The sequence below is a fragment of the Edaphosphingomonas haloaromaticamans genome (genome assembly GCF_001853345.1).
Lineage (GTDB): Bacteria > Pseudomonadota > Alphaproteobacteria > Sphingomonadales > Sphingomonadaceae > Sphingomonas_E > Sphingomonas_E fennica.
The window spans coordinates 111,184-168,180 of record NZ_MIPT01000001.1 but is presented as its reverse complement, the minus strand read 5'-3'; the positions used below and the strand labels follow the sequence as shown (position 1 = coordinate 168,180).

The window sequence follows — 56,997 nt, the reverse complement described above, 5'->3', positions numbered from 1 at the left end:
GCGGTGCCAAGTCCACCATTTTCGGGGCGGATTCCCGCCGGCGCTCAGCCGCCGTAGCGCAGCCCGATCCAGAGCGTGCGCGGCGTCGCCCGCTCGATCACGTCGGCGCCCGATATCCCGGCCTCGACCAGCGTGTCCGTCAGGTTCTCGCCGCGCGCCTCGATGCTGAGGCCCCGGGCCACGGGCACGCGCAGCACCGCATCCAGCGTGGTGGCCGCACCCAGCCGGCGGCTGTTCTGATCGTCCTCATACTGGCCGGCGAGATGCCGCACCGTCGCCGATGCCGCCATGCCATCCGGCCGGTTCCATGCCAGCGTCGCGCTCGCCTGGTTGCGCGGCGTCTGCGCGGGGCGCAAGCCATCGAGCGCGGCGGACAGCCCGGCATCGGCGCGCACCTTGGCGTCGATCAGCGTCCACGATCCCGAAAGCTGCCACGGCCCGTGGCGGGCGGCGGCCTCCAGTTCGATCCCCTGCGACCGGATCGCCTCCAGATTCTGCCGCTGCCGCGAATTGGGCGCCAGGGTCACGTTGGCGATGGCGTCGTCCAGCCGGTTGTAGAACAGGGTGGCGGAAAGGCGGAATCCCGGCAGCGGCCGATAATCGACGCCCGCATCGACGCCCTTCAGCCGCTCGGGCTTCAGGAGCGGGTTGGCGGCGGTCACGTCCGCGCCGACACGGAAAGGGCGGTAAAGCTCGTTGAGGCTGGGCAACCGCCAGCCGAGATAGCCGGCGGAACGCAGCGTCACCGCCTGCGCCGGCCGGAAGGCGATGCCGGCCCGCGCCGTCGGCTCCCATCCCGACCGATCGGCGAAGTCCTGGTCGGTCGCCGCCGCGCCCGTCGCCAGCACGGTCTCGTCAAGATGGCCCTTCTCGATCCGCCAGCGATCGATCCGCGCACCCGCCGTCAGCGTCCAGGCATCGTCCGGGGCGAAGCTCAGGTCGGCGAAGCCGCCGAAGGTGCGCGTCCGCCCGCCCGCACGGCGCGCCCTGGTCGGCGCGCCGGCCGCGAAGCTGTAAAGCTCCTTCGTTTCGCCGGTGGTCTGGCGCGCGTCGCCGCCCAGCCGCAATTCCACCCCGCCCCCCAGCGGCGGGCGGACCTCGAACCGCGCGCCAAGGCCGGTCGCCGGGACATTATACTGGTCGAGCGAGGGGTTCACCGCCGTCCGATCGGCGTTCACGCTGGCGAAGCCGCTGGAAAATTCGCGGAGCTGCAACCATGTCGCCGCCTCCCAGCCCCAGCGGCCGCGCCCCACCAGCCGCACGCTGGCATCGGCGCCGAGATTGTGGTTGGGGGTGAAATCGGTGCCGCGATCGCGCCGGTCGAGCATGCCCAGCAGATTGGTCTGCAATTCGGTATCGCCGCCCACGGCAAAGGCGGTCCGCGCCGAAAGGCTGGCCTGTTCGTAGAAGGCCGGCCGATCCACCGGGCCGCGCGCGTCCGCGACGATGGGGGTGAAGCCGTCGCCGCGCGCATAGCTGGCCGAAAGCACGCCATAGCCGCCGCCCATGGCGCCGCTCACCCCCGCCTCGGCCTCCACGCTGTCGCGGCTGCCATAAGCGATGGCGCCCCAGGCGGGCGCGATCTCGTCCGGCCCGGCGCTCATCAGCTCGATCGTGCCGGCCAGCGCGCCCGGCCCGTTGACGCCGCTGCCGCCGCCGCGCGTCACCCGCACCATCCCCAGCCGCGAGGGATCATAGGCGCTCCACGGAATCCAGCCGCCGAAAGGATCGGTCTGCGGCACGCCATCCAGCAGGATCAGCGCGCGCGCCGATGCGTTGCCGCCCAGCCCGCGCAAGGTCGCCCCCTGGCTGGTGGGATGCGCCGATCGCGAATCCGATCGCCGGAACTGCTGGAAGCCGGCGACGTCGCGCAGCACATCCTCCAGCCGCCCGCTGGCCGTGGTCGTCAGCCGGTCGCGCTCGATCACGCTCACGTCATAGGCGGCGAGGCCGGCCGGCGCCTCCAGCCCGGCGCCGGTGACGACGATATCGCGCCCCTCGGCATAAGCGACGGAAGGAAGGGCGAAAGCGGTCAGGATCAGGGCGCGCATGGCCCCTCTATAAACCGCCGCCCACGCACGGGAATCGCTTTGTCGTGCGCGATCGCGCCAAATTCCGGCCGGCGGCCTTCAACCTTCCGGCGCGAAGCGATCGGGATGGGCGGCGGCGAAGGCGGGCAGCGCCGCCAGCGCCGCATCGATCCGCACCAGCAGCGGAAAGTCGTCCAGCGCGACTTTGAAGCGCCGGGCATTATACATTTGCGGCACCAGGCAGATGTCGGCGATCCCCGGCGCGGCGCCGCCCAGATAGGGTCGCGCCGCCGTGCCGGCCCCGTCCTGGGCGGCCATCGCCTCCAATGCGGCGAAGCCTTCGCGCACCCAATGGCCGATCCACGCCTCGCGCGCGGGCTCGTCCGCGCCCAGCTCGCCCCCCAGATAGCGCAGCACGCGGACATTGTTGATAGGGTGGATGTCGCACGCCACCACCAGCGCCAGCGCGAGCTGCCGCGCCCGCGCCGCCGGATCGCGCGGCACGAAAGCGGGATCGGGCACGCGCGCGTCGAGATAGTCGATGATCGCCAGGCTCTGGCCGATGCGGATGCCGTCCATCTCCAGCAGCGGCACCAGCCCCTGCGGGTTGATCGCGCGGAAGGCGAGCCCGCGCTGCTCGCCCGCCAGCAGGTTCACCGGCACGCTTTCGAAGGCGATGCCCTTGAGGTTGAGCGCGATGCGGACGCGATAGGCTGCCGACGAGCGATAATAATCGTGGAGGCGGACGGGGTTTCCGTCATATCCCGGCATACCATTCATAATCGTTGCTGTCCTCCCAATAGCCGCCCCTGCCGCCGCCGATCGCGGCCAGGCCAGCCACCGCCTCGATCCGCTCAACATATTTGGCATGCTTGTAGCCGAGCTGCCGTTCCACCCGAAGCCGGAGCGGCGCGCCATTTTCGATCGGCAGCGGTGCGCCGTTGAGCGCCCAGGCGAGGATCGTCTGGGGATGCAGCGCATCCACCATGTCGATGCTCTCATAATAACGCACCGGCCCGTAATCGTCGGCGCAATGGAAGACGATGTAGCGCGCCCGCGTCGAAACCCCGGCACCTTCCAGCAGCAGGCGGAGCGGCACGCCGGTCCACCGGCCGATCGCGCTCCACCCTTCCACGCAATCGTGGCGGGTGATCTGGGTGCGCGCGGGAAGGCCGCGTATCTGCGCCATCGACAGCGAAAGCGGCCGCGCCACCAGCCCGTCCACCGCCAGCCGCCAATCGGCAAAGCCCCGCGCGGAATGATCGGCATAGCTTTGCGATCCCGGCCGGCGGGTGCCGTTGGACCGGAAGACGGGGGAGATATCCGCCGCGCCGAATTCGCGGGCGAGCGCGCCGCGATCCATCACCAGCCGCTGCGCGCGCATCGTCAGCCCCTCGGCCGCGCGCAGGCCCTCGCGGAAGCCCTCGCTATAGGTCAGCCGGTCGCAGGCGGTGAGCAGCGGTGCCGCGGCGAGCGAGCCGATCAGGCGGCGGCGGGAAAGCCTCATGCCCGTTCCTCCGGCAGGCGATACCAGCCGCCGATCATCGCCCGCAGCTCGCGCACCGGGCCGGCGGCCGCCACCATCGCGAGGTGGACGAGGACGAAGGCCAGGATCAGCATCGCGCAGATGAAATGGACGGACCGGGCGGACTGGCGGCCCGCGAACAGATCGACCAGCCAGGGCCAGGCCGCGTCCATCGCCGGCGACATGGCAAGCCCGCTCAGCAGCATCGCCGGCAGCAGGCCGAACAGCACGGCCAGATAGCTGAGCTTCTGGAGGATATTGTATCGCGCCGCCGCTTCCCCCTTCGCCAGCCGCAGCCGGGCATGCGCCTTGATGTCCGCCCAGAGATGGCCGGGCGCCAGCTCGCCCCGCCGGGGCAGCAGATCGCGGCTGAGGTGGCCGCGCGCCATGCACCAGGCCGCATAGGCCGCGCCGCCGATCGCGAACGCCCAGGCGAAGGCCAGATGCCAGCGCCGCGCGGCCGAAAGGCTGTAGCGCGTGGGGATCGTCGCCCAGCCGGGAAAGGCGCGGGTCTGCACCACGCCGTCGCCGTCCGTCCACCGGCCCAGCACGCCCGTGGTTGGCACCATGACGTCACCGATCCGCAATATGCCCTGCGTTGGCGTCGATCTGATCTCCAGCCAGGCATGATCGGCATTGGCGCCATATTGGCCCCAATAGAGGCGGGGATGGGCGTTGAAGATCATCAGGCCGCTCATCAGCATGACGATCACGATCGCCGCATTGGCCCAATGCCATATTCGAGTCGGCCAGCGGTGGCGCAATCGCCATTCGCCCGCCATTCCAGCCGCCGCATCCCGCATCATCGCCTGCTCCCGCGTCCGTGCCCGCGAAAATCTCCTCCCGGGCTTTTACGCTGCGTCATGGCCGGGCGTCGCATATTAGATGGCCCGATCGCCAATTTCCGAACGCCTCGGCGGCTGGACGAACGCTTTCAAGGGGCATAGCGCAGGGAAGAAAAGTCTAGTCAGCGGGAGAGAGAGCGATGGATTTCACCCTTAGCGAGCGCGAGACCCACTGGCGCGACCGGGTGCGCGATTTCATCGAAACCCACGTCCGCCCGCGCGATCCCGAATATCATGAGCAGCAGGAGACCGGCGAGCGCTGGAAGGTGCTGCCGGTGATCGAGGAAGCCAAGGCCAAAGCCAAGGCGGCGGGGCTCTGGAACCTGTTCATGCCGCCCCACAGCGGCCAGCAGCATGTGGACGAAAGCTTCCATTTCGAGGGGCCGGGCCTGTCCAACCTCGAATATGCGCTCTGCGCGGAGGAGATGGGCCGCGTCTATTGGGCGTCGGAGGCGATGAACTGCTCCGCCCCCGATACCGGCAACATGGAGGTGCTGCACCGCTACGGCACCCGCGCCCAGAAGGACCAGTGGCTGAAGCCGCTGATGGACGGCGACATCCGTTCCGCCTTCCTGATGACGGAGCCGGCCGTCGCCTCGTCCGACGCCACCAATATCGAGACGCGGATCGATCGCGACGGCGACCATTATGTCATCAACGGCCGCAAATGGTGGTCGTCGGGCGTGGGCGATCCGCGTTGCAGGATCAACATCGTCATGGGCAAGACCAACCCGGATGCGCCGCGCCATTCGCAACAGTCGATGATCCTGGTGCCGATGGACGCGCCCGGCGTGAAGGTCGTCCGCATGCTGCCCGTCTTCGGCTATGACGACGCCCCCCACGGCCATGCCGAGGTGATCCTCGACAATGTCCGCGTGCCGGTGGAGAATATGCTGCTGGGCGAGGGCCGCGGGTTCGAGATCGCGCAAGGCCGCCTCGGGCCGGGCCGCATCCACCATTGCATGCGCACCATCGGCGTGGCGGAGGAAGCGATCGAGAAGATGGCCCGCCGCCTGCTCGGCCGCGTCGCCTTCGGCAAGACGATCGCCGAACAGTCCGTCTGGGAACAGCGCATCGCCGAGGCCCGCATCGATATCGAGATGACGCGGCTGCTCTGCCTCAAGGCCGCCGACATGATGGACAAGGCCGGCAACAAGGCCGCGCAGGCGGAAATCGCGATGATCAAGGTCGCCGGCCCGCGCATGGCGCTGAAGGTGATCGACGATGCGATCCAGGCGCATGGCGGCGGCGGCGTGACCAGCGATTTCGGCCTGGCGCGCGCTTATGCCACGATCCGCACGCTCCGCCTGGCGGACGGGCCGGACGAGGTGCACAACCGCGCGATCGCCCGCCTCGAATTCGGCAAATATCGGGTCTGATCCCTCCCGCGCCGCCGTCATCCTGACGGGCGTCAGGATCCATTGACGGGAAGGCGCGGGGGACCGAGCCTTGGCGGCAAACGATTCCGGCATTCGCGGAAACGGCACAGTGGGAGGATGAAGCTGATGTCCCTGTTCGATCTTACCGGCAAGGTCGCCATCATCACCGGATCGTCGCGCGGCATCGGCCGCGCGATCGCCGAGGCGATGGCCGATCAGGGCGCCAGGGTGGTGATCTCCAGCCGCAAGCAGGATGCATGCGATGCGGTGGCCGAGGCGATCAACGCCCGCCATCCCGGCGCGGCCACCGCGATCGCCGCCAGCATATCGTCCAAGGAAGCGCTCCAGCACCTCGTCGACGAGACCCGCGCGCGGCTGGGGCGGATCGACATCCTCGTCTGCAACGCCGCCTCCAACCCCTATTACGGGCCGATGGCGGGGATCACCGACGATCAGTTCCGCAAGATCTTCGACAACAACGTGCTGGCCAACCACTGGCTGATCGGCATGGTCGCGCCGGAGATGCGCGAGCGCAAGGAAGGCTCGATCATCATCATCTCGTCGATCGGCGGCTTGACGTCATCGGTGTCGATCGGCGCCTATAACGTCTCGAAGGCGGCGGACTTCCAGCTCGCCCGCAACCTTGCCGCCGAATATGGGCCGGATGGCGTGCGGGTGAACTGCATCGCCCCCGGCCTCGTCCGCACCGATTTCGCCCGCGCATTGTGGGAAGACCCGCAGACGCTGAAGGCCGTCACCCGCAACACGCCGCTGGGCCGCATCGGCGAGCCGCACGAGATCGCTGGCGCCGCCGTCTTCCTCGCCTCGCCCGCCGCCACCTTCATGACCGGCCAGGCGATCATCGTCGACGGCGGGGCGACCACGGGAATCGGGCTGTGACCGGGCGGCTTGCCGGCCGGGTCGCGGTCGTCACCGGCGCGGGCAGCGGCATCGGCCGCGCCACCTGCCGCCTCTTCGCCCGCCACGGCGCGGTGGTCGTCGCCGCCGATATCGGCGACGGCGTCACCGAAACGATCGAGCTGATCCGCGATGCCGGCGGCCGCGCCGACGGCCTCAAGCTCGACGCCGGCCGCGAGGAGGATGTCGCCCGGCTGGTCGGCCATGCGGTGGAGGCGCACGGGCGGATCGACGTGATGTTCGCCAATGCCGGCATTTCGGGCGGGCTGAAGGGCCTGTTCGATCAGGATGCCGCCGACTGGGCGGAAATATTGCGCGTCAACCTGATCGGCCCCTTCCTCGCGGTGAAGCATGCCGCCCCGCACATGATCGCGCAGAAGCGCGGCTCGATCATCTGCACCGCCAGCGTCGCCGGGCTGAGATCGGGCGCGGGCGGGCCGGCTTATTCGGCCTCCAAGGCAGGCGTCATCAACCTGGTGCAGACATCCGCCCAGCAGCTTTCGACCAGCAATGTCCGGGTGAACGCGATCTGCCCCGGCCTCATCGAAACCGGCATGACGGAGATGATCTACGTCCGCGCGCGGGAAGCCGGCAAGGCCGACCAGCTCGGCCACCTCAACCCGCTGCGCCGCGGCGGCGAGCCGGACGAGATCGCGCATGCCGCATTGTTCCTCGCCTCGGACGAGGCATCCTACGTCAACGGCCACGCGCTGGTCGTCGATGGCGGCCTGTCCAGCTCGCACCCCTTCAATCGCCAGGAGCTCGGCCGGACCGCGCTCTGATTCCCATCAGGAGACATGGATGACCATCATCACCACCGAACGGGCGGGCGACGTCCTCGTCGTCATATCGAACAATCCGCCGGTCAACGCGCTCGGCCATGCGGTGCGTGACGGGCTGGCCAAAGCGATCGACGCGGCCGCCGCCGATCCCGCGATCAAGGCGGTGGTGATCCGCTGCGAAGGCCGCACCTTCTTCGCCGGTGCCGACATCACCGAATTCGGCAAGCCGATGAAGGACCCGCAGCTTCCCGAGCTGCTCGAACGCATCGAGGCGCTGGACAAGCCGGTCGTCGCCGCGATCCACGGCACCGCGCTGGGCGGCGGGCTGGAAACCGCGCTCGCCTGCCATTATCGCGTCGCCGTGCCCTCGGCGAAGCTCGGCCTGCCCGAAGTGAAGCTCGGCATCCTCCCCGGCGCCGGCGGCACGCAGCGCCTGCCGCGCGTGGTGGGCGCCGAAGCCGCGCTGGAGATGATCGTCGGTGGCGCGCCGATCGGGGCGAAGAAGGCGGCCGAGGTCGGCCTGGTCGATCGCCTCGCCGCCGAGGACAATCTCGCCGCCGAAGCCATCGCCTTCGCGCGGGAGGTGGCGGACAAGCGCCCGCTGCCGCGCACCAGCGAGCGCAAGGCCGTGGCCGAACCCGGCGTGTTCGAAGCGTTCCGTGCGAAGAATGCCAAGAAGATGAAGGGCTTCGAGGCGCCGGAAGCCTGCATCGAGGCGATCCAGGCCGCCATCGACCTGCCCTTCCGCGAAGGGCTGGAGGTGGAACGCCGCCTCATCGCGAAGCTGATCGTCAGCGATCAGTCCAAGGCGCAGCGCCACATCTTCTTCGCCGAGCGGGCGGCCGCCAAGGTCGATGGCCTGCCCGCCGATACGCCGCTGATCCCGGTGAAGTCGGTCGGCGTGATCGGCGCCGGCACGATGGGCGGCGGCATCGCCATGAACTTCCTGTCGATCGGCGTGCCCGTCACCATCCTCGAGGCGGAGCAGGCGGCGCTCGATCGCGGCGTCGGCGTGATCGCGAAGAATTACGCCAACAACGTCAAGAGCGGCCGGATGACGGAAGCGCAGGTCGAAAAGGCCATGGCGCTGCTCAAGCCCACTCTGTCCTACGACGACCTCGCCCAGGCCGACCTCGTCATCGAGGCGGTGTTCGAGAATATGGACGTGAAGAAGGAGGTGTTCGCCCGGCTGGACAAGGCGGCCAAGCCCGGCGCCATCCTCGCCACCAACACCTCCTATCTCGATGTCGACGAGATCGCCTCCGTCACCGCGCGGCCGGAATATGTGCTGGGCATGCACTTCTTCTCGCCCGCCAACGTGATGAAGCTGCTGGAGGTGGTGCGCGGGGCGAAGACGTCCGATTCCGTGCTCGCCACCGCCATGGCGCTCGCCAAGCAGATCAGGAAGATCGCGGTGGTCGCCGGCGTCTGCCACGGCTTCATCGGCAACCGCATGCTGAAGCCCCGGCAGGATCAGGCCGGCCAGCTCATCCTCGAAGGGGCGAAGCCCTCGGACGTCGATCGCGTCTTCCTCGATTTCGGCTTCCCGATGGGGCCGTTCCAGCTCGCCGATCTCGCCGGGCTCGACATCGGCTGGCATCGCGATCCCACCCGGCGCGAAACCGTGCGCGAGGCGCTGTGCGCCGAAGGCCGGCTCGGCCAGAAATCGGGCGGCGGCTTCTACGATTATGACGAGAAGCGCCAGCGCACGCCCTCGCCGGTCGCCGAACGGATCATCGCCGAATTCGCGGCCGCCAAGGGCATCCCCCAGCGCCAGATATCCGACGAGGAGATACGCGAGCGCTGCCTCTACACCATGGTCAACGAAGGCGCGAAGATCCTGGAGGAAGGCAAGGCCCAGCGCGCGTCCGACATCGACGTCGTCTGGGTCTATGGCTATGGCTGGCCGGTCTATCGCGGCGGCCCGATGCTGTGGGCGGACCAGATCGGCCTGAAGACGGTGGTGGACGGCCTGAAGCGCCAGGCCGATCGCCTCGGCCCCGATTTCTCGCTGTCGCCGCTGCTCGTCGCCAAGGCGGAAAAGGGTGAAACCTTCAACTGATCGGCCGGCCCGATATCGAACAGAAGCCGGGCGGCGGGGGCATCGGCCTCCGCCGCCCGCATTTTTACCGGCGCGCGGCTACCAGCGGCCGGTTCTCCTGCTCGATCGCCGGCTCCTGCGCGGCGCCCCTGGCGATGAAATCGGCCGTCCGCAGCGCCAGCGCGAGAATGGTCAGCGTCGGATTGGCCCAGCCGGACGTCGGGAAGAGCGAGCTTCCCGCGACATGCAGGTTGGCGAGGCCGTGGACGCGGCCGGTGGCGTCGGTCACGCCTTCGCGCGGGCTGTCGGCCATGCGCGTCGTGCCCATATGGTGATAGCCGCCGATCGGATGCGCGCTGATCAGCGGATCGGTGCGCCAGGCGCGGCTCGCATCCGAAAGCCAGGGCGCGGCCTCAACCCGGCCCAGCCCCAGCCGCTCGGTCTCGCGGCCGAGGGCGGCGACGAGGCCCGCCACGCTGTCCGTATCGATCGCGCTCATCCGCCAGTCGAGCCTGGCGCGGCGCAGGCCCAGCGCGTCGGTCGTGCCGTCCAGCAGCACCCGGCTGTCGGGATTGGGCGCCTGCTCGCCGCGCACCACCAGCGCCACGTCCAGCCGGCCGGCCTTGTGCAGCAGCCAGGGGCGGAGCGGCTCGGTCACGCTCATCGTCGCGTTCACCGCCTGCTTGGTGCGCATCCACATCGCCCGCGCGCGCCGGCTGGGGGCAAGATCATGCTTCAATTTCTGATAGGCGCGCATGCCCAGCGCCTCGCTGCCGTGCACCGGCCGGCGACCGGCGATGGTGAGCGAGGTGTTGAGCAGCCCCTGCTCGCGCTGCAGCCGCTCGGCCGGAGCGATCAGGGCCGCGGCGTTATGCCCGTCCAGCCGGTGCTTGCGGCCGAAGGCGTTGAGCAGCGCCCACACCCCAGGCCCGACGATCCTGCCGCCGCGCGCATGGGGATGTTCCATGAAGTAACGGCCCACCTGGTCGTGCGCGTTGCCGAGGCCGGTGCGCACGATCGAATCCGATGCCAGCAGCAGCCGGGCATTCTCGATGCCGCCCGCCGCCAGCACATAATTGCGCGCGCGCACCCGGTGGCGCCGGCCCGAGCGCGCCGTCAGGTCGAGATGGCCGATCGCCCGGCCCGAAGGCAGGGCCACGATCTCCGTCACCGTCGCATGGGTCAGGATGCGGCAGCGTGGATTCTCGCGCAGGTCCGCGCACGATTCGAAGGTGAAGCGGTTGAACCTGTCGTCGAAGCTCCAGAAGGGCGTGCGCAGCACATCCGCATCGAAATCGGGAAGCGGCGCGCCCGCGCGGGCGAAGCTCTCCGCGGTCGGTTCGCGCGACGGCAGGTCCAGCAGGTCGCGGGCCGCCGCATAATAAGGCGCGATCTCGGCATGATCGATCGGCCAGCCCGAATGGGGCACCCAGTCGCGCCGGACGAAATCGATCGGGTCCAGCTCGGCGCAGCGCCCGCCCCAGATGGCGGTGGTGCCGCCGAAGAAGCGCAGCCGCGCATGATCCAGCGGATAATAAGGCTCGCCCACCGATCGACCCTCGTTCAGCGCGGCGGTATCGGCCTCATGATCCAGGCCGCCGCTTTCCAGCAGCACCACCCGCTGGCCCGCGGCGAGCAGCCGGCGGGCCACGGTGATCCCCGCCGCCCCCGCGCCGATCACGCACGTATCCGCCAGCAGCTCGGCGGAAACGCCGTCATCCAGATCGATATGCATGCTTCACCTCACGCTGGTGCGTTGGCCCGCCGGGCAGAAGCGTCCGGCAACACGGGCAACGCGGTAACTCGATGGGCCGGGGGACGGATGGCGGCATCCGCCTGCTCCAGCCCGCCATCCTCCAGATGGTCGGCGATCCGGTCGATCTCCTCGGGCGTCCCGTCGCCGATCAGGGCATAGGAAAGGTCGCCCTTGCGCCAATAAGCGATCGACCGGCCGTCCATCCGCTCGGCGGAAGGCTCGGTCGGCGCCGTGCTGGCGCCGCGCACAGCGAAGATGGAAAGCACGCCCTTGTCCTCGGTATGCACCAGCATCTGCAGCGCCGGGCCATATTCGGACGGGAAAAGCTGCGCATCCAGCACGCGCCAGCCGGCGGGCAGGCGGGGCACGCGGATGCCGGTCTCGCGCATCAGATCATGCACGTCCAGGTTCGGCGCCTCGGGCTGGGATGCCATGCGCGCCCGCATCAGCGTGATCCGGTGGGACATCATCGCATCGTCCAGATAGGATGGCGGCGATGCCACGCTCTGCCCGCCGGCATTGGGCAGCACCAGCGTCATCACGCTCAGCCCCGCAAAGGCGATCACCGCCGCCAGCGAAAGCCGGGTGCCGCCGGCGCGCCGCTCGGCGCGGGGCGTGAACGGCCGGGCCTTGCCGGCGATCAGCCGCAGGGCGCTGCGGCCGGCCAGATCCTCCATCACCCGCGCGGCATCGTTGGGCCGCTGGCTCAGGTGCCGCTCGACCTCGCAGGCGCGCGCCGCGTCCAGCTCGCCGTCGACATAGGCGTTGATGTCGATATCGCAGATGCGGTTCCTGTCAGTCGTCATCGCGTCCTCCCACGATGCGCAGCCGCGCCGCCGTCGGCTCCGGCGCATCCGCCCGCAGCGCGGCCCTCGCCCGGTTCAGGCGCGACATGATCGTGCCCACCGGCACGCCCAGCGCATCCGCGGCCTGCTGGTAGCTCATCCCCTCGATCGCCACGCAGCGCAGCGCGGCGCGCTGGCCATCGGGCAGCGCCTCGAACCGCTCGCCGATCTGGCGCAGATAGGTGGCGAATTCCTGGTCGGCCGGCTGCGCGGGCGTCGCCGTCGTGGCGCGCGCATCGGCCAGCGCGTCGATCCGCGCGGCCTCGCTGCGGCGGCGGCGCAAACCATCGATGAACAGGTTGCGCAGCACCGTGAACAGCCAGTGGCGGATCGATTGGCCCAGCGCCGGGCGCGGCGGCCGTTCATGCGCCTTCAGCAGCGTTTCCTGAACCAGATCCTCGGCGGCGGTCCCGTCGCGCGTCAGCAGCCGGGCATAACGCCTGAGCGCCGGCGCATGCTCCAGTATCGGATCGGGATCGGAAGGATGCTGCATATTGAATATACGCGGTGACCAGGCATTCTATTCCCCGGTCTCACGAAGGCCGCCGATCGCGCCATATGAAGTCGGCGAACATGACCATCCGTTCGACCAGGATGACGGACAGAGGCAAGGAGCGTGACGATGCGGACATATGTTCTGGAACCCGGCCATCAAGGGCTGGAAGCGCTGCGCCAGGCCGAAATCGCCACGCCCGTGCCCGGCCCCGGCGAGATTCTCATCCAGGTCCGGGCCTGCTCGCTCAACTATCGCGACCAGCTTCTGATCCAGGGCCGCTATTTCGGCGGGCCGATCCGGACGGCTGCGATTCCGCTTTCCGACGGCGCAGGCGAGGTGGCGGCGATCGGGGCCGGCGTCACGCGCTTCGCGGTGGGGGATCGCGTCACCGGCACCTTCTTCCTCGATTGGGAGGACGGGCCGGCCGATGCACGCAAGGTCGCCACCTCGCTCGGCGCGCCGCCGGCCACCGGCATGCTCGCCGAATATGCGCTGCTGCCCGAACGTGCCGTGGTGCCGATCGCCCCGTCGCTTTCGTTCGAGGAAGCCGCCACCCTGCCCTGCGCCGGCATCACCGCCTGGAACGCGCTGATGGAAGGCCCCCGGCGGCTCCAGCCGGGCGATACCGTGTTGCTACTCGGCACGGGCGGCGTCTCGCTGATCGCCCTCCAGCTCGCACGCGCGGCCGGCGCCGCGGTGATCATCACCTCCTCCTCCGACGCCAAGCTGGAGCGCGCCCGCGCGATGGGTGCCACCCACGGCATCAACTATCGCGCCACGCCCGATTGGGGCGCGGCCGCGGCGGAGGCGGCGGGGCCGAACGGCATATCCCATATCGTCGAGGTCGGCGGGCCGGGCACGATCGCCCAGTCGATGCAGGCGATCGGCTATGGCGGGGAAATCGGCATCATCGGCCTGCTCGCCGCCGAAGGCCAGTCCAACCCGCTGGCGCTGATGACGCGGGGCGCGACGATGCGCGGCATCTTCGTCGGATCGCGCGCGATGGCCGAGCGGCTGAACGCCGCAGTGGAGGCCAACGGCATCCGCCCCGTCATCGACCGCGTCTTCGCCTTCGACGATGCGGTGGACGCCTATCGCTACCAGTCCGGCAGCGACCTGTTCGGCAAGGTGGTGATATCGGTGTAGGCGCCAGCCTTGACCCGCGCGAAAGCCCGGCGGCCCTGCCTTCGCGCGCCCGGATCAAACTGTCAGCACAAGCTGTTGCCGGAAGCAGAAGCTACGGAAATCACACAAAAGATCCGCCATTCCCGCGCAGGTGGGAGCCATAGGCCAGCGTAGCTAACCATGGACGCGGTTGGCTCGATTGAGTCGATAGCACCCGACACAATGGATTCCCGCCTTCGCGGGAATGACGGGGGAGAGGTGGTCGCCTGGAGAGATCCCTGAATCGGACCTCACCCGCGCCATGATCCATCCACGCCGCCTAGGCGGCCAGTTCCGCCACCACCCAGCGATTGCCGTCCGGGTCCGCCACCATCGTATAGCGTCCCCACGCCTCCTTGCGGATCGGCGCTACCTCCACCCCCAGCCCCGCCAGCCGGGCATGTTCGGCCTCGATATCGGGCACGCCCAGCATCAGCCCCTGCTGGCAACCCGGCGGCATCGCATCGAACCAGTTGACCAAGGTGATCGATGCCCCGCCGCCCGGCGGCTGCAGCTGGATCCAGCGCGAATCCGGCCCCATCGCCTCGTCGCGCATCACCGCGAATCCCATGATGTCGGTATAGAAGCCCCTGGCCCGCGCCTGATCGGCGACCGGGATCGATACGATGGCGATCGGCATTTTCCTCCCCCTCCTGTCCCGACTGCGATAGGCTGCGGATCATAACACCCGCGTCGCGGGTCGATCGATACAGGATGGTCCATGAAAGACGAAACAGAAGCCGATCTGAGCGGCGCCACCCCGCGCCGCCGCCCCAAGCCCGACGTGGTGGAGCTGGGCGGCCGTCCGCTCAAGCCCGCCACGCTGATGATGGGCCACGGCTATGATCCCATGCTGTCGGAAGGCGCGCTGAAGCCGCCGATCTTCCTCACCTCCACCTTCGTGTTCGAAAATGCCGCCGCCGGCAAACGCCATTTCGAAGGCGTCACCGGCAAGCGGCCGGGCGGGGCGGAGGGCCTCGTCTATTCCCGTTTCAACGGCCCCAATCAGGAGATTTTGGAGGACCGGCTGGGCGTGTGGGAGGATGCGGAGGACGCGCTCACCTTCTCCTCCGGCATGGCGGCGATCGCCACGGTGCTGCTGGCGCTGGTGAAGCCGGGCGACATCATCGTCCATTCCGCGCCGCTCTACGCCGCCACCGAAACGCTGATCGGCAAGATCCTCGGCCGCTTCGGCGTCCACTGGCTCGATTTCCCCGCCGGCGCCAGCCGGGAGGAGATCGATGCCGTGCTCGGCCGCGCGCAGGCTGAGGGGCGGGTGGCGCTGATCTATCTGGAAAGCCCGGCCAATCCCACCAACGCGCTGGTCGATGTGGAGGCGGTGAAGGCATCGCGCGATGCGCTGTTCGGCACCGGGCCGGATGCGCCGCCGATCGCCATCGACAACACCTTCCTCGGCCCGCTCTGGCAGAAGCCGCTGCGCCACGGCGCCGATCTCGTCCTCTATTCGCTCACCAAATATGCCGGCGGGCATAGCGATCTGGTGGCCGGCGGCGCGGTGGGATCGAAGGCGGCGATCGCGCCGATCCGGGCGATGCGCAACACGATCGGCACCATCACCGATCCGCATTCGGCGTGGATGCTGTTGCGCAGCCTGGAGACGCTGGAGCTGCGGATGAGCCGGGCGGGCGAGAATGCCGCCAAGGTCTGCGCCTATCTGCGCGATCATCCCAAGGTGGAGACGGTGGGCTATCTGGGCTTCCTGGAGGAAGGATCGCGCCAGGCCGACATCTATCGCCGCCACTGCACGGGGGCGGGCTCCACCTTCTCGCTCTATCTGAAGGGCGGCGAGAAGGAGAGCTTCGCCTTCCTCGACGCGCTGAAGATCGCCAAGCTCGCCGTCAGCCTCGGCGGCACCGAAACGCTGGCCAGCGCGCCGGCGGCGATGACCCATCTTTCGGTGCCGGACGAACGCAAGCTGGCGCTGGGCATCACCGACAATCTGGTGCGCATATCGATCGGCGTCGAGGATGCCGACGATCTGGTCGCCGACATGGAGCAGGCGCTGAAGGCCGTCTGAGCGGGATTTTCCAGACCGGCTGATCCCGATCCTCCCCGGCTGGCGGCCGGGGAGGAAATCGCCCCCGCTTGGCCGGACGCGAACATTCGGCCCGATCGCCGCTGCGTTCCTTGTTGCATGGCCGCGAAACGCCAATGCACAACCGTGCGGAAAAAACGATCGGAGAGCGGGATGGGCGACAAGCGGACAATGGCGATGTGGGGCGGCGTCCTGCTGCTGGCCGGGTGCGGCGGCGGATATTCGGGGCCGATCGACACCAGCGGGCCGACCGCCGACTGGCGCTTCTACGGCGGCGACGCGGACGCCACCCATTATTCGCCCGCCACCCAGATCACCACCGCCAATGTCGCCGGGCTGAAACCCGCCTGGACCTACCATATCGGCAAGCTGGACGTGCCCGAAGGCGTATCGCCGACGTTCGAGGCGACGCCGATCGTGGCGGACGGCAAGATGTTCGTCTGCTCGGGCCTGGGCAAGGTCGCCGCCGTCGATCCCGAGACCGGCAGGGAAATCTGGGCGCAGAATTACAAGGCGGATGCCACCAACGCCTATCTGATCAACTGCCGGGGCGTCACTTATTATCGCGATCCTGCCCCCGCACCCGCCAACGGCCCCGCGCCCGCAGAATGCGTCAGCCGCATCCTCGTCGGCAGCATCGACGGCCGGCTGCGGGCGCTGGATGCCGAAACCGGCCAGCCCTGCGCCGGCTTCGGCGACAAGGGCGTGCTCGATCTCACCCAGGGCCTCGGCCCGGTGCAGCCGGGCGACTATGCGATCTCCTCGCCCCCGGTGGTGGTGGACGGCAAGATCGTGCTGGGCGGGCGCATCCCCGACAATATGCGGGTCGACGTGCCGGCCGGCGTGATCCGCGCCTTCGACGTGCATAGCGGCAAGCTCGCCTGGGCATGGAACCCGCTGCCGCCCGGCGTCACCGACACCGCCAACGCCCCGCCGGGCGAACCCTATGTCCGCGCCACGGCGAACAGCTGGGCGCCGCTCACCGCCGATCCGGCGCGCAACCTCATCTTCGTGCCGACCGGCAATGCCGGCCCCGACCATATCGGCATCGATCGCGGCAACCGCGATTACTGGTCCTCCTCGGTGGTGGCGCTCGACGCGCGCACCGGCCAGCCGCGCTGGCGGTTCCAGACGGTGCATCATGACGTCTGGGATTATGACGTGCCGGCCCAGCCGCTGCTGTTCGATCTGAAGCAGGGCAGCCGATCGATCCCGGCGCTCGCCCAGGCGACCAAGCAGGGCCATATCTTCATCCTCAACCGCGAAACCGGCGAGCCACTGTTCCCGGTGGAGGAACGCCCCGTGCCGCAGGCCGGCGCGCTGCCCGGCGAGAAGCTGTCGCCCACCCAGCCCTTCCCCAAGGACCCGGCGATGATCGTGCGCCGGGACATGACCGAGGACGACATGTGGGGCTTCACCTTCTGGGACAAGGGCAAGTGCCGCGATCTGTTCCGCAGCGCCAATTGGGAGGGCGTGTTCACCCCGCCTTCCACGCGGGGGACGATCTTCTTCCCCAGCTTCATGGGCGTGAACAATTGGGGCGGGATGGCGATCGATCCGGTCAACCAGGTGCTGGTGGTCAACACCACGCAGGTGCCGGCGATCGTGAAGATGGTGCCGCGCAAGGAAACCGATGCCATGCTGGCGCGCGGCGAACGCCTGCTGCCGAGCTTCGGCACGCCTTACGGCAACACGATGGTGCCGATGCTGTCGCCGCTGGGCGCACCCTGCGTGCGGCCGCCCTGGGGCACTTTGCTGGCGATCGACCTCAAGACCCGCAGGAAATTGTGGGAAGTGCCGCTGGGCACCACCCGCGATCTCGCGCCATGGCCGATGTGGCTGAAGCTGGGCGTGCCGAACATGGGCGGCGCGGTGGTGACGGCATCGGGCGTGGTGTTCATCGGCGCCGCGACCGACAATTTCCTGCGCGCCTTCGATATCCGCACGGGGCGCGAGCTATGGAAGGGCCGGCTTCCCGCCGGCGGCCAGGCGACGCCCGTCACCTACCGACTGAAGCAGGACGGCCGCCAATATGTCGCCATCGCGGCCGGCGGCCACAAATATCTCGGCACCAAGATCGGCGACTCGCTGGTCGCCTTCGCGCTGGAACCCAAATGATCCGGCGCGGCCGGCGAGGCGGCTTATCCTCCGATGGCACCGGGTGAACCGCCCGGCCTGCCCGAGCCGCCCGCCTTGTCGCGGGATGGATTTCGGCGCGCCCACTTCGTTGGTTTCGCCGTTGAAGCCGCCGGAACTGTAGCCGCGGGCATAGTTGGCATAGACGTTGACGCGATCGGCGATCTCGTAACGCATCCCGGCCGGCGACCGAACCGATGCCGGCAGACCGGCCCGAAAGAAAAGCCCCGATGAGACCGCCTCACCGGGGCTGATTCTTCCGCCGATGCGGCGGATCAGGCGATCGCGGCCTTCCGCCGGCCGCCGAAGCGGCGGAGCGTGCCGCCGATGAAGCCGAAGCCGATGATCATCTGCGCCCAGGTCGCCGCTTCCGGCACCGCCGCCTGCGCGGTGGTGTAGGACCAGTTCGGGTTGGCCAGCACATCGATATTGGTGTTCCAGCCGATCGCATCGAACACGGCGAGATCGAGCCCGCGAACGACGCCCATCTGCCCATAAGCCACGGTCGGGTCCATGATGCCGAGCTGGAGGTTGCCGCTGGCATCCTTCCAGTGCGAGGCCTGCCGCCCGTCGCCATTATATTCGCCGGTCGAGAAATAGCCGTCGAGGAAGGCCGTCTGGCCACCGTCGATCGAGAAATAGGCGTCGTCGCCGGGCGCCCAGTTCAGCTCGGCGCCGTCGTTGCTCTGGGCGTAACGGAACAGATCCATCACATAGCCCCAATAGACCTCGTTCACCGGATAATCGGCGAGATCGCCTGCCAGCGGCCCATTCGGTCCACCGACATAATCATAATCGTCGACGCCGCTCGTAAAGCCCAGGATATGGCCGATTTCATGGATCGCCACCGCAACGAAATCGATCTTGTTCGCATCGATGCCGTCGGTGGGGTCGAAGTCGAACGCGAAATCGGAGCTGAACGTGATGTCGCCGTCGGGCTCGTCCGGAATGAAGGCGCCAAGCCCGATCGCCTTGATGACCGACGAGTTTATGCCGATTTCCTGGTTGTTGGCACTGCCGTCATTGTCGAAGACCCGCTTGGTGGTATCGACGCCGAGCTTGTTCGCCTCGTCCACATAACCGGGGGTGACCACCGAAACCGCGCCGTTGGTGAGCGTGGGCAGCACCTTCACCGCATCGAGATTGGTCGTGCCCGTCGCGCCCAGATAGGCCTGATAGGTCGGGATATCGAGGACGTAGAGATTGCTCTGCGCACCGCCGATGATGTCGGGATCACCGAAGGACGAGAAGCTGATGTTGATGTTTATCGTCACATCGTTGGTGAGCACATGCTCCCAGAAGCTCTTGGCGATGTTGAAGCCGCGCTCGGCGGCCGAGCCCGCGACGGTGCCGTCGTCGGTGAACACGATGCTGACGGCGTTGGCGGGTGCTGCGCCAGCCACGAGACCGACGGCAAGGGCCGTCCCCAGCAAGGTTTTACGAAAGCGATGTGCAAGCATGGTCATGGTCGATTCCCCTGATTCCCAAGGACCACGGCTCCCGCCCGTTCCATGATGCCCGCCTATGGGCCGGAGTCGGTCACTCTGCGTTAACCATAAGGGGTGGTTAGCGGTTTCAGGTCAAGGGAGATTATGGGTCGCCCCAATACGGGACAAAGAAAAAGGCCCGCGACATCTCTGCCGCAGGCCCCGTTCTTCTTTCCCGATCGTCGCCGGATCAGGCGGCGAGCTTCCTCAGCACGTAGGGCAGGATGCCGCCGTTCAGGAAATAATCGAGCTCGTTGACGGTATCGATCCGGCAGCGCGTCTCGAACGTCTCGGTCGTGCCGTCGGCGCGGGTGAGCTTCACCGTCACCGCCTGGCGCGGGCGAAGGCCGGCGACATTCTCGATCGTGAAGGTCTCGGTGCCGTCCAGCTTCAGCGTCTTGCGATCGACGCCGTCGGCGAACTGGNGCGGCAGCACGCCCATGCCGACGAGGTTCGAACGATGGATGCGCTCGAAGCTTTCGGCGATGACGGCGCGGACGCCGAGCAGGGTCGTGCCCTTGGCCGCCCAGTCGCGCGAGGAGCCGGTGCCATATTCCTTGCCGGCGACGACGACCAGCGGCGTGCCGTCCGCCTTATACTTCATCGCCGCATCGTAGATCGCCATCACGTCGCCGGACGGGATATACTTGGTCATGCCGCCTTCGATGCCGGGGATCATCTCGTTCTTGATGCGGATGTTGGCGAAGGTGCCGCGCATCATCACTTCATGGTTGCCGCGGCGCGCGCCGTAGCTGTTGAAGTCCGCCTTCGAGACCTGATGCTCGAGCAGGTAGCGGCCGGCGGGCGAATCCGCCTTGATCGAACCGGCCGGGCTGATGTGATCGGTGGTGATCGAATCGGCGAAGATGGCGAGCGGGCGGGCATCGCGGATGTCCGTGACCGGCGCCGGCGTCATCGACATGCCTTCGAAATAAGGCGGGTTGGCGACATAGGTGGAGCCGGCCGGCCAGCTATAGGTGTCCGAACCCGTCACGTCGATCGCCTGCCAGCGCTGATCGCCGCGGAAGACGTGGGCGTAGCGGCTCTGGAACATGTCGCGATCGATCGCGCCGTCCATCACCGCGCGGATCTCGTCGTTGGTCGGCCAGATGTCCTTCAGATAGACGTCGCTGCCGTCCTTGCCCTTGCCGATCGGGGTGTTCACGAAATCGGTCGTGACCGTGCCCTTCAGCGCATAGGCGACGACGAGCGGCGGCGAGGCGAGGAAGTTCGCCCGCACGTCCGGCGAGACGCGGCCCTCGAAGTTGCGGTTGCCCGACAGCACCGAGGCGGCGACGATATCGTTGCCGTTGATCGCGGCCGAGATCGGCGCGGCCAGCGGGCCGGAATTGCCGATGCAGGTGGTGCAGCCATAGCCGACGAGGTTGAAGCCGATCGCGTCGAGCGATTCCTGCAGCCCCGCCTTCTTGAGATAGTCGGTGACGACCTGGCTGCCGGGGGCGAGCGAGGTCTTGACCCAGGGCTTCGGCTTCAGGCCCTTCTCCACCGCCTTCCTGGCGACGAGGCCGGCGGCGACCAGCACGCTGGGGTTGGAGGTGTTGGTGCAGCTGGTGATCGCGGCGATCACCACGTCGCCGTCGCCGATGTCATGATCGCGGCCCTCGACGGGAACGCGCTTGGCGGCGGCCTTCTTGTAGACGGTCTCGAGGTCGTTGTTGAACACCTCGTCCACCTGGGTCAGCACCACCTTGTCCTGCGGGCGCTTCGGGCCGGCGAGCGACGGCACCACCGTGCCCATGTCCAGCTCGAGCGTGTCGGTGAAGACGGGATCGGCGGCGGCGGGATCCAGCCAGAAGCCCTGCGCCTTGGCATAGGCCTCGGTCAGCGCGATCTGTTCCTCGTCGCGGCCGGTGAGGCGCATATAATCGAGCGTCTTGCCGTCGATCGGGAAGAAGCCGCAGGTCGCGCCATATTCCGGCGCCATGTTGGCGATGGTCGCGCGGTCGGCGAGGCTGAGGGCCGAGACGCCGGGGCCGTAAAATTCGACGAAGCGGCCGACCACGCCCTTGGCGCGCAGCATCTGGGTGACGGTGAGCACGAGATCGGTGGCGGTGATGCCTTCGGACAGCGCGCCGGTGAGCTTGAAGCCGACCACTTCCGGGATCAGCATGGACACCGGCTGGCCGAGCATGGCGGCTTCCGCCTCGATGCCGCCCACGCCCCAGCCGAGCACGCCGAGGCCGTTGATCATCGTGGTGTGGCTGTCGGTGCCGACGCAGGTATCGGGATAAGCGACGGTGGCGCCGTCCGCATCGGCCGAGGTCCACACCGCCTGGGCGATATTCTCAAGGTTCACCTGGTGACAGATGCCGGTGCCCGGCGGCACCACCTTGAAATTGTCGAGCGCCTTGGAACCCCATTTCAGGAATTCATAGCGCTCGCCGTTGCGCTGATATTCCAGCTCGACATTGTCCTCGAACGCCTTGGGCGTGCCGAATTCGTCGACCATCACCGAATGGTCGATCACGAGGTGCACGGGCACCTGCGGGTTGATCTTGGTGGCGTCGGCGCCCAGCGCGTTCATCGCGTCGCGCATCGCGGCCAGATCGACCACGCAGGGCACGCCGGTGAAATCCTGCATCAGCACGCGGGCCGGGCGATACTGGATCTCCCGTTCGGAGGTGCGATCCTTCTGCCAGTCGGCGATCGCCTGGATATCCTCGGCGGTCACGGTCACGCCGTCCTCGAAGCGCAGCAGATTCTCCAGCAGCACCTTCATCGAGAAAGGCAGGCGGGACACGTCGCCGAGCTTCTCGGCCGCCTTCGGGATGGAGTAATAATGGACGGTCTTGCCGCCGACCTGAAGAGTCGTGCGGGTGTTGAGCGTGTCCTGTCCGACGGCGGTCATGGCGCTGTTCCCTATGCTGCGGATGCGAGAGTCCCGGCGCCCTTAGCAGGCCGCATCCGGGGGGGGAAAGCCTGAATCGGGCGAAAGGGCCGGTGCGGACCGGCAGGCCCGCGCAGGAAGCGGTGCGCAGAACGGGCCAATCGCGGCCGATCGGGCCACGGATGCCGCGCGGGGCTTTCCTCCCGGCCGATCGGATGGAAACCTGCCGGCAAACAGAAAGCCCCTTGGGAGATTTGCCGATGAAGTTCGTCCTGTCCGCCGCCTTCGCGCCGGTGCCCGCCTTGCCCGATATCGCCGTCGCCGCCGACGAGGCCGGCTGGGCGATGATCACCATGTCGGATCATGTCGTGAATCCCGAAACGCTGACCGTGCCTTATCCCTATACACCCGATGGCTCGCGGCGCTGGCCCGAATTCACCGACTGGCCGGACCAGATGGTGATGATGGGCGCCTATGCGGCGATCACCAAGCGCATCCGCTTCACCACCAACGCCTTCGTGCTGCCGATGCGCAATCCCTTCCTGGTCGCCAAGGCGGTATCGACCGTGTCGGCCATCTCCAACAACCGGGTGGTGCTGACCTGCGGGGTCGGCTGGTCGAAGGACGAATATGGCCTGCTGGGGCAGGATTTCCACACGCGCGGCAAGCGCGCGGACGAGATGATCGAGATCATGAAGCTGCTGTGGACGGGCGAATATGTCGAATATCACGGCAAATATTACGATTTCCCGCGGATCGAGATGAATCCGAAGCCCGCCGGCCCGGTGCCGATCTGGATCGCCGGCATATCCGATGCCGCGCTGAAGCGCGCGGCGCGCGTGGGCGAAGGCTGGCTGACCGATCTGCAGCCGGCGGCCGAGATATTGGAAAGCATAGCCCGCATCCGCGAGCTGCGCCGCGAATATGGCCGCGATCACCTGCCGTTCGACGTGCTCGCCTCGCCCTCGGACGTGTTCGACGTCGACGGCTACAAGCGGCTGGAGGACCAGGGCATCACCCATATCCTGATGCAGCCCTGGCACCTCTATCATCCCGGAACCCAGGATGTCGGCCAGATGATCGACAGCGTGAAGCGCTACGCCGACGACGTGATCGCGCGCTTCGAATAAGCGCGCGGCCGGGGGGCGGGCCTGACCTGGAGTCGGGCTCAGCCCACCGTCTGCTCGATCGCGCCGAAGATGCTGTGGCCGCGATCGTCCTCGGCCCAGATCCGCACCGTATCGCCCCGCTTCAGGAACGGCGTCGAAGGCGCGCCGTTGAGGATCGTCTCCACCATCCGCACCTCGGCGATGCAGCTATAGCCGCGCCCGCCATCGGCGATCGGCCGGCCGGGGCCGCCATCGGCATCGCGGTTGGAAACGGTGCCCGAACCGATGATGCTGCCGGCGCAGAGGCTGCGCGTCTTGGCGAGATGCGCGATCAGCGTGCCGAAATCGAAGGTCATGTCCTCACCCGCCTGGGTGCGGCCGAAGGGCGCGCCGTTGATGTCGACGTCCAGCCGGCGATGGAGCTTGCCGTCGCGCCATCCGTCCCCCAGCTCGTCCGGCGTCACCAGCACCGGCGACAGCGCGGAGGCCGGCTTCGACTGGACGAAGCCGAAGCCCTTGGCCAACTCCGCCGGGATCAGGTTGCGCAGCGACACATCGTTGACGAGGCCGACCAGCCGGATCGCGCCCAGCGCGGTCTCGCGATCGCTGCCCTGCGCGACGTCGCCCGTCACCACCACGATCTCCGCCTCGAGATCGCAGCCCCAGGCCTCGTCCGCCAGCGGGATGGGATCGCGCGGCCCCAGGAAGCCGTCGGACCCGCCCTGATACATCAGCGGATCGGTCCAGAAGCTTTCGGGCAGCTCCGCGCCCCGCGCCTGCCGGACGAGCTGGACATGGTTCACATAGGCCGATCCGTCCGCCCACTGATAGGCGCGCGGCAGCGGGGCCGCCGCCAGCCGTTCGTGGAAGCGCATCATCGGGATCGCCTCATGGGCGAGATCGGTCGCGAGCAGTTCCAGCCCGGGCGCGACATTCTCCCAATCGTCCAGCGCGGCCTGCAGCGTCGGCGCGATGTGCGTCGCATCCGCGCACCAGGCGAGATCGCCGCTGACGACCACCAGCCGCCCGTCACGCCCCTGCTTCAGCGATGCCAGCTTCATTCCGCCTCTCCCTGATTCATGTTCCGGCGTTCGTCCTCAGGCTTCATCGGCATCGCCGCGGCCGACGCCGGTATAGCGCAGCCCGGCGCGCAGCGCCTCCTCCGGCGGATAGATATTGCGCAGGTCGACCAGCACGGGCGCGGCCAGCAGGCCGGCGATCCGCTTGAGATCGAGCGCGCGGAAGGCGTTCCATTCGGTGACGATCACCAGCGCGTCGGCGCCGTCCGCCACGGCATAGGGATCCTCGGCGAAATCGACATTGGGCAGCAGCGGCCTTGCCTGCTCATGCCCTTCGGGATCGAAGGCGCGCACCCTGGCGCCGGCATCCTCCAGCGTCTGGATCAGCGAGAGGGACGGCGCGTCGCGCATGTCGTCGGTATTGGGCTTGAAGGTGAGGCCGAGCACGCCGACGGTGCGGCCACGCACGTCGCCGCCCATCGCCTTGATGACCTTGCGGCCCATCGCCCGCTTGCGCGCGTCGTTCACCTTCACCGTGGCCTCGACGATGCGCAGCGGCGTCTCATGATCGTCCGCCGTCTTGAGCAGCGCCAGCGTATCCTTGGGGAAGCAGGACCCGCCATAGCCGGGGCCGGCGTGGAGGAACTTGGCGCCGATGCGGTTGTCGAGCCCGATGCCGCGCGCCACCTGCTGCACGTCGGCGCCGGCGACCTCGCAAAGGTCGGCGATCTCGTTGATGAAGGTGATCTTCACCGCCAGGAAGGCGTTGGCGGCATATTTGATCAGCTCGGACGTCCGCCGGCCGACGAACAGCAGCGGCGCCTGGTTCAAATAAAGCGGGCGGTAGATTTCCTGCATCACCGCGCGGGCGGGCTCGTCCTCCAGGCCGATGACGATGCGATCCGGCCGCTTGAAATCCTCGATCGCCGCACCTTCGCGCAGGAATTCCGGGTTGGAGACGACATAGGCCTCCGCATCGGGCGCCACCTCGCGGATGATGCGCTCCACCTCGTCGCCGGTGCCGACCGGCACGGTCGATTTGGTGACGACCACGGTCGGCCCGGTGATCGCGGCCGCGATCTCGCGCGTGGCGGCGAAGACGTAGGAGAGATCGGCATGCCCGTCGCCCCGGCGCGAGGGCGTGCCGACGGCGATGAACACCGCGTCCGCCCCGGCGACGGCGGAGGCGAGATCGGTGGTGAAGGACAGCCGCCCCGCGCGGACATTGCCGGCGACCAGCGCGTCGAGCCCAGGCTCGTAGATCGGGATTCCGCCCGCCTCGAGCGCCGCGATCTTGCCTGCATCCTTGTCGACGCAGATGACGTCATGACCGAAATCGGCAAAGCAGGCCCCGGACACCAGCCCGACATAGCCGGTGCCGATCATTGCGATACGCATGGTGGGCTATTTCCCCTTGTAAGCGGTTGCCGGCCATCGGCTAGCATCGACCATGCCGCGCCGCAACCGGAGCCCCATGAGCGGAGGCCGGCCATCGCCGGGCCGCACCGGATACGGGCCGGCAAGGGCGGCGGCGGATGCCCGGCCAGGCCGTTGCCGGGCACCCGCGCCGTTCATTCCTGCGACGTCAGCCCGCCGCCCAGCGCGACATAGAGCGAGACCAGATTGGCCAGTTCCGCCCGGCGGAGCTGGATCAGGCTCTGCTCGGCGGAGAACAGGTTACGCTCGGCATCGAGCACCTCGATATATTGCGCGACGCCATTGTCGTAACGCGACCGCGCCAGTTCGGCGAGGCGGCGCTGGGCGTTGGCCGCGCGTTCCTGCGCGGCGACCTGATCGGCCAGCCAGCGGCGCCCGGCCAGTGCGTCCGCCACCTCGCGGAAGGCGGTCTGCACCGTCTTTTCATAGGTGGCCACCGCGATGTTCTCGCGCGCGACGGCGACGCTGAGATTGCCCTTGGTGGCGCCCCAGTCGAAGATCGGCAGGCGGATGCTGGGGCCGAAGCTCCAGGTCGTGCCGCCATCCTTGAACAGGCCGTCGAGCTGGTTGGAGGCGAAGCCCGCCGATCCCGTCAGGCTGATCGTCGGGAAGAAGGCGGCGCGGGCCGCGCCGACATTGGCGCGCGCGGCGCGAAGCTGCTCCTCGGCCGCCAATATGTCCGGCCGGTTGTTGAGCAGGTCCGACGGCAGGCCCGGCCCGATATCGCGGATGATGCCCTGCCGCGCCATCGGCAGCGGATCGGGCAGATCGTCCGGGATCGGCCGGCCGACCAGCACGTAGGAATAGTTGCGGGTCTGGGCGCGGGCCAGCCGCAGATTGGCAAGCTCCGTCTCCGCCTGGGTCAGCAGCGTTTCCGCCTGGCGATAATCGAGCGCGGAGGTGACGCCGGCATCGAGGCGGAGCTTGGCGATGCGAAGCCCCTCCTGCCGGCTGCTCACCGTCTGCTCGGCCAGCGCGATCCGCTCCGCCTGCTCGCGCGCCTGGAGATAATTGACCGCGACGTCGCGGATCAGCGACAGGCGGAAGGCCCGCTCGGCCGCGACCGTCGACAGGTAGGTGGAACGCGCGGCCTCCGACAGATTGGCCACCCGACCCCAGAAATCGAGCTCGAACGAGGCCACGCCGACGCCGATATCGTAGCGGTTGAGCGTCTCCGGCCCGCCGACGGTGCCGCCGCCCGGCAGGTTGAACTGGCCGTTGTTGGTGCGGCTGCGGGTGAAGCCGCCGTCCAGCGCGATTTCCGGCAGGCGCGCGGAATTCTGGATGCGATATTGGCCGCGCGCCTCGGCGATCCGTTCCACCGAGATGCGCAGATCGCGATTATTGTCCAGCGCCATCTGGATCACCGCCTGGAGGCGGGGATCGGTGAAGAAATCCTTCCAGCCGATCTCCGTCGCCTTCCGCATGCCTGCTTCCGGCTGATATTCGGGCGGATAGAGCGGCGCCGCGGCGAAGGGCGGCCGGCTATGCTCGGGCGCGAAGGAACAGCCGGCCAGCACCGTCGCGGCCAGCAGCGGGAGGAGAATGCGCTTAGCCATGCGCCGTCTCCCCGCCATCGGGGCCGTGCGACACACCGGGCGCATGCGGCGCCTTGCGCGTCAGCCAGCGGCGCACCGCCAGATAGAAAAGCGGGATGAAGAAGATGCCGAGCAGGGTCGCCGCGATCATGCCGCCCATCACGCCCGTGCCCACCGCCCGGCGGCTGGCAGCGCCGGCGCCGGTGGAGATGAACAGGGGCACCATGCCGAGGATGAAGGCGAGCGACGTCATGATGATCGGCCGCAGGCGCAGCTTCACCGCATCCATCGTCGCATCGAACACGGATCGGCCCTCCGCCTCGCGCTCGATCGCGAACTCGACGATCAGGATCGCGTTCTTCGCCGCCAGCCCGATGATCGAGATCAGCCCGACGTTGAAATAGACGTCCGCCGAAAGCCCGCGCATCATCGAGAAGAGCACCGCCCCCAGCACGCCCAGCGGCACTACCAGCAGCACCGCCACCGGCACCGACCAGCTTTCGTAGAGCGCGGCCAGCAGCAGGAAGACGACGATCAGCGAAAGGCCGAGCAGCGCGCCGACCTGACCCGCCGACTGGCGTTCCTCATAGGAGGTGCCGGTCCATTCGAAGTCGAAGCCGTCGGGAAGCTGCTGCGCCAGCCGCTCCATCTCGTCCATCGCCTCGCCCGACGAGCGGCCCGGCGCCGCCTGGCCCGAGATCGTCATCGCCGGATAGCCGTTATAGCGCTGGAGCTGCGGCGAGCCCGAGGTCCATTGCGCGGTGGTGAAGGCGCCGAACGGCACCATCTGCCCCTGCGTGTTGCGCACGCGCAGGTTCAGCACGTCCTCCGGCGTCATGCGCGATCGCGCGTCCGCCTGCAGCATCACCTTCAGGATGCGGCCGTCATAGGCGAAGTCGTTGGCATAAGCCGATCCGAACGCGATCGAGAGCGTCGCGTTGACGTCGCCGATCGAGAGGTTGAGCGCGCGCGCCTTGACGCGGTCGATCTCCACCTTGAGCTGCGGCGCATCCTCCTGCCCTTCCGGGCGGACGCCGGTGAGGATCGGGCTCTGGCTGGCGAGGCCCAGCATCATGTTGCGCGCCTCGACCAGCTTGTCATGCCCCAGCGCGCCGCGATCCTGCAGCATAAAGGTGAAGCCGCTGGCATTGCCCAGCTCGCGGATCGGCGGCGGATTGATCGTGAAGATCATCGCCTGCTTGATCTGCATGAGCGCGCCGAACGCACGGCCGACAAAGGCCTCGATGCCGTTTTCCTGGCCCTTGCGGTCCTTCCAGTCCTTCAGCACGACGAACATCATCGCCGCGTTCTGGCCCTGGCCGAAGAAGCTGAAGCCCCGGATCAGCACATAGCGGTCGATCTGCGGCTGCTCGGCATAATAATCCTTCATCTGCCGGATGGCTTCCTCGGTCCGCTCCAGGGTCGCGCCCGGCGGCGCCTGGACGATCGAGATGGCATAGCCCTGGTCCTCGTTCGGCAGGAAGCTGCTCGGCAGGCGCAGGAAGAGGAGCGCCGTCAGGCCGACCAGCGCCACGAACACCGCCAGCCAGCGCAGCGGGCGGGACATGATCTTGCCCACCCGGCCCTGATAGGCATCGGTCGTGCGGCCGAACCAGCCGTTGAACCGGTTGAAGAAGGCCTGGAGCCAGGGGAAGCGCGATTTCGCCTCGGGATCGTGCGGCTTCAGCATGGTCGCGCAGAGCGCGGGCGTGAGCGTGAGCGCCAGCAGTGCCGAAAAGGCGATCGACACGACCAGCGTGATCGAGAACTGGCGGTAGATGCCGCCCGTCGATCCGGGGAAGAAGGCCATCGGCACGAACACGGCGATCAGCACCAGCGTGATGCCGATGATGGCGGTGGTGATCTGGCCCATCGCCTTCACCGTCGCGTCGCGCGGGCTCAGATGCTCCTCGCTCATGATGCGCTCGACATTCTCGATCACGACGATGGCGTCGTCGACGAGGATGCCGATGGCCAGCACCATGCCGAACAGGGTGAGCACGTTGATCGAGAAGCCGAACAGCCAGAGGCCCAGGCAGGCGCCTGCGAGCGCGATCGGCACCACCAGCGTCGGGATCAGCGTGGCCCGCAGATTCTGGAGGAAGAGGAACATGACGAGGAAGACGAGCACCATCGCCTCGCCCAGCGTCTTCACCACTTCCTCGACCGAGATGGTGATGAAGGGCGTGGTGTCATAGGGCACGGACCAGGTGATGTCCGGCGGGAAGCCGCGCGCCAATTCTTCCATCCGGGCGCGCACGCCCTCGGCGGTCGACAGCGCGTTGGCGCCCGGCACGGTCTGCACGGCGATGCCCGCCATCGGCCGGCCCGAAAGCTCCGTGCCGATGCCATAGCTCGCCGCCCCAAGCTCCACCTTGGCCACGTCGCCCAGCCGGATCGTCGATCCGTCCGGATTGGCGCGCAGGATGATGTTGCGGAACTGGTCCGCATTGGTGAAGCGGTTCTGGGTGATGATGGTGGCGTTCAGCTCCGCGCCCTTGGCGATCGGCTGGTCGCCGAGCTGGCCGCCGGCCGTCTGGCTGTTCTGCTCCTGCACCGCGGCGAGCGCCTCGGCCGCCGACATGCTGTAGCCGGCGAGCTTGTCGGGATCGAGCCAGACGCGCATCGCATATTCGGAACCCAGCAGGCGCAGGTCGCCCACGCCGGGCACGCGGCGCAGCTCGTCGATCACCTTGGCGGAGGCGACGTTGCCGAGCGCGAGGCTGTCGGTCGTCCCGCTCTTCGACGAGATGGCGACGATCATCAGGAAGCCGGAACCGGCCTTGTTCACCTGGATGCCCTGACGCCGCACCTCTTCGGGCAGGCGCTGCTCCACGCGGCGCAGGCGGTTGTTCACCTCCATCTGCGCGACGTCGAGGTCGGTGCCCGAACGGAAGGTGACGGTGATCGTCGCCGTGCCGTTCGATTGGCTGTTCGAGAGCATGTAGAGGAAGCCCTCGACGCCGTTCAGCTCCTGCTCGATCACCTGGGTGACGTTGGTGGAGAGCGTCTCCGCGTCCGCGCCCGGATAGGTGACGCTGACGGTGAGCGAGGGCGGCGCCACGCTCGGATATTGCTCGATCGGCAGGTTGCGCAGCGCCAGCACGCCGGCGAGCGCGATGCCGAGGGCGATCACCCAGGCGAAGACCGGGCGGTCGATGAAGAAGCGGGCGAACATGCGATCAGCCGGCCACGGGCGTTGCGGGCTTGGCGGCCGGCTTCGCGCCGGGCTTGGCCGGCGGCGTCACGGTTACCGGCTGGCCGGGGCGCACCTTCTGCAGGCCGCTCACGATCACCCGGTCGCCGGGCTTCAGGCCTTCGTTGATTACCCAGGAATCGCCCTGCAGGCTGCCGAGCTTCACCGGCCGCGCCACCGCGACATTGTTCGCGCCGACGATCATGACATTGGCCCCTTGCTGGGTGACCTGCACCGCCCGCTGCGGCACCATGATGCCGCTGGGATTCACGCCTGCCTCCACCCGCGCGCGGACGAACTGGCCCGGCAGCAGGATGCGCTGGCGATTGGGGAATTCCGCGCGGAGCGAAACCGTGCCGGTCGATTCGTCGACCGCCATGTCGAGGAAGTCGAGATGCCCGGCCGGGCCATAGGGGCTGCCGTCCTCGAGGATCAGCGTCACGCGGACGCGATCGAGATTGTCCGCCTTGATCGCGCCGGTCGACATCTTGCGCCGGATCTGGAGCAGCTCGTTGCTGGACTGGGAGAAGTTCACATAGACGGGATCGAGCTGCTCGACCGTCGTCATCAGCGTCGCCGATGTCGCGCTGACCAGCGCGCCTTCCGTCACCTGCGCGCGGCCCGCCCGGCCCGATATGGGCGACGTGACCAGCGTGTAGTTGAGATCGAGCTTGGCGCGATCGAGCGCGGCGCGCGCCGAATTCACGTCCGCCTCGGCCTGGCGGGCCTGGGCGACGGCGGCGTCATATTCCTGGTTGCTGATCGCCTGCTGCTTCACCAGCGGCGCATAGCGGCCAACCACCGCGCGGGTGTTGGCGGCCCCGGCCTCGGCCCGCGAAAGCGCGGCGGCCGCCGAATTATAGGCCGCCTGGTTCTGGCGCGGATCGATGCGGAACAGCGGCTGATCGGCGCGGACGTCGGTGCCTTCCTCATAGAGGCGGCGTTCGACGATGCCGTCGACGCGCGCGCGCACCTCGGCGGTGCGTACCGCCTGGACGCGGCCCGGCAGTTCGATCACGTCGACCACGGCGGTGGGCGCGACGGTGACAACGTCCACCGGCGGCGGCGGCGGCGCCTGTTGCGGCTGTCCGCCGCAGGCCGAAAGGAAGGCAAGCCCTGCCAGCGCGGCAGCGAGCCGCGGCGTTTCCCCTGTGACAGCGCGCATGCGCACCAACGCTCCCTTGCAACTGGGACCGATTTCGAAAACCGGCCATACATGGTTGCGCAAACCGGCCCATAAGTCGATTGCGCTTGTGATTTTTCCGTAATGTAGGATACACTACAGGTCAAGCGGATGATGCGATGCAAAAATCCAGGCGGGAATCAGGGGAGATAATGCGCGCCACCACGACCGGTTCCGAAGCGAAGGGAGAATCCGAACGGCGCGAACGCCGGCGCCAGGCGATGATCGATGCGGCGCGCGCGCTGTTCGTGGAGCGCGGCTATGACGCCGTCAGCCTGTCGGAGATCGTCAAGCGCTCCGGCGGGTCGCTGGCGACGCTCTATGAGCTGTTCGAGAACAAGCACGGCCTTTTGACCGCGATCGTCGCCAGCGAGGATTTCCAGACCCACGAGCGGATCGACGAGGTGGTGGCGCGCGGCGGTTCGCCAGCGAAGGTGCTCGCGGAGATCGCCGGGATCATCGTCGACGGCTTTTCCGATCCGGAGAAGATCGGCCTCGTCCGCATCGTCATGGGCGAGTCATTGCGCGACCAGGCCTTTGCCGAAATGATGGTGCGGGCCGCGCACCAGCCGGCGGTGGAACGGCTCGCCAGCCTGTTCCGGACCTGGCATGAAAACGGCAAGGCGGTTATCCCCGATCCGATCGTGACGGTGCACCTATTCTTCGGCCTCGTGACCCACAGTTCCCACATGCGCGCGCTGTTCGGCGATTCATCGGTCGTCACCGACCTGCCTGCGCGCGACCGGCTGATCCGCGAGGCGACGGCATTGTTCGTCAATCATTACCGCATCCAGGACGACGAGCCGACATGACGGGCGAGCTGGCCCCGGCCATTCCGGCGGCGACGCTGGTGCTGATGCGCGAATGCGGCAGCGCTGCACCCGAGCTGCTGATGATCGAGCGCGCCGGCACCATGGCGTTCGCCGCGGGCGCGCTGGTCTTTCCCGGCGGCCGGATCGATCCGGGCGACGCGGCGCTGGCCGCCAATGCCGCCGTGGTGGGCGAAAGCCCGCCCGAGGATGCCGCCGCCCGGATCGCCGCGATCCGCGAGACGATCGAGGAAGTGGGCATCGCCATCGGCATCCGGCCCGCGCCCGGACCCTCGGCGATCGCGGCGTTGCGCGCGGCACTGGCGGAAGGCGGCGATTTCGGCGCCCTGCTGGCCGCCGGCGGCTGGCGGCTGGATCTCGACGCGCTGACGGCCTTCGCCCGCTGGCGGCCCAATTTCAAGGAAACCCGGCTGTTCGATACCCGCTTCTATCTGGCGGCCGCCCCCGTCGATGCGACGCCGGCCGCCGATGGCGGCGAAAGCATCCATGCCCTGTGGATCGGCGCGGCCGATGCGCTGGCCGGGGCGCTGGACGGGCGGTTCCGGGTGATCTTCCCCACCCGGCGCAACCTGGAAAGGCTCGCTTTGTTCGACGGCATCGATACCGCCATTGCCCATGCGGCGCGCTTCACGGTCGAGATGGTGACGCCCTGGGTCGAGGATCGCGGCGGTACGCAATATCTCTGCATCCGCGACGACCAGGGCTATCCGGTCACCGCCGTACCGCTGGCGGACGAGCTGCGCGGCTGAACACGGGGGCTATCGCCCCAAAGCAGGCGGCCCCGCCATCCACCGGGGGATGACGGGGCCGCTTTTTCGCATATTGAAAGCGGGCCGGATCAGGCCTCGGCGCCGGCGGCCTCCGCACGGGGGCGGCGGGGACGGCGCTTGGGCTTCTCCTCGGCATCGGCCGGGGCCTCGGCGGACTCGCTCGCCAGCGAGAGCGAGGGCGGCAGCCGGTCCATGTCGATGCGCTCGGCGGTTTCCGCCGGCGCGGCGGCCTCGGTCCGCCGGGGACGGCCACGGCGACGCGGCGCCTCGGCGGCTTCCGGGGCGGCCGCCACGGCATCCTCGCCCTGCTCCGCTTCGTCGCGCGGCGCGCGATCCTCACGGGGTCGGCGATCCTCGCGAGCCATCCGCTCCTCGCGCGGCGCACGATCCTCGCGGAAGCTCCGCTCCTCGCGCGGGCGCGGCTCGCGACGCTCGCGATAATTGCGCTCGCCGCCCTCATTGCCGCCGCGTTCCTCACGCTCTCCGCCGGCAACGGCCTCGTTCTCGCCTTCCTCGTCCTCAAAGTCGGCATTGTCGAAGCGGTCGCGGCGCTGCTGCTCCTCGAAGCGCGGCCGGTTCTCGCTCAGCACGCGAAAATAATGGTCCGCGAACTGGAGATAATATTCGGTCATGACCCGATCACCCTGGGTCTGGGCATCCCGCGCGAGGGTCTTGTACTTCTCATGAAGCTGGGCCGCGTTGCCGCGCGCGCGATTATCAATCCGGTTGCCGCCCTGGCCGTTGCCGCCATTCTGCCGGGGCGCGCCGCCGCGTCCACGGCGGCGACCGTTCTGACGATTGTTGATCAACGTTTCGCTGCCTTCGTCACTGGTGGTCGTTCGTCGCCACTCCCAATCCGGGCCCGCCCCGGACCTTACGGATTTCCGCCCCTTGAGGATGCGCCAAGGCAGGTGCGGTGCCGAATGGCCACGCAACCGCCTATCGCAGAACCGGCACCGCCAAATAGCGGATATCGCGGCAAAGCCATCGGGGGTCGGCGGGGGTTCTTACAGCCAGATGCTTGACGAAACCCCCAGTCCTGAGGCCGATGTAGTGGCTCACCGGGGGGATTCCAAGCGGAAATATGTTTCGCCTGCCTAGGAGGCTTCCGCCGCGACGATTATGCAACGGTCCCGCCCGCCGAGATCGCGACGAACCGTTGAAACGGCTCCTTCGGCGGCAAGGAAAGCGGATACCGCCGCCGCCTGCCGATGCCCGATCTCGATCGCCGCCATTCCGCCCGGCGCGATCAGGCGCGGAATGGCAGGCGCCAGCCGGCGATAGTCGTCGAGGCCGTCGGCGCCCGCGAACAGCGCCCCGTGCGGCTCATGCTCCATGACGTCGCGGGCAAGCGCGGCATCGCTTTCCACATAAGGCGGGTTGCACAGCAGCAGATCGAACCGGCCGAGCGCATCCGCCCAGCCCGCCCTGGTCCAGTCGCGTTCGGCAAAGCGTGCCCTGGCGCCCATATCGAGGCGTCCGGCATTGGCGGCGGCGACCGCGAGCGCGGCGGGCGATCGATCGATCCCCAGCCCCAGCGCCTCCGGCCACTCCGCCAGCGCCGCCAGCAGCAGCGCGCCCGATCCCGTGCCGAGATCGATCACCGATGCCGGCGTCCGGCCGGCCCGCGCGAAATGATCGACCGCCGCCTCGATCAGCGTCTCGCTGTCCGGCCGGGGGATCAGCACGGCAGGCGTGACGCCCAGATCGATCGTCCAGAAAGCGCGCGTGCCGGTGATATAGGCCACGGGCTCGCCCGCCTCCCGCCGCGCGACCAGATCGGCGAAGGCGCGCGGCGCGGGATCGTCCAGCGCGGCCAACAGCATCGCATCGCGCGACCGGCCCAGCGCATGGGCCATCAGCAGCTCGGCATCGAGCCGGGGCGTGGCGCTGACGGGTTCAAGGCGGCGGGCGGCGGCGGCCAGCGCCGCGCGCACCGTTTCAGGCGGCATCGAGATTGGCGAGCCGCGCCGCCTCGTCCTCCGCGATCAGGGCCGAGATCAGCTCGTCAAGGCCGGGGCCTTCCAATATCTCCGCCAGCCGGTGCAGCGTCAGGTTGATCCGGTGATCGGTCACGCGGCCTTGCGGGAAATTATAGGTGCGGATGCGTTCGGAACGGTCGCCCGATCCCACCATCGCCTTGCGCTCGCCGGCGCGCGCGCTGGCCAGCCGCTCGCGCTCCTGCTCGTAGAGCCGGGTGCGGAGCACCTTGAGCGCCTTGGCCTTGTTCTTGTGCTGCGATTTCTCGTCCTGCTGGATCACCACCAGCCCGGACGGGATATGGGTGATCCGCACCGCCGAATCGGTGGTGTTGACCGATTGGCCGCCCGGCCCCGAGGAACGATAGACGTCGATCCGAAGATCCTTGTCGTCGATCTGGACGTCCACCTCCTCCGCCTCCGGCAGCACCGCGACGGTGGCGGCGGAGGTGTGGATGCGGCCGCCGCTTTCGGTGGCGGGCACGCGCTGGACGCGATGGACGCCGCTTTCGAACTTCAGCCGCGCGAACACGCCCGCGCCGGTGACGGAGGCGACGACCTCCTTATAGCCGCCAAGCTCGGCCGGGCTGGCGGAGATCAGCTCCACCTTCCAGCCATGGTCCTCGGCATAGCGCTGATACATGCGGAACAGATCGCCCGCGAACAGCGCCGCCTCGTCCCCGCCGGTGCCGGCGCGGATTTCCAGCATCGCCGCGCGCTCGTCCGCCGCGTCGCGCGGCAGCAGGCGGAGCGCGAGCTGGCGTTCGGCATCGGGCAGGCGGGCGCGGATGGAGGCCGCCTCGTCCTGCGCCATGTCGCGTATCTCGGCATCCGATTCGGGATCGTCGATCATGTGCGCGAGGTTGGCGAGCTCCGCGCGCAGCCGGCGCACCTCGCCGGCGGCCACGGCCACCGGCTCCAGCTCGGCATATTCCTTGGATACGGCGACGAAGCGATCGGCGGAAAGATCGCCGCGGGCCATCATCGCCTGCAGTTCATCGCGCCGGGCCTCGATCTGCGCGATCCGCGCGGGGGGAATCGAAACCATCAGCCGGCGAGCGCCCCGGCCAGCGCGTCGATCGGAACCGGCCGCTGCGTGCCGTCCGCCAGCGTCTTCACCGCCGCCTCGCCGCGCGCCAGCTCGTCATCGCCCAGGATCACGGCATAGCGCGCACCCCAGGCATCGGCCTTCTGCATCCGCTTCTTCATATTGCCGCGATAGGCCATGTCGCAGGCGATGCCGGCGCGGCGCAGCCTGGCGATGATGCCGGCGGCGGCGGCCTCGGCGGCCTCGCCCAGCGGCACGATGGCGACATCCACCGTCTGCGGCGCGGGCTGGTCGATCAGCATCGCCAGCCGCTCGATCCCGGCGGCCCAGCCGACGGCCGGCGTGTGCGCGCCGCCCAGCGCCTCGATCAGCCCGTCATAGCGGCCGCCGCCCAGCACCGTGCCCTGCGCGCCCAGCCTGTCGGTCACGAATTCGAAGGCGGTGTGGCGATAATAATCGAGGCCGCGCACCAGCGCGCCGTTGCGGACATAGGCGACGCCGGCCGCTTCCAGCCCGTTGCGCACCGTATCGAAGAAGGCGCCCGCTTCGGCGGAAAGATAATCGTCGATCACCGGCGCGGCATCGGCCACCGGGCGATCGCGCTTGTCCTTCGAATCGAGGATGCGCAGCGGATTCTTGGCCAGCCGCTCCACGCTTTCTTCCGACAGCGCATCGCGATGCGCCTCGAAATGCTTCACCAGCGCGGCGCGCCAGGCCTCGCGGGTTGCCGCATCGCCCAGCGTGTTGAGCTGGAGGGTGACGCCGTCGGACACGCCCAGCTCGCGCAGCAGCTGATCGGCGAACACCAGCAGCTCCACGTCCGCCGCCGGCTCGCCCGCGCCGATCACCTCGGCATCGAGCTGGTGGAACTGGCGGAAACGCCCCTTCTGCGGGCGTTCGTAGCGGAACAGCGGGCCGTGCGTCGCCACCTTGAGCGGGGCGTGCTGCTGCCAGCCGTTGGTGAGATAGGCGCGCGCGATACCGGCGGTGAATTCCGGCCGGAGCGTGAGCGAATCGCCGCCGCGATCCTCGAACGTATACATCTCCTTCGAGACGACGTCGGTGGTTTCGCCGAGCGAGCGGGCGAAGACGGCCGTCGCCTCGAACACCGGCACCTCGACCCGGCCAAAGCCGTAGAGCCGGCGGACGCGATCGAAGGTTTCGACGACGCGGGCGAAGCGCAGCGCTTCCTCGCCGAGCATGTCCTGGGTGCCGCGAACGGCTTGGGGAGTGACGACCTTGGCCATGGGATGCGGCCCTAGAGCAACTTCCGGCCGGAAAAAAGCGGCGGATGCGACTTGACCCATCACGAGGGAGGACTATTGCGCCGCACCATGAACATCGAACTCATCCCGACCGGCGATAATCCGCCCGAAAGCCTGAACGTGATCATCGAGGTTCCCGTTGGCGGTGAACCGGTGAAATATGAGTTCGACAAGAAATCGGGCGCCTTGTTCGTCGATCGCATCCTCCACACGCCGATGCGCTATCCGGCCAATTACGGCTTCGTGCCGCACACGCTTTCGCCGGACGGCGATCCGCTGGACGCGCTGGTGGTGGCGCGTTCGCCCTTCATCCCCGGCTGCGTGGTCAAGGTGCGGCCGATCGCCGTGCTGAAGCTGGAGGACGAGGCCGGCGGCGACGAGAAGCTGCTGACCGTGCCGGTGGACGCCACCTTCCCTTATTATGAGAAGGTGGACGAGAAGGAGCATCTGCCCGCGATCGTGATGCAGCAGATCGAACACTTCTTCACCCACTACAAGGATCTGGAAGCCAAGAAGTGGGTGCGGATCGGCACCTGGGGCGACGCCGCCGAGGCCCGCCGCATCATCCTGGAAGCGATCGAGGCCGACAAGGTCGCGAAGGCGGCCAAGGCCTGATCTACTCCGCCCCCGGCGCCAGCCGGGGGAACGGCCGGGGCCACTGGCGGGTTTTTCCGTCATGGCCGATCGTGATCCCAGCGATTTTCCGGGTCGCGCCACCGTAAAGCCCACGGCGGCGGCACCGGCAGCACTGCCTGGAAAATGGCGGATAGGGCGCGGCCGGCCTTGGCCCCGCCCGGTCCGCATCGCGATCCGCATCATCGCCGCGCTGGTCGGCCTCCTGATCCTGGCCTGGGCGATATTGTTCATCACCAAGGGCCGCTTCCTGAAACCCACCTTCGAGCGGATGGCGACCGCATCTGCCGGGCGCGATGTCCGGGTGGCTGGCGATTTTCAATTCTATTTCAACCCTATAAATCTGAAATTCGTGGCCGAGGGGCTGCGCATCGCCAATCCCGGCTGGGCGACGCGGCCCACCCTGTTCGAAGCACGGCGCATCGATCTGGACGGCGCCACCGTCGCCTTCCTCTTCGGTAAGCGCCGGATCAACCGGCTGGACCTGGCGGACGGGCGGCTGGACCTGGAATGGGATGCCGCCGGACGCCGCAACAGCTGGACCTTCGGCGACCCCGACCGGCCCGGCAAGCCGCTGGACCTGCCCGTGATCCGCCGCGCGACCGTGGCCGGAACCCGGCTCCGCTATAGCGATCCGCGCATGCAGCTTGCCGCCGACATGCGCTTCGAAACGATCCGCGCCGCCGATACGCGCTTTGCCGGCGACGTGCGCTTCAGCGGCGAAGGCCGGATGCGCGGCCACGCCTTCACGCTCTCCGGCGGCCTGCTCTCCCCGAACGAGACGGTGGCGGGCGGCCGCAACCGGCTGGTCGCCGCCGCGCGGTCGGGGCGGACCGCGCTGGACGTTTCGGGCACGCTGCCGGCCGCGACCCGGATCGAGGGTGCCGACCTGCGGTTGGTGGCGCGTGGGCCGGACCTTGCATTGCTGTTCGATTTTCTCGGCGTCGCGATACCCGAAACCCGCGCCTATCGCTTCACCTCGCACCTGGCCAAGGACGGCGAGGCCTGGAAATTCACCAGCCTCGCCGGGCGCTTCGGCGATAGCGACCTTGCCGGGCGGATGACGATCACCATGCCGAGGGGCCGGCTGCGCATCGATGCCGGCCTGCGATCCGACGCCGTGGACATCATCGATGTCGGGCCGTTCATCGGCTACGATCCCGAACGGCTGGCCGCGCAGGGCGCCAAGGGCGCGGTGCGGCGGGTGAACGGCGCGCCGCGCCTGCTGCCCGATGCGCCGCTGCGGATCGAGGCGATCCGCAATTTCGACGCGCATGTCGATTATGCCGTGCGCGCCATCCGCGCGCCCAACCTGCCGATATCCAACGTGGCGCTGACCCTGGACCTCGACCGGAGCCTGCTGAAGCTCTCCCCGCTGACGATGGACGTGGCCGGCGGCAAGCTGGCGTCCGACATCACGCTCAACGCCCGCGCCCGGCCGGTGATGACCAGTTACGACATCCGCCTTGCGCCGACGCCGATGGGGCGGCTGCTGAAGGGCTGGGGCGTGGAGGAATCGGGCACGTCCGGCGTGGTGAAGGCGCGCGTGCAGATGAAGGGCGCGGGCGACACGGTGCATGAATCGCTGGCCCATGCGGACGGGCGGATCGCCGTGATCCTGCCGGCCGGCACCTTCTGGACCCGCAACATCCAGCTTTCCGAGCTGGATGTCGGCACCTTCATCACCAAGATGTTCGAGGACAAGCTGAAAAAGCCGGTGGCGGTCAATTGCGGGCTGATCGCCTTCACCGTGCGGCAGGGCGTGGCGGCGGCCGATCCGATCCTGATCGATACCGACAAGAATGTGATGCTGGGCACCGGCAGCTTCAGCTTCCGCGACGAATCGCTCGATCTGAAATTCCGCGCTGACGGCAAGAAGTTCAGCCTGCTGTCCGCCCAGTCGCCGGTGCGGATCGGCGGCTATTTCGCGGCTCCCGCGCTGGGCGTGATCGGCCCGGAGCTGCTGGCGCGGGGCGGCGCGGGCGTGGCGCTGGGCCTGGTGGCGAGCCCGATCGCGCCGATTCTGGCCTTCGTCGACATTGGCGATGCCAAGTCCGCCGCGTGCGGCCCGGTTCTGGCCGGCGCCAAGGCGNGCGGGCAGCGGACCAGCAAGGGCAAGCCCCGCGATGACGTGGGATCGGGCCGGCCGAAGGGGTGAGCCTGGCTCGCCGTTGCGTCAGTTGAGCTTTTCCAGCGCCGCATCCAGCAGGCGGGGATCGCCGGTCGCGATCACCTGGCCGCTGCTGTCGCGGGTGAGCGGCCGGCCGGCCCAGTCGCGCATCGCGCCGCCGGCCCCTTCCACCACCGGCACCAGCGCCGCGAGGTCGTAGAGCTTGAGCCCGCCTTCGACGACGAGGTCGAGATGGCCCGAGGCGAGCAGCGCATAATTATAGCAATCCCCGCCCCATAATGTGTCGCGCGCGGCATCGGACAGGCGATCGAAGGCCGCCTTTTCCGCTTCGGTGAACAGACGCGGGCCGGTGGTGGCGAGATGCGCCCGATCGAGCGCCGGGCAGGCGCGGGCGCGGGCGGGCGCGCCGTTGAGCAGGGTGGGCCGGCCCGCGGCACCGATCCAGCGTTCGCCGATGATCGGCTGATCGATCACGCCGAGCACCGGCGCCCCGCCTTCGATCAGCGCGATCAGCGTGCCGAAGATCGGCCGGCCGGCGATGAAGCTGCGGGTGCCGTCGATCGGATCGAGCACCCACAGCCGATCGGCCCCTTCGCGGGCATTGCCATATTCCTCGCCGATGATGCCGTCCTCCGGCCGTTCCGCCTCCAGGATCGCGCGGATCGCGGCTTCGGCGGCGCGATCGGCCTGGGTGACGGGGGAGGCATCCGCCTTGGTCTCGATATCGAACCGGGCGCGGAAATAGGGGCGGATGGCGGCGCCGGCGGCATCGGCGAGGCGGTGGGCAAGGGCGATATCGGCTTCGTTCATGCCCCCGTCCTAAAGCATTTTCGGGGCCGGCGGAATCGGGACGAAAGCGGAGGCCGGCGCCCCAGCCATGGCGGGCGATGGCGCTTTGGGATAGGCTGGCGTCACCCTTTCCGCAGGCCCGTCCGGCCGCCCATGAGGGAGACGGCGATGCTCCAACAGACGATCATCCCCTGCCTGCGCTATGCCGATGCGCCCACCGCCATCGATTTCCTGTGCCGCGCCTTCGGTTTCGACCGGCACGCCATCCATGCCGACGATGCGGACCCGCGAATCGTCCACCATGCCCAATTGCGGCTGGGCGCCAATCTGGTGATGCTGGGTTCCGCGCGGGCGGACGAGGCGCAGGCCCGCTATCGCTGGAAGACGCCGGCCGAGGCGGCAGGCGTCACCGCCTGCATCTATTGCGTGATCGACGACGCCGACGCCCATCATGTCCGCGCGCGGGCCGAGGGCGCCGATATCGCGACGCAGCCGCACGACAATGAAGGCTATCCGGGCCGTAGCTACAGCGCGCGCGACCCGGAAGGGAATATCTGGGACTTCGGCACCTACGATCCCTGGGCCTGACGGGCCCGGAAACCGCGCCCGCGCCGCCTCAGCCGCGCAGATCGGGCGGCGTCGCCTCCGCCTTGAGCAGCGCGATCACCTCGTCCAGCGGCAGCACCGCCTGCGCCTGCTCGCCCAGGCGGCGGACGGCGACGGTGCCTTCCTCCGCCTCGCGCTTGCCGACGACCAGCAGCACCGGGACCTTCGCCAGCGAATGTTCGCGGACCTTGTAGTTGATCTTCTCGTTGCGGACGTCGGATTCGGCGCGGATGCCGGCCGCCTTCAGCTTCTCCACCACCGCTTCGGCATAGCCGTCGGCATCCGAAACGATCGTCGGCACCACCGCCTGCACCGGCGCCAGCCAGAGCGGGAACTTGCCGGCATGGTGCTCGATCAGGATGCCGATGAAGCGTTCGAACGTGCCGAGGATGGCGCGGTGGAGCATCACCGGGCGGTGGCGCTGGCCGTCCTCGCCGACATAGGAGGCGTCCAGCCGTTCCGGCAGCACCGTATCGGCCTGGATGGTGCCCACCTGCCAGGTGCGGCCGATCGCGTCGGTCAGGTGGAATTCCAGCTTCGGCGCGTAGAAGGCGCCCTCGCCGGGCAGCTCCTCCCACCCATATTCGGGCGTGGCGCGGCCGGCGGCGGCGACGGCATCGCGCAGCGTCTGTTCCGCCTTGTCCCACATCTCGTCCGATCCGAAGCGCTTTTCGGGGCGGAGCGCGAGCTTGATCGCGTAGCTTTCGAAGCCGAGATCGCGATAGACCGAATCGAGCAGGTCGCAGAAATCGCGGATCTCATCGATCAGCTGGTCCTCGCGCACGAAGATATGCGCGTCGTCCTGGGTGAACTGGCGGACGCGCATGATGCCGTGGAGCGCGCCGTGCGGCTCGTTGCGGTGGCAGCAGCCGAATTCGGCCATGCGGATCGGCAGGTCGCGATAGCTCTTGATCCCCTGGCGGAAGATCAGGACGTGCGCGGGGCAGTTCATCGGCTTCAGCGCCATCAGATCGGCATCGCTGGAGACGACCGGGCCTTCATCCTCTGTGGAGGGAATCTCGTCCGGCACGACGAACATGTTCTCGCGATACTTGCCCCAGTGGCCGGATTGCTCCCACTGGCGCGCGTCCATCAGCTGCGGCGTCTTCACCTCGGCATAGCCCGAGGCATCGAGCCGGCGGCGCATATAGGCTTCGAGCTGGCGCCACAGGATGAAGCCCTTGGGGTGCCAGAAGACCGAGCCCTGCGCCTCGGACTGAAGGTGGAACAGGTCCATCTCCGCGCCGATCTTGCGGTGATCGCGCTTGGCGGCCTCCTCCAGCCGGTGGAGGTGCGCGTCGAGCTGCTTCTTGTTGAGCCAGCCGGTGCCGTAGATGCGGCTCAGCATCGCGTTCTTCTGATCGCCGCGCCAATAGGCGCCGGACACGCGCGTCAGCTTGAAGGCTTGCGGATCGAGCTTGCCGGTCGAGGCGAGGTGCGGCCCGCGGCACATGTCCAGCCAGTCGCCGCCCGACCAGTATACCGTCAGCTCCTCGCCCTCCGGCAGCTCGGCCGCCCATTCGGCCTTGAACGTCTCGCCTTCCGCCTGCCAGCGCGCGATCAGCGCCTCGCGGCTCCACACCTCGCGGCGGAGCGGCTTGTCCTCGGCGATCAGCCGGCGCATCTCCGCCTCGATCGCGGGCAGGTCCTCCTCGGTGAAGGGGCGGTCCTTCGGCGCGAAATCATAATAGAAGCCGTCTTCGGTGGCCGGGCCGAAGGTGATCTGCGTGCCGGGAAACAGCTTCTGCACCGCTTCGGCCAGCAGGTGGGCATAATCGTGGCGGACGAGCTCCAGCGCGTCGGCCTCGTCCTTCGCGGTCACCAGGGCCAGCGCGGCATCCGCTTCCAGCGGGCGGTTGATGTCGCGCAGCTCGCCATCGACGCGCGCGGCCAGCGCCGCCTTGGCGAGGCCGGGGCCGATGCTCTGGGCGATCTCAGCCGGGGTGGTGCCGGCGGCGACTTCGCGCACGGACCCATCCGGAAGGCTGATCTTGAGCATGGCGGACATCGGCTGAACAATCCTGTCGGCTGGAGGAAAACGCCGCGCTTATGCCCGCGATGGCGGCGAAAGGGCAAGCACGCTAGGAAGCGGGCATGAACGATCCCGATTTTCTCGCCCGACCCGACGGGCTGAAGCTCGCCTACCGCCACCGCAAGGGCTGGGGGCCGACCATCGTCTTCCTGCCGGGCTACATGTCCGACATGGAGGGCGGCAAGGCGACCGCGCTCGATGCCTGGGCGGAGGAGATCGGCCGCGCGATGCTGCGCCTCGATTATGCCGGCTGCGGCGCGAGCGAGGGCCGCTTCGCCGACGGCACGCTGGCGAGCTGGCGGGACGACGTGCTCCACCTGATCGACCATCTGACCGATGGGCCGCTGCTGCTGGTGGGGTCCTCCATGGGCGGCTGGCTGATGCTGCTGGTGGCGCTCGCCCGGCCCGATCGGGTGAAGGGGCTGGTGGGCATCGCCGCCGCGCCCGACTTCACCGAATGGGGATTCGACGCGGAGGACCGGGAGAAGCTCGCCCGCGACGGCCGGATCGAGGAGATTTCCGAATATTCGGACGAGCCCTATGTCACCACCCGCGCCTTCTGGGAAAGCGGGCAGGCGAACCGGCTGCTGACCGGCGAGGAGATCGGCTTCGACGGGCCGGTGCGGCTGCTCCACGGCCAGCAGGATGACGACGTGCCCTGGCCGATCGCGGTGAAGCTGGCCGCCGCCCTCCGTTCAGCCGACGTCCATACGCTGCTGATCAAGGATGGCGACCACCGGCTTTCGCGCGGCGAGGATATCGCCCGCCTGATCTGGACGGTGGACGAGATATTGGAACGCCTGTGATCCTGCCCCTGATCCTCCTGCTGCAGATATCCTCCGCCCCCTTTCCGGACGGCGCGCAGAAACGCTTCGAGGCCTGCGCCGCCCTGGCGGAGAAGCAGCCCGAGCAGGCGGTGAAGGAAGCCGACGCCTGGCGCACCGGCGGCGGCGGGCTGCCGGCCCGGATGTGCCTGGGCCTGGCCTATGTTTCGCTGGAACGCTGGGGGCCGGCCGCGATCACCTTCGAGCAGGCGGCCAGGGAGGCCGAGATCCAGCGCGACGGCCGCGCCGCGCCGCTCTGGGTGCAGGCGGGCAATGCCGCGCTGGCGGGCGACGATCCGGCGATGGCGCGCGGCTATTTCGATCGCGCGCTGGCGCTGCCGGTGCTGTCCGATGCGATGCGCGGGGAAACCCTGCTCGATCGCGCCCGCGCGCAGGTGGCGATCAACAATCTGGCCGATGCCCGCGCCGATCTGGACAAGGCGCTCACCCTGGTGCCGCGCGATCCGATGGCCTGGCTGCTTTCCGCGACGCTGGCCCGCCGGCAGGGCGACGCCGCCCGCGCGACCAAGGATATCGCCGAGGCCGCCCGCCTCGCCCCCAACGAGGCGCCCGTCGCCTATGAGGAAGGCAATGCCGCGGCGCTGGCCGGCGACATGGACAAGGCCAAGGCCGCCTGGCAGCGCGCCGTGACGCTCGCGCCCGACAGTGATGCCGGCCAGGCGGCGGCGCTGGCGATCAGGGGGCAGTGACACCCGCCCCCCTCCTGTAGCGGTTGCGCCGTGAAGTGCGGCGCGAAATCCCTGGAATATCGATCCGATCCGAAGTTGCCGGCCTTATGGCGCGCAATGTTGTCCGGCCTTGCCCGCCAACAATTCAGCCGAACCACTTGCATCGCCGCTGGCCGGAACATGGATCGCACCGGTTTTCGGCAAAGAGGAAAATAGAGAACAAGAATTGCATAAAGCCTCTTCCGTTTCCCGAAGTTTCCAATAATCATCGCCGCGCCGATGGGGATCGGCATGAAATTCGGGGGGAGCAATGCGGAAGACACGTCTTCTTGCAGCCGCCATGGCGTGCGGCATATCATTATCGTTATTGTCGGCGCCGGCGCTGGCGCAGGAAAAAACCGGAGTGAAGGCCGGCTTCGTGATGCCGGCCGGCGGGACCCGCATCGTCCTGATGCGTCCCTCGGTCCGCGTCGGCGCGCAATCGACCGGCGGGCTGTTCGAACCCAATGCCGATTGGACCGCGCGGGCCCGCGAGAATCTCGACGGCGCAATCCGCAAGGCGCAGGGCCAGCTCGGGCATCAGGTGACGCCCTATGAGGACGGGACGGGCGCCGCCGACAGCCTGAGCAACCAGTATCGCGGCCTTTTCACCTCGCTTGCCGATTCCGTGCGCGAGTTCCAGTTCTTCCCCGGGAACCGGCTGCCGACCAAGAAGCGCAAGGACAGCTTCGAATGGACCATCGGGCCGGAGGTGAAGAATCTGCCCGGCCTGGAAAATGCCGACTATGTCATGTTCATCACCACCGAGGATCAATACGGATCGGCCGGCCGGAAAGCCTTGCAGATCTTCGCCGCCCTTGGCGGCGTGGGCATCACATCCGGCGTGCATCTGGGCTATGCCGGCCTTGTCGACGTGCGGACCGGCGAGCTTGTCTGGCTGAATGCCGATCAGCAGATGGGCGGCGACGTCCGCACGGCGGAAGGCGCGGAAAAGCGGGTATCGCAGCTTCTGGAGGGATTTCCGGGGAGCACGATCCGATCGGCATCGGCGCAATGATCGCCCCTCTCTGCCGGCGCGGGGCGGCGGCCGTGGCCCTTCTGGCGGGCCTTGCCTGCGGGCCGGCGATGGCCGCCGACCGCGCGGCCCTGCCCCCCTACAGCTTCGCCTACGAGCCCCAGGGCGTCGACGAGCGCGGAATGTGGATGATGGCGGACGAGGACGAACGGATCCTTCGCACGTCGAGCTTCGTGATCCGCGACGAGGAGCTCAACGCCTATGTCCGCGGCGTGCTCTGCCGGACGGTGGGTGAGGATCGCTGCCGCAACGTCCGCGTCTATGTGATGCGCATCCCGCAGTTCAACGCCACCATGTATGCCAATGGCATGATGACCGTCTGGTCCGGGCTGCTGCTCCGGGTCCAGAACGAGGCGGAGCTGGGTGCCGTGCTGGGCCACGAATTCGGCCATTTCGAGAAACGCCATTCGCTGAACGGTTTCAAGAACAAGCGCTCGGTATCGGACGTGCTGGCTTGGCTCGGGATGGTGGGCCCGAATGCCGGCCTGTCGGCGTCGCTGGCGGGCTATGTCTATTCCTTCAGCCGCGCCCAGGAAACCGAAGCCGACCTGATCGGGATCCAGTATCTCGCATCGTCGGCCTATCCCTCCGCCGCGGCGCCGAAGGTCTGGTCCCGGCTGATGGCCGAGCAGGATGCGACGGCGGCGGGGCGCAAGCGCAAGGTCCGGCACAGCTATGCGGCCGGCTTCTTCGCCTCGCATCCGACCGAAGCCGCGCGGGAAGCCTATCTGTCCAGGGAAGCGGCGAAATATGCCGACGCGGGCGATCCGGGCGCCGAGGCCTATCGCAAGGGCATCGCCAAATGGCTGCCCCAGCTGCTCGACGACCAGATAAAGCTGAACGACTTCGGCGGAAGCGAATATCTGCTCGATCAGCTTGCCGCATCGGGCGGGAGCGCCGACGTGACCTTCGCGCGCGCCGAGCTCTACAGCCAGCGCGGCAACCCGCGCGATTATGTGACCGCCGCCGAACTCTATCGCGAGGCGATCGCGAAGGGATGCGACAGGCCGGAGGCGCGGCGCGGCCTGGGCCTCGCCCTGCTCCGCACGCAACAATCGGACGAAGGCAAGCAGGCCCTGCGCAGCTACCTCGAATTTCGGCCCGATGCCCCGGACGGCCCCATGATCAAATCGCTTGTTGGGAATTGAGGACCAGGATGAAACCGATCACCCTCATCATCGCCGCCGCGCTGGCGGCCGCACCCGCTTATGCCGGCAATTCGCTGATCCCGGCCGGGCGGACGGTGCAAGTCGCCAAATCGGCCATGGCCGTGACGCCCGGCAGCGAATGGAACAAGCTGGGCAGGCGCCCCGGCACCAATGGCGAGATCTGGACGCTGGATGGCGACAAGCTGAACAGGGTGACTTTCTATGGCGGCATCGCCCAGGACACCACCTTGTTCCGCGAAGTCGACAGGAAGAACAGCCCGCTCCCGCGCTTTTCCCAGACCATGCTTCTGACCGACGTTCCGAAGCTGCTGGAAAACAGCTATCGCGTCGCGCTCGGCAGCGCCCTCTTCACGATCGACCAGATGGAGCCCGCCAGGTTCGGCGGAGTCGACGGCATCCGCTTCACCTACAGCTTCGTCGCAGGCAATCAGGAAGTGCAATCGAAGGGCGAGGCGCGGGCCGCGATCGTCAAGGGCAGGCTCTACATGATATCCTATGAGGCGCCGGCCCTGCATTTCTTCGAGAAGAACGTGGCCCAGTTCCGCCAGATCGCGGACAGCGCGACATTCTGATTTTTTGAGGGCCTTTGCCGGCGGCGAAGGCCCGATCCCGGCGGTCCGGCCCGCTTCCGCGATTTCGGGCCGCTGGATGATTCCATCCGCCGCGAAATCCCTCTAAGGCCGGGCCATGCCCCAGCCGCTCGACGTTCTCCACGCCACCTTCGGCTATTCCGCCTTCCGGGGCCGGCAGTCCGAGGTGATCGATCGGGTGATGGCGGGCCGGCACACGCTGGCGGTGATGCCGACGGGCGCCGGCAAATCGCTGACCTACCAGATCCCGGCCCTCTGCCGGCCGGGCACGGGGCTGGTGATATCGCCGCTGATCGCGCTGATGCACGATCAGGTGCGATCGGCCGAGGCCGCCGGCATCCGCGCCGCCGCGCTGACGTCGGCCGACGACAATCGCGACGAGACCATCGCCCGCTTCCGCGACGGCGCGATCGACCTGCTCTATGTGGCGCCCGAGCGCGCATCGACCGACGGCTTCCGCCGGATGATCGACCGCGCGCCGCCGCTGGCGCTGATCGCGATCGACGAGGCGCATTGCGTTTCCGAATGGGGCCATGATTTCCGCCCCGATTACCGGCTGCTGCGCCCGCTGCTGGATGCCTATCCCGATGTGCCGCGCCTGGCGCTGACCGCGACGGCCGACCGCCATACCCGCGCCGATATCCTGACGCAGCTCGGCATCCCCGAGGACGGGCTGATCCTCGCAGGGTTCGACCGGCCGAACATCCGCTATGCCATCAGCCCGCGCGACGGCCTGCCCCGCCAGCTCGCCGCGCTGGTGGCGGAGACGGAGGGGCCGGGCATCGTCTACGCCCCCAGCCGCGACGGGGCCGAGCGGCTGGCCGCCGCGCTGGCCGCCACCGGCCGGCCGACGCGCGCTTATCATGCCGGGCTCGATCCCTCCGTCCGCGCCGCCAACCAGCGCGCCTTCGTGGCATCGGAGGATATGGTGATGGTGGCGACGATCGCCTTCGGCATGGGCATCGACAAGCCCGACGTGCGCTTCGTCGCCCATGCCGGCCTGCCCAAGTCGATCGAGGCTTATTATCAGGAAACCGGCCGCGCCGGGCGCGATGGCGATCCGGCGGTGGCGCACCTGTTCTGGGGCGCGGAGGATTTCGCCCGCGCGCGGCGCCGGATCGAGACCGAGGTGGAGGAGGCCCGCCTGCCCGGCGAGCGCCAGCGGCTGAACGCGCTGGCCGGGCTGGTGGAGACGGCGGGCTGCCGGCGCGCCGTGCTGCTGCGCCATTTCGGCGAGACGCCGCCCGCCGCCTGCGGCAATTGCGACAATTGCCTGAACCCGCCCGCCTCGGTGGACGCGACCGAGGTGGCGCGCAAGCTGCTGTCCGCCGCCTTCCGCACCGAGATGCGATACGGCATCGGCCATCTGACCGACGTGCTGGCCGGCCGCGACAATGCCAAGGTGCGGACGCTGGGGCATGACCGGCTTTCGGTGTTCGGCATCGCCGAGGCGGACGAGCTGCGGCTGATCAAGCCCGTGGCCCGCGCGCTGATGGCGCGCGACGCGCTACGCGCCGACGAATATGGCGGGCTGAGCTTCGGCCCCGCCGCCCGGCCGATCCTGAAGGGCGAGGAAGCGGTGGCCGTCGTGCTGCCGCCGGTGCGGGCGAAGCGGCAGCGGCGCGGCGGGCCGGCGGAGGAATGGCCGCACGATCCGCTGTTCGAGGCGCTGCGCGCCCGCCGGCGCGAGATCGCCAAGGAACTGGGCGTGCCGCCTTATGTGATCTTCCACGATGCCACCCTGCGCGAGATGGCGGGCCTCAAGCCCACCACCCGCCACGGCCTGGGGCAGGTGACGGGCGTGGGCACCCGCAAGCTGGACGATTATGGCGAGGCCTTCCTCGACGTGATCCGCGCGCATGGCTGACCGGAGAAGAAGATGATGACGCCGCTCCTCCTGCTGCTGGCCGCGCTTTCCGATCCGGGGGGAGTTTCCCCCGGCACCGATATCGCTCTAAACCCCGCCCGACCCACCAGGGAAACGGCAATCCGGGAGACGGCCATGTTCCGCAAGATCGACGACAGCATTTCGGTAAGCCCGCAGATCAGCCCCGATCAGGTGGCCGAGGCCGCGGCGCAGGGCTTCACCATGATCATCAACAACCGGCCGGACGACGAGCAGCCGGGCCAGCCTTCCGGCGCGGAGATCGAGGCCGCGGCCAAGGCGGCGGGCCTGCAATATCGCGCCATCCCGATCGGCCATTCGGGCTTTTCCGAACCGCAGGTGAAGGCGATGGCCGCGGCCCTTGCCGATGCGAACGGCCCGGCGCTCGCCTTCTGCCGATCGGGCACGCGCTCGACCTTCGCCTGGGCGCTCGCCCGGGGAGCGGCCGGCGACACGGCCGAGGGGATCGCCGCCAAGGCCGCCGCCGCGGGCTACGACATCGCCCCGATCCGCGCCTTCCTGCCGAACTGAGGACGTCATGACCGGCATGCTCGCGCGGACCGCGCATATCTTCACCTCGCGCCTCCATACCCTGCTGAAGCTGCTGGACAGGGGCGAGGCGGAATGCGGCATCGACACGCTGATCGCCGCCCGGCTGGCGGAGGACATGCTGCCGCTCCCCTACCAGATCGTCTTCGCCAGCGACCAGGCCAGCCATTTCGCCGCCTGGTGCCTGGACGAGCCCTTCCCCCGCACCGATGCCGCCGGCCTCGATTGGGCGGCGCTGAAGCGCTACGCCGCCGATGCGATCGCGCTGGTCGAGCGGGCGGCGGGGGCCGTCGACGACGGGGTTTTCGCGCGCGGCAAGCGGGTCGATCTGCTGGACGGCATGTATCTGGAATTTTCGGGCGCGGATTATCGCGACGAATGGCTGATGCCGAACTTCTATTTCCACCTCGTCACCGCCTATGACATCCTGCGCGCGAACGGCGTGGCGATCGGCAAGCCGGATTATATGGCGCATCTGCTGGATCGCATCCGCAAGGACTGACGCGGCCGGGGCGGGCCGGGAGCACATCGCACCGCCGGTCCGGCCCAAAAAAAGCCGGCGCATAAAAGAGGGCCGGCGGAAAACCACCGGCCCAGTCGTTCGCAGGAGGAACCCCTGTGGGGGCGCGGGACTGCCCCGCGCCCCGATCCGATCAGTAGTTGTAGGCGCGCTCGCCATGCTCCCCGAGGTCGAGGCCTTCGCGCTCGACTTCCTCGCTCACCCTCAGGCCGAACACGGCCTTGACGATGCCGAAGGCGATCGCCGAGCCGACGCCGGCCCACAGGATGGCGACGGCGGTCGCGAAAAGCTGGGTGCCGAGCTGCGGCCCGATCGCATAATCGGCCGCACCCGGCCCGCCGAAGCCCGGGGCATAGGTGAAGGCGGTGCCGATCGAGCCGACGATGCCCGCGACGCCGTGGATGCCGAACACGTCGGCGGTGTCGTCGAAGCCCAGCTTCGGCTTGATGGTGGACACGAACACATAAGCGATGACCGAGGCGATCGCGCCGAGCACGATCGCGCCGAACGGCCCCGCATTGCCGGCCGCCGGCGTGACCGCGACGAGGCCGGCGATGACGCCCGAGCAGCCACCGAGCAGCGACGGCTTGTGGCCGGCCACCTTCTCGGCAAGCATCCAGACGAGCGCGGCGGCGGCGGTGGCGGTGAAGGTGTTGATCATCGCCAGGCCGGCGGTGCCGTTCGCTGCCAGCGCGGAACCGGCGTTGAAGCCGAACCAGCCCACCCACAGCAGGCCGGTGCCGATGAACGTCATCGTCAGCGAGTGCGGCGCCAGGACATCGCGCTGATAGCCGATCCGCTTGCCGAGCAGCAGGCAGCCGACCAGGCCGGAAACGCCCGCGTTGATGTGGACGACGGTGCCGCCCGCGAAATCAAGCGCGCCGCGTTCGAAGAAGAAGCCACCGGCCGACCAGACCATGTGCGCCAGCGGGAAATAGACGATGGTGAGCCAGATCAGCGTCGCCGCGAGCAGCGCGCCGAACTTGACGCGTTCGGCCAGCGAGCCGACGAACAGCGCGGCGGTGATCGCCGCGAACGTCATCTGGAAGCTGATGAACACGAATTCCGGGATCGTGCCGGACAATGTGTCGGCCGCCACGCCCTTCAGGAAGAGCTTCGAAAAGCCGCCAAAGAAGGGGGAACCTTCGGTGAAGGCGATCGAATAGCCCCAGGTGACCCACACCACCATCGCGAGGCAGGCCACGGCGAGGACATGCGTCAGCATCGACAGCATGTTCTTGGTGCGCAGCAGGCCGCCGTAGAAGAGGGCGAGGCCGGGCAGGATCATCGCCAGCACCAGCACGGTCGAGACGAGCATCCAGGCGGTATCGCCCGCGCTCAGCGTCGGCGCCGCATCCTGGGCCCAGGCGGGCATCGCGGCGAGCAGCGTCGAGCCGACGGCCCCCGCCCCCGTCGCTATCTTGGTTGAAAGCTTCATGTGTCCCCCTTTTCGATCAGAGAGCGGAATCGTCGGTTTCGCCGGTGCGGATGCGCACGGCCTGGCCGACATCGAGGACGAAGATCTTGCCGTCGCCGATCGCGCCGGTGTTGGCGGCCTGCTGGATGGCTTCCACCACCCGGCCGGCGAGATCGTCTCCCGCGACGACCTCGATCTTGATCTTCGGCACCATGTTCGTGCTGTATTCGGCCCCCCGATAGATCTCGGTCTGCCCCTTTTGCCGTCCGAAGCCCTTAACCTCGGTCACGGTCATGCCCTGCACGCCCAGCGCGGAGAGGGCTTCGCGCACCTCGTCGAGCTTGAACGGCTTGATGACGGCTATCACGAGTTTCATTACGCCTCCCTCGCATTCTGGCGAGGATGCGTATCGCAAGGGCCATGCCAGCTTGCGGTTTCGGAATGATTCCGTTGCGTTGCAGCGAAAGGGTTGCTGCAACGCACATAATGGAGGCGAAACGATCGCCCAGCAATTGGGCAGGAAAAAGCCGTTGCCCAATAATTAGGCAGCGGCGCGGGTCGAAATCAGGGCTTTCCGGGCGGATTGAGCGCGCCTTCGATCAGCGTCTTCGCACGCTCGCCCGACCAGTCCATCGATCCGACGACGCGCCACTGCTCGCGGCCATGCGCGTCGTAGAAGAGCGTGGTCGGCAGCGTATCCGTCTTCAGCGCTTCCATCAGCACGTTCTGCTTGTCGAGATAGGGCCTGAGCGCCTTGAACCCCGCCTTGGCGAAATAGGGATCGACGGCGCGCCGCCCGGCCATGTCCATGCTGACGACGATCAGCTGCAGGCGATCCTTCTCCCGCCCGGCCAGCGCATCGAGGGTCGGCATCTCGTGCACGCAGGGCGCGCACCAGGTGGCCCAGAGGTTGACGATCAGCGGCTTGCCACGGAAGGTGGCGAGCGTGGCGGGGCCGCCGTCCGGCCCTTCGAAGGGGATGGCGGGGGCTTGCTGCCCGGCGTGGGAAATATCGACCTTGCCGATCGGTTCCTTCGCGTCGGCTTGCGGCGACTGGCTCTTCTCCTTATCGCAGGCACCGAGCGCAAGAGCGAGGATCAGGACCATTAGCAACCGCACGGACAGCTCCAATTCGATGTGGGGCGGGCGCTTCGCCGAAGGGCCCGCGGCGATCATGCGCGAGATCAACGCCTCGATACCCTTCGACCAGCGACTCTGGCGGCAGGACATAGCGGGATCGAAGGCCCACGTCTCCATGCTCGCCGCCAACGGCATCGTCACCGCCGAGGACGGCGCCGCCATCGCCCGCGGGCTGGACAGGATCGCCGGCGAATATGAGGCGGACGGCGTGCCCGTGGACCTCGCGCTCGAGGATATCCACATGGCCACCGAGAGCCGGCTGGCCGAGCTGATCGGCCCCGCCGCCGGCCGCCTCCACACCGCGCGCAGCCGCAACGACCAGGTGGCGACCGATTTCCGCCTGTGGGTGCGCGACGCGATCGACGCGGTCGATGCCGGCCTCAAGGCGCTGCAGGTGGCGCTGGTGACGCGGGCGGGTGAGCATGTGGCGACGGTGATGCCCGGCTTCACCCACTTGCAGGTCGCCCAGCCGGTGACGCTGGGCCACCACCTGCTCGCTTATCACGAGATGATCGCGCGGGATCGATCGCGCTTCCGGGATGCCCGCGCGCGGCTGAACCAGTGCCCGCTGGGATCGGCGGCGCTGGCCGGCACCGGCTTCCCGATCGATCGCGAGGCGACGGCGCGCGCGCTGGGCTTCGACGGGCCGACCCGCAACTCGCTCGATTCGGTTTCCGACCGCGACTTCGCGCTCGATTATCTGATGGCGGCGACGCAGGCCTCGCTCCACCTGTCGCGGCTGGCCGAGGAGTTCATCATCTGGGCGAGCCAGCCCTACGGCTTCGTCAGCCTGCCCGATGCCTATTCTACCGGCAGCTCGATCATGCCGCAGAAGCGCAACCCCGACGCGGCCGAGCTGGTGCGCGGCCATTCGGGCCGGATCGCCGGCTGCATGACCGCGCTCGTCATGACCATGAAGGGCCTGCCGCTCGCTTATTCCAAGGACATGCAGGACGATAAGCCGCCGGTGTTCGAGGCGCACGACCTGCTGGCGCTTTCGATCGCGGCGATGACCGGGATGGTCGAAACCGTCACCTTCGTGCCGGCGAAGCTGCGCGCGGCGGCGGAGGCGGGCTTTTCCACCGCGACCGACCTGGCCGACTGGCTGGTGCGCGTGGCCGACATCCCCTTCCGCGAGGCGCACCACATCACGGGTGCGGCGGTGCGGCTGGCCGAGCGGCTGGGCGTGGCCCTGGACAAGGTGCCGCTGGAGAAGCTGAAGGAGATTGACGAGCGCATCGACGGCCGCGTGTTCGGCGCGCTTTCGGTCGATGCATCGGTGGCCAGCCGCAGCAGCTTCGGCGGCACGGCGCCCGATCAGGTGCGCGCCCGCGTGGCCGAGGCGCGGGCCTATCTGGGGATGGACGGATGAGGAAGGCAGCGATCGCGATCGCCCTCTTGGCGACGCTGGCGGCCTGCGGATCGCGCGAAGCGCTGCGCCCCGCGCCGGGCAATTCGCTGCCGCCCAAGCCGGCCATGGCCCCCACCCAGCCGACGACGACCGACCTGCTGACCCCGCGCCCGCAGGAACGGCCCGAACGCAGCGAGGAGCTGCTCCGCCAATCCGAGGAACGGCGCGACGACCGTTTCGACCTTCCGCCCCAATAGCCCCCGAGCCAGCCCGACCCACGGCAGAATCCAGGACATAATGGACCATTTCCAGCTTCGCGACGGCGTGATGCATGCCGAGGATGTTCCCCTCACCCTGATCGCCGAGGCGGTCGGAACCCCGGTCTACGTCTATTCCACCGCCACGATCCGCCGGCATGTCCGCGTGTTCCAGGAAGCGCTGGCGGGCGTGGAATCGGGGCCGGAAGGGCCGCTGATCGCTTATGCGGTGAAGGCCAATCCCAATGCCGGCGTGCTGGCGACGCTGGCCCGCGAGGGGCTGGGCGCAGACGTGGTTTCGGCGGGCGAGCTGCTGCGCGCCATCCATGCCGGCGTCGATCCCGCGAAGATCGTGTTTTCGGGCGTGGGCAAGACGGCCGACGAGATGGCGCTGGCGCTGCGCCACGGCATCGGCCAGTTCAACATCGAATCAGAACCCGAGGCGGTGATGCTTTCGGAGGTGGCGACCGCGCTGGGCGTGACCGCGCCGATCGCCTTCCGCATCAACCCCGATGTCGATGCCGGCACCCACGCCAAGATTTCCACCGGCAAGTCCGACAACAAGTTCGGCGTCGCCTATCACCGCGCGGTCGCGGCCTATGCCATGGCGCGCGACCTGCCGGGCCTCGCCATCCAGGGCGTGGCGGTGCACATCGGCAGCCAGCTGACCGATCTCGCCCCGCTGGAGGCGGCCTTCGCCAAGATCGGCGGGCTGATCGCCACGCTGAGGGGCGAGGGCCATGCGATCAGCCATGCCGACCTGGGCGGCGGGCTGGGCGTGCCCTATGATCCCGCTTTGCCGCCGCCGCCCACGCCCGCCGATTATGGCGCGATGGTCGCCCGCGTCACCGCCGGCTGGAACGTGCGGCTGATGTTCGAGCCCGGCCGGCTGATCGTGGCCAATGCCGGCGCGCTGATGTCCCGCGTGATCCGGGTGAAGGAGGGCGCGAACGCCCCCTTCGTGATCGTCGACGCGGCGATGAACGACCTGATGCGCCCCGCTTTGTATGAAGCATGGCACGATATCCGGGCGATCGTCCCGCGATCGCAACGATTTGCCGCGAACGTCGTCGGCCCGGTCTGTGAGAGCGGCGATACCTTCGCCATGAACCGGCCGATGGACGCCGTCGAGGCCGGCGACCTCGTCGGCTTCATGACCGCCGGGGCCTATGGCGCGACGATGGCCAGCACGTACAATAGCCGCCCGCTGACCGCCGAGGTGATGGTCGACGGTAACAATTGGGCTGTAGTGCGGGAGAGGTTGCCCGTGGAGGCGTTGATCGCGGCGGACACGCTTCCGCCGTGGCTGGAGTGAAGCTTGGCAGGAGTAGGCATGAAACCCGTCCGCAAGGCCGTCTTCCCCGTCGCGGGCCTCGGCACCCGCTTTCTTCCGGCCACCAAGGCCGTGCCGAAGGAAATGCTGCCCGTCGTCGACAAGCCGCTGATCCAATATGCCGTGGACGAGGCGCGCGCGGCCGGCATCGAACAGATCATCTTCGTCACCGGACGCGGCAAGAACGCGATCGAGGACTATTTCGACATCGCCTATGAGCTTGAAAGCACGCTCAACGAGCGGGCGAAGCACGATATATTGGCGACGCTCGACTGCACCCGGCTGGCGCCGGGCAACGTCGCCTATATCCGCCAGCAGGAGCCGC

At 68.3% G+C, this 56,997-nt stretch carries 50 protein-coding genes; 25 read left to right on the top strand and 25 right to left on the bottom strand.

The window, feature by feature from the left end:
• Positions 1-44 precede the first annotated feature (44 nt).
• The 4 genes from BHE75_RS00810 to BHE75_RS00795 all read right to left on the bottom strand — a co-directional run bounded on the left by BHE75_RS00810 (position 45) and on the right by BHE75_RS00795 (position 4,361).
• Positions 45-2,051 carry a TonB-dependent receptor gene (locus tag BHE75_RS00810; protein ID WP_070931724.1) on the bottom strand — a complete coding sequence of 669 codons (2,007 nt, stop codon included), beginning with the start codon at positions 2,049-2,051 and terminating at the stop codon, positions 45-47.
• 78 nt (positions 2,052-2,129) lie between these two features.
• On the bottom strand, positions 2,130-2,801 hold the full coding sequence (gene maiA, locus BHE75_RS00805; RefSeq protein ID WP_070931722.1) for a maleylacetoacetate isomerase: 672 nt from the start codon (positions 2,799-2,801) through the stop codon (positions 2,130-2,132).
• A complete protein-coding gene (locus tag BHE75_RS00800; protein ID WP_070931720.1) occupies positions 2,788-3,537 on the bottom strand; it encodes a molybdopterin-binding protein in 750 nt (249 codons plus the stop codon). The genes maiA and BHE75_RS00800 overlap by 14 nt, the downstream gene beginning before the upstream one ends.
• Positions 3,534-4,361: a cytochrome b/b6 domain-containing protein gene (locus BHE75_RS00795; RefSeq protein WP_438830577.1), complete on the bottom strand. Its 828-nt coding sequence runs from the start codon at positions 4,359-4,361 to the stop codon at positions 3,534-3,536. The genes BHE75_RS00800 and BHE75_RS00795 overlap by 4 nt, the downstream gene beginning before the upstream one ends.
• 179 nt (positions 4,362-4,540) lie before the next feature.
• On the opposite strand from BHE75_RS00795, the gene BHE75_RS00790 reads away from it, so the two are divergent.
• The 4 genes from BHE75_RS00790 to BHE75_RS00775 all read left to right on the top strand — a co-directional run bounded on the left by BHE75_RS00790 (position 4,541) and on the right by BHE75_RS00775 (position 9,541).
• Positions 4,541-5,779 carry an acyl-CoA dehydrogenase family protein gene (locus BHE75_RS00790; protein ID WP_015458870.1) on the top strand — a complete coding sequence of 413 codons (1,239 nt, stop codon included), beginning with the start codon at positions 4,541-4,543 and terminating at the stop codon, positions 5,777-5,779.
• Positions 5,780-5,905: 126 nt separating this feature from the next.
• On the top strand, positions 5,906-6,679 hold the full coding sequence (locus tag BHE75_RS00785) for an SDR family NAD(P)-dependent oxidoreductase (RefSeq protein WP_015458869.1): 774 nt from the start codon (positions 5,906-5,908) through the stop codon (positions 6,677-6,679).
• A complete protein-coding gene (locus BHE75_RS00780; protein ID WP_015458868.1) occupies positions 6,676-7,479 on the top strand; it encodes an SDR family NAD(P)-dependent oxidoreductase in 804 nt (267 codons plus the stop codon). The genes BHE75_RS00785 and BHE75_RS00780 overlap by 4 nt, the downstream gene beginning before the upstream one ends.
• 19 nt (positions 7,480-7,498) lie before the next feature.
• Positions 7,499-9,541, top strand: coding sequence for a 3-hydroxyacyl-CoA dehydrogenase NAD-binding domain-containing protein (locus BHE75_RS00775; RefSeq protein ID WP_070931718.1), 2,043 nt, complete (start codon positions 7,499-7,501; stop codon positions 9,539-9,541).
• 64 nt (positions 9,542-9,605) lie between these two features.
• Here the strand turns inward: BHE75_RS00775 and BHE75_RS00770 are convergent, their stop codons facing one another.
• The 3 genes from BHE75_RS00770 to BHE75_RS00760 are packed head-to-tail and all read right to left on the bottom strand — an operon-like array spanning position 9,606 to position 12,614.
• Positions 9,606-11,255: an FAD-dependent oxidoreductase gene (locus tag BHE75_RS00770; protein ID WP_070931717.1), complete on the bottom strand. Its 1,650-nt coding sequence runs from the start codon at positions 11,253-11,255 to the stop codon at positions 9,606-9,608.
• 8 nt (positions 11,256-11,263) lie between these two features.
• A complete protein-coding gene (locus BHE75_RS00765) occupies positions 11,264-12,082 on the bottom strand; it encodes an anti-sigma factor family protein (protein WP_070931715.1) in 819 nt (272 codons plus the stop codon).
• On the bottom strand, positions 12,072-12,614 hold the full coding sequence (locus tag BHE75_RS00760; protein WP_070931713.1) for a sigma-70 family RNA polymerase sigma factor: 543 nt from the start codon (positions 12,612-12,614) through the stop codon (positions 12,072-12,074). Before BHE75_RS00760 ends, BHE75_RS00765 begins: the two co-directional genes overlap by 11 nt.
• 129 nt (positions 12,615-12,743) lie before the next feature.
• Here BHE75_RS00760 and BHE75_RS00755 point away from each other — a divergent pair, with 129 nt between their 5' ends.
• Positions 12,744-13,763 (top strand): zinc-dependent alcohol dehydrogenase family protein, encoded by a 1,020-nt coding sequence (locus BHE75_RS00755; RefSeq protein WP_070931711.1) that lies wholly within the window; start codon positions 12,744-12,746, stop codon positions 13,761-13,763.
• 298 nt (positions 13,764-14,061) lie between these two features.
• Here BHE75_RS00755 and BHE75_RS00750 read toward each other — a convergent pair whose 3' ends face one another.
• Positions 14,062-14,421: a VOC family protein gene (locus BHE75_RS00750; protein WP_015458862.1), complete on the bottom strand. Its 360-nt coding sequence runs from the start codon at positions 14,419-14,421 to the stop codon at positions 14,062-14,064.
• 81 nt (positions 14,422-14,502) lie between these two features.
• Here BHE75_RS00750 and BHE75_RS00745 point away from each other — a divergent pair, with 81 nt between their 5' ends.
• Positions 14,503-15,819, top strand: a complete 1,317-nt coding sequence (locus BHE75_RS00745) for a cystathionine gamma-synthase family protein (protein ID WP_015458861.1) — start codon at positions 14,503-14,505, stop codon at positions 15,817-15,819.
• A gap of 171 nt (positions 15,820-15,990) precedes the next feature.
• Positions 15,991-17,955 (top strand): pyrroloquinoline quinone-dependent dehydrogenase, encoded by a 1,965-nt coding sequence (locus BHE75_RS00740; RefSeq protein WP_070931709.1) that lies wholly within the window; start codon positions 15,991-15,993, stop codon positions 17,953-17,955.
• Between the two features lie 293 nt (positions 17,956-18,248).
• On the opposite strand, the gene BHE75_RS00735 is transcribed toward BHE75_RS00740, so the two are convergent.
• Together BHE75_RS00735 and acnA are read right to left on the bottom strand one after the other, a co-directional pair.
• A complete protein-coding gene (locus BHE75_RS00735; protein ID WP_254684319.1) occupies positions 18,249-19,439 on the bottom strand; it encodes an NF038122 family metalloprotease in 1,191 nt (396 codons plus the stop codon).
• A gap of 211 nt (positions 19,440-19,650) precedes the next feature.
• The gene (gene acnA / locus BHE75_RS00730) at positions 19,651-22,329 is read right to left on the bottom strand and encodes an aconitate hydratase AcnA (protein ID WP_070931707.1); all 2,679 of its coding nucleotides are present in this window, start codon (positions 22,327-22,329) and stop codon (positions 19,651-19,653) included.
• A gap of 239 nt (positions 22,330-22,568) precedes the next feature.
• Between acnA and BHE75_RS00725 the strand changes: the two genes are divergently transcribed.
• Positions 22,569-23,438: an LLM class F420-dependent oxidoreductase gene (locus BHE75_RS00725; protein WP_015458857.1), complete on the top strand. Its 870-nt coding sequence runs from the start codon at positions 22,569-22,571 to the stop codon at positions 23,436-23,438.
• A 38-nt stretch (positions 23,439-23,476) separates the two neighbouring features.
• Here the strand turns inward: BHE75_RS00725 and BHE75_RS00720 are convergent, their stop codons facing one another.
• The 5 genes from BHE75_RS00720 to BHE75_RS00700 all read right to left on the bottom strand — a co-directional run bounded on the left by BHE75_RS00720 (position 23,477) and on the right by BHE75_RS00700 (position 31,772).
• A complete protein-coding gene (locus BHE75_RS00720; protein ID WP_070931705.1) occupies positions 23,477-24,478 on the bottom strand; it encodes a fumarylacetoacetate hydrolase family protein in 1,002 nt (333 codons plus the stop codon).
• Positions 24,479-24,514: 36 nt separating this feature from the next.
• On the bottom strand, positions 24,515-25,834 hold the full coding sequence (locus tag BHE75_RS00715) for a UDP-glucose dehydrogenase family protein (protein ID WP_070931703.1): 1,320 nt from the start codon (positions 25,832-25,834) through the stop codon (positions 24,515-24,517).
• A 173-nt stretch (positions 25,835-26,007) separates the two neighbouring features.
• Positions 26,008-27,432, bottom strand: a complete 1,425-nt coding sequence (locus BHE75_RS00710) for an efflux transporter outer membrane subunit (RefSeq protein ID WP_015458854.1) — start codon at positions 27,430-27,432, stop codon at positions 26,008-26,010.
• Positions 27,425-30,589: an efflux RND transporter permease subunit gene (locus BHE75_RS00705; RefSeq protein WP_015458853.1), complete on the bottom strand. Its 3,165-nt coding sequence runs from the start codon at positions 30,587-30,589 to the stop codon at positions 27,425-27,427. Before BHE75_RS00705 ends, BHE75_RS00710 begins: the two co-directional genes overlap by 8 nt.
• Positions 30,590-30,593: 4 nt before the next feature.
• Positions 30,594-31,772: an efflux RND transporter periplasmic adaptor subunit gene (locus BHE75_RS00700; protein ID WP_070931701.1), complete on the bottom strand. Its 1,179-nt coding sequence runs from the start codon at positions 31,770-31,772 to the stop codon at positions 30,594-30,596.
• A 170-nt stretch (positions 31,773-31,942) separates the two neighbouring features.
• Here BHE75_RS00700 and BHE75_RS00695 point away from each other — a divergent pair, with 170 nt between their 5' ends.
• Positions 31,943-32,602: a TetR/AcrR family transcriptional regulator gene (locus tag BHE75_RS00695; protein WP_070931699.1), complete on the top strand. Its 660-nt coding sequence runs from the start codon at positions 31,943-31,945 to the stop codon at positions 32,600-32,602.
• Positions 32,599-33,369 carry an NUDIX hydrolase gene (locus BHE75_RS00690; RefSeq protein WP_070931697.1) on the top strand — a complete coding sequence of 257 codons (771 nt, stop codon included), beginning with the start codon at positions 32,599-32,601 and terminating at the stop codon, positions 33,367-33,369. Before BHE75_RS00695 ends, BHE75_RS00690 begins: the two co-directional genes overlap by 4 nt.
• Positions 33,370-33,458: 89 nt before the next feature.
• Here BHE75_RS00690 and BHE75_RS00685 read toward each other — a convergent pair whose 3' ends face one another.
• The 4 genes from BHE75_RS00685 to hisS form a co-directional block, all read right to left on the bottom strand.
• Positions 33,459-34,199, bottom strand: a complete 741-nt coding sequence (locus BHE75_RS00685; RefSeq protein WP_070931696.1) for a DUF4167 domain-containing protein — start codon at positions 34,197-34,199, stop codon at positions 33,459-33,461.
• A gap of 288 nt (positions 34,200-34,487) precedes the next feature.
• Positions 34,488-35,342 (bottom strand): peptide chain release factor N(5)-glutamine methyltransferase, encoded by an 855-nt coding sequence (gene prmC / locus BHE75_RS00680; protein ID WP_070931694.1) that lies wholly within the window; start codon positions 35,340-35,342, stop codon positions 34,488-34,490.
• The gene (gene prfA, locus BHE75_RS00675; RefSeq protein WP_015458847.1) at positions 35,332-36,417 is read right to left on the bottom strand and encodes a peptide chain release factor 1; all 1,086 of its coding nucleotides are present in this window, start codon (positions 36,415-36,417) and stop codon (positions 35,332-35,334) included. Before prfA ends, prmC begins: the two co-directional genes overlap by 11 nt.
• Entirely contained in the window at positions 36,417-37,664 is a 1,248-nt protein-coding gene (gene hisS / locus BHE75_RS00670; protein WP_070931692.1) for a histidine--tRNA ligase, read from the bottom strand. The genes prfA and hisS overlap by 1 nt, the downstream gene beginning before the upstream one ends.
• Before the next feature lie 87 nt (positions 37,665-37,751).
• Here hisS and ppa point away from each other — a divergent pair, with 87 nt between their 5' ends.
• Both ppa and BHE75_RS00660 read left to right on the top strand, forming a co-directional pair.
• Positions 37,752-38,297 carry an inorganic diphosphatase gene (gene ppa, locus BHE75_RS00665; protein WP_015458845.1) on the top strand — a complete coding sequence of 182 codons (546 nt, stop codon included), beginning with the start codon at positions 37,752-37,754 and terminating at the stop codon, positions 38,295-38,297.
• Between the two features lie 61 nt (positions 38,298-38,358).
• The gene (locus BHE75_RS00660) at positions 38,359-40,473 is read left to right on the top strand and encodes an AsmA family protein (RefSeq protein ID WP_070931691.1); all 2,115 of its coding nucleotides are present in this window, start codon (positions 38,359-38,361) and stop codon (positions 40,471-40,473) included.
• 18 nt (positions 40,474-40,491) lie between these two features.
• On the opposite strand, the gene hisN is transcribed toward BHE75_RS00660, so the two are convergent.
• Positions 40,492-41,256, bottom strand: a complete 765-nt coding sequence (gene hisN / locus BHE75_RS00655; protein WP_070931689.1) for a histidinol-phosphatase — start codon at positions 41,254-41,256, stop codon at positions 40,492-40,494.
• A gap of 147 nt (positions 41,257-41,403) precedes the next feature.
• On the opposite strand from hisN, the gene BHE75_RS00650 reads away from it, so the two are divergent.
• On the top strand, positions 41,404-41,823 hold the full coding sequence (locus BHE75_RS00650) for a VOC family protein (RefSeq protein WP_070935329.1): 420 nt from the start codon (positions 41,404-41,406) through the stop codon (positions 41,821-41,823).
• Between the two features lie 28 nt (positions 41,824-41,851).
• Here the strand turns inward: BHE75_RS00650 and thrS are convergent, their stop codons facing one another.
• Entirely contained in the window at positions 41,852-43,849 is a 1,998-nt protein-coding gene (gene thrS, locus BHE75_RS00645; RefSeq protein WP_015458841.1) for a threonine--tRNA ligase, read from the bottom strand.
• Between the two features lie 86 nt (positions 43,850-43,935).
• Here thrS and BHE75_RS00640 point away from each other — a divergent pair, with 86 nt between their 5' ends.
• Both BHE75_RS00640 and BHE75_RS00635 read left to right on the top strand, forming a co-directional pair.
• The gene (locus BHE75_RS00640) at positions 43,936-44,679 is read left to right on the top strand and encodes an alpha/beta fold hydrolase (protein ID WP_015458840.1); all 744 of its coding nucleotides are present in this window, start codon (positions 43,936-43,938) and stop codon (positions 44,677-44,679) included.
• A complete protein-coding gene (locus BHE75_RS00635; RefSeq protein WP_084652814.1) occupies positions 44,676-45,407 on the top strand; it encodes a tetratricopeptide repeat protein in 732 nt (243 codons plus the stop codon). Before BHE75_RS00640 ends, BHE75_RS00635 begins: the two co-directional genes overlap by 4 nt.
• A gap of 84 nt (positions 45,408-45,491) precedes the next feature.
• Here BHE75_RS00635 and BHE75_RS23820 read toward each other — a convergent pair whose 3' ends face one another.
• Entirely contained in the window at positions 45,492-45,740 is a 249-nt protein-coding gene (locus BHE75_RS23820) for a hypothetical protein (RefSeq protein ID WP_139181596.1), read from the bottom strand.
• Between BHE75_RS23820 and BHE75_RS00630 the strand changes: the two genes are divergently transcribed.
• From BHE75_RS00630 to BHE75_RS00605, 6 genes are all read left to right on the top strand, one after another.
• The gene (locus BHE75_RS00630) at positions 45,697-46,443 is read left to right on the top strand and encodes a hypothetical protein (RefSeq protein WP_070931687.1); all 747 of its coding nucleotides are present in this window, start codon (positions 45,697-45,699) and stop codon (positions 46,441-46,443) included. The two genes, BHE75_RS23820 and BHE75_RS00630, sit on opposite strands and share 44 nt — an antisense overlap.
• Positions 46,440-47,609: a M48 family metallopeptidase gene (locus BHE75_RS00625; RefSeq protein WP_015458837.1), complete on the top strand. Its 1,170-nt coding sequence runs from the start codon at positions 46,440-46,442 to the stop codon at positions 47,607-47,609. Before BHE75_RS00630 ends, BHE75_RS00625 begins: the two co-directional genes overlap by 4 nt.
• An 8-nt stretch (positions 47,610-47,617) precedes the next feature.
• Positions 47,618-48,202, top strand: a complete 585-nt coding sequence (locus tag BHE75_RS00620; RefSeq protein ID WP_015458836.1) for a hypothetical protein — start codon at positions 47,618-47,620, stop codon at positions 48,200-48,202.
• A 115-nt stretch (positions 48,203-48,317) separates the two neighbouring features.
• Positions 48,318-50,087, top strand: a complete 1,770-nt coding sequence (recQ, locus tag BHE75_RS00615; protein WP_070931685.1) for a DNA helicase RecQ — start codon at positions 48,318-48,320, stop codon at positions 50,085-50,087.
• A gap of 135 nt (positions 50,088-50,222) precedes the next feature.
• Entirely contained in the window at positions 50,223-50,636 is a 414-nt protein-coding gene (locus tag BHE75_RS00610; RefSeq protein ID WP_070935326.1) for a TIGR01244 family sulfur transferase, read from the top strand.
• A gap of 7 nt (positions 50,637-50,643) precedes the next feature.
• A complete protein-coding gene (locus tag BHE75_RS00605; RefSeq protein ID WP_015458833.1) occupies positions 50,644-51,156 on the top strand; it encodes a DUF1993 domain-containing protein in 513 nt (170 codons plus the stop codon).
• Between the two features lie 151 nt (positions 51,157-51,307).
• Here the strand turns inward: BHE75_RS00605 and BHE75_RS00600 are convergent, their stop codons facing one another.
• The 3 genes from BHE75_RS00600 to BHE75_RS00590 all read right to left on the bottom strand — a co-directional run bounded on the left by BHE75_RS00600 (position 51,308) and on the right by BHE75_RS00590 (position 53,698).
• Positions 51,308-52,612, bottom strand: coding sequence for an ammonium transporter (locus BHE75_RS00600; protein ID WP_015458832.1), 1,305 nt, complete (start codon positions 52,610-52,612; stop codon positions 51,308-51,310).
• Positions 52,613-52,628: 16 nt separating this feature from the next.
• A complete protein-coding gene (locus BHE75_RS00595) occupies positions 52,629-52,967 on the bottom strand; it encodes a P-II family nitrogen regulator (protein WP_015458831.1) in 339 nt (112 codons plus the stop codon).
• Positions 52,968-53,155: 188 nt separating this feature from the next.
• Positions 53,156-53,698, bottom strand: a complete 543-nt coding sequence (locus BHE75_RS00590; RefSeq protein WP_070931683.1) for a TlpA family protein disulfide reductase — start codon at positions 53,696-53,698, stop codon at positions 53,156-53,158.
• A 28-nt stretch (positions 53,699-53,726) separates the two neighbouring features.
• Between BHE75_RS00590 and argH the strand changes: the two genes are divergently transcribed.
• The 4 genes from argH to BHE75_RS00570 all read left to right on the top strand — a co-directional run.
• Complete coding sequence (argH, locus tag BHE75_RS00585) at positions 53,727-55,103, top strand: argininosuccinate lyase (protein ID WP_015458830.1); 1,377 nt, start codon at positions 53,727-53,729, stop codon at positions 55,101-55,103.
• A complete protein-coding gene (locus BHE75_RS00580) occupies positions 55,100-55,339 on the top strand; it encodes a hypothetical protein (protein WP_015458828.1) in 240 nt (79 codons plus the stop codon). The genes argH and BHE75_RS00580 overlap by 4 nt, the downstream gene beginning before the upstream one ends.
• Before the next feature lie 40 nt (positions 55,340-55,379).
• Positions 55,380-56,654, top strand: coding sequence for a diaminopimelate decarboxylase (gene lysA, locus BHE75_RS00575; protein WP_070931681.1), 1,275 nt, complete (start codon positions 55,380-55,382; stop codon positions 56,652-56,654).
• An 18-nt stretch (positions 56,655-56,672) separates the two neighbouring features.
• The coding region (locus tag BHE75_RS00570) for a sugar phosphate nucleotidyltransferase (protein ID WP_191225121.1) at positions 56,673-56,997 on the top strand (325 nt) is incomplete at its 3' end.

Coding starts and splice junctions, on each gene's coding strand:
- BHE75_RS00810 (WP_070931724.1), bottom strand. CDS start 2,051: ATGCGCGCCCTGATCCTGACCGCTTTCGCCCTTCCTTCCGTCGCTTAT.
- maiA (WP_070931722.1), bottom strand. CDS start 2,801: ATGCCGGGATATGACGGAAACCCCGTCCGCCTCCACGATTATTATCGC.
- BHE75_RS00800 (WP_070931720.1), bottom strand. CDS start 3,537: ATGAGGCTTTCCCGCCGCCGCCTGATCGGCTCGCTCGCCGCGGCACCG.
- BHE75_RS00795 (WP_438830577.1), bottom strand. CDS start 4,361: ATGATGCGGGATGCGGCGGCTGGAATGGCGGGCGAATGGCGATTGCGC.
- BHE75_RS00790 (WP_015458870.1), top strand. CDS start 4,541: ATGGATTTCACCCTTAGCGAGCGCGAGACCCACTGGCGCGACCGGGTG.
- BHE75_RS00785 (WP_015458869.1), top strand. CDS start 5,906: ATGTCCCTGTTCGATCTTACCGGCAAGGTCGCCATCATCACCGGATCG.
- BHE75_RS00775 (WP_070931718.1), top strand. CDS start 7,499: ATGACCATCATCACCACCGAACGGGCGGGCGACGTCCTCGTCGTCATA.
- BHE75_RS00770 (WP_070931717.1), bottom strand. CDS start 11,255: ATGCATATCGATCTGGATGACGGCGTTTCCGCCGAGCTGCTGGCGGAT.
- BHE75_RS00765 (WP_070931715.1), bottom strand. CDS start 12,082: ATGACGACTGACAGGAACCGCATCTGCGATATCGACATCAACGCCTAT.
- BHE75_RS00760 (WP_070931713.1), bottom strand. CDS start 12,614: ATGCAGCATCCTTCCGATCCCGATCCGATACTGGAGCATGCGCCGGCG.
- BHE75_RS00755 (WP_070931711.1), top strand. CDS start 12,744: ATGCGGACATATGTTCTGGAACCCGGCCATCAAGGGCTGGAAGCGCTG.
- BHE75_RS00750 (WP_015458862.1), bottom strand. CDS start 14,421: ATGCCGATCGCCATCGTATCGATCCCGGTCGCCGATCAGGCGCGGGCC.
- BHE75_RS00745 (WP_015458861.1), top strand. CDS start 14,503: ATGAAAGACGAAACAGAAGCCGATCTGAGCGGCGCCACCCCGCGCCGC.
- BHE75_RS00740 (WP_070931709.1), top strand. CDS start 15,991: ATGGGCGACAAGCGGACAATGGCGATGTGGGGCGGCGTCCTGCTGCTG.
- BHE75_RS00735 (WP_254684319.1), bottom strand. CDS start 19,439: ATGACCATGCTTGCACATCGCTTTCGTAAAACCTTGCTGGGGACGGCC.
- BHE75_RS00725 (WP_015458857.1), top strand. CDS start 22,569: ATGAAGTTCGTCCTGTCCGCCGCCTTCGCGCCGGTGCCCGCCTTGCCC.
- BHE75_RS00720 (WP_070931705.1), bottom strand. CDS start 24,478: ATGAAGCTGGCATCGCTGAAGCAGGGGCGTGACGGGCGGCTGGTGGTC.
- BHE75_RS00715 (WP_070931703.1), bottom strand. CDS start 25,834: ATGCGTATCGCAATGATCGGCACCGGCTATGTCGGGCTGGTGTCCGGG.
- BHE75_RS00710 (WP_015458854.1), bottom strand. CDS start 27,432: ATGGCTAAGCGCATTCTCCTCCCGCTGCTGGCCGCGACGGTGCTGGCC.
- BHE75_RS00705 (WP_015458853.1), bottom strand. CDS start 30,589: ATGTTCGCCCGCTTCTTCATCGACCGCCCGGTCTTCGCCTGGGTGATC.
- BHE75_RS00700 (WP_070931701.1), bottom strand. CDS start 31,772: ATGCGCGCTGTCACAGGGGAAACGCCGCGGCTCGCTGCCGCGCTGGCA.
- BHE75_RS00695 (WP_070931699.1), top strand. CDS start 31,943: ATGCGCGCCACCACGACCGGTTCCGAAGCGAAGGGAGAATCCGAACGG.
- BHE75_RS00690 (WP_070931697.1), top strand. CDS start 32,599: ATGACGGGCGAGCTGGCCCCGGCCATTCCGGCGGCGACGCTGGTGCTG.
- prmC (WP_070931694.1), bottom strand. CDS start 35,342: ATGCCGCCTGAAACGGTGCGCGCGGCGCTGGCCGCCGCCGCCCGCCGC.
- prfA (WP_015458847.1), bottom strand. CDS start 36,417: ATGGTTTCGATTCCCCCCGCGCGGATCGCGCAGATCGAGGCCCGGCGC.
- hisS (WP_070931692.1), bottom strand. CDS start 37,664: ATGGCCAAGGTCGTCACTCCCCAAGCCGTTCGCGGCACCCAGGACATG.
- ppa (WP_015458845.1), top strand. CDS start 37,752: ATGAACATCGAACTCATCCCGACCGGCGATAATCCGCCCGAAAGCCTG.
- hisN (WP_070931689.1), bottom strand. CDS start 41,256: ATGAACGAAGCCGATATCGCCCTTGCCCACCGCCTCGCCGATGCCGCC.
- BHE75_RS00650 (WP_070935329.1), top strand. CDS start 41,404: ATGCTCCAACAGACGATCATCCCCTGCCTGCGCTATGCCGATGCGCCC.
- thrS (WP_015458841.1), bottom strand. CDS start 43,849: ATGTCCGCCATGCTCAAGATCAGCCTTCCGGATGGGTCCGTGCGCGAA.
- BHE75_RS00640 (WP_015458840.1), top strand. CDS start 43,936: ATGAACGATCCCGATTTTCTCGCCCGACCCGACGGGCTGAAGCTCGCC.
- BHE75_RS00630 (WP_070931687.1), top strand. CDS start 45,697: ATGCGGAAGACACGTCTTCTTGCAGCCGCCATGGCGTGCGGCATATCA.
- BHE75_RS23820 (WP_139181596.1), bottom strand. CDS start 45,740: ATGCCGCACGCCATGGCGGCTGCAAGAAGACGTGTCTTCCGCATTGCT.
- BHE75_RS00625 (WP_015458837.1), top strand. CDS start 46,440: ATGATCGCCCCTCTCTGCCGGCGCGGGGCGGCGGCCGTGGCCCTTCTG.
- BHE75_RS00620 (WP_015458836.1), top strand. CDS start 47,618: ATGAAACCGATCACCCTCATCATCGCCGCCGCGCTGGCGGCCGCACCC.
- recQ (WP_070931685.1), top strand. CDS start 48,318: ATGCCCCAGCCGCTCGACGTTCTCCACGCCACCTTCGGCTATTCCGCC.
- BHE75_RS00610 (WP_070935326.1), top strand. CDS start 50,223: ATGTTCCGCAAGATCGACGACAGCATTTCGGTAAGCCCGCAGATCAGC.
- BHE75_RS00605 (WP_015458833.1), top strand. CDS start 50,644: ATGACCGGCATGCTCGCGCGGACCGCGCATATCTTCACCTCGCGCCTC.
- BHE75_RS00600 (WP_015458832.1), bottom strand. CDS start 52,612: ATGAAGCTTTCAACCAAGATAGCGACGGGGGCGGGGGCCGTCGGCTCG.
- BHE75_RS00595 (WP_015458831.1), bottom strand. CDS start 52,967: ATGAAACTCGTGATAGCCGTCATCAAGCCGTTCAAGCTCGACGAGGTG.
- BHE75_RS00590 (WP_070931683.1), bottom strand. CDS start 53,698: ATGGTCCTGATCCTCGCTCTTGCGCTCGGTGCCTGCGATAAGGAGAAG.
- argH (WP_015458830.1), top strand. CDS start 53,727: ATGTGGGGCGGGCGCTTCGCCGAAGGGCCCGCGGCGATCATGCGCGAG.
- BHE75_RS00580 (WP_015458828.1), top strand. CDS start 55,100: ATGAGGAAGGCAGCGATCGCGATCGCCCTCTTGGCGACGCTGGCGGCC.
- lysA (WP_070931681.1), top strand. CDS start 55,380: ATGGACCATTTCCAGCTTCGCGACGGCGTGATGCATGCCGAGGATGTT.